This window comes from Vogesella sp. LIG4 (assembly GCF_900090205.1).
Classification (GTDB): Bacteria; Pseudomonadota; Gammaproteobacteria; order Burkholderiales; family Chromobacteriaceae; genus Vogesella.
The window spans coordinates 1831832-1887287 of record NZ_LT607802.1; the positions used below are offsets into that span (position 1 = coordinate 1831832).

The following is a 55456-nucleotide window of genomic DNA, read 5'->3' on the forward strand; positions in this document are numbered from 1 at the left end:
TTCTACGCCGAGCACCTGCTGCCGCAGGCGAGCGGCCTGGCCGCGGCTATCGTGGATGGCGCCGGCAGTGTGCTGGAGCTGGACGAAAGCCTGTTCTGATGCGGCTGACAAGCGCCCCGCATGGCGGGGTGCTTTGCCGCATGACAGGCAGTGGTAACGCTGGCGTCAGCCTGGCTGACGTCAGCGTAAACTTAGGAATTTACCCCGATTGTCCGCCTGGACGGCTTGCCGAAAACGGATTTCGTGTTACAATCGAAAAGTTTATCCGAACGGGACATGCGCAAGCTGCGCGGTGTCCCGTTTGTTGTATAAGTGATTAAAAAAACACTATTTTCAGGAGCCAGCCAGTGACAACCGTACCCGCGATTCTTGCCTTGGCTGACGGCACGCTGTTTAAAGGCGTAGCCATCGGTGCCAATGGCCACACCGTCGGAGAGGTGGTTTTCAATACCGCCATTACCGGTTATCAGGAGATCCTCACCGACCCGTCCTATACCCGGCAGATCGTCACCCTGACTTATCCGCATATTGGTAACGTCGGCGCGAACTCGGAAGACACCGAGTCCCGCGCCGTTTTCGCATCCGGCCTGATCATCCGTGATCTGCCGCTGCTGCACAGCAACTTCCGTGCGGAAGATTCGCTGTCTGATTACCTCAAGAAGAACAACGTCGTCGCCATCGCCGACATCGATACCCGCAAGCTCACCCGCCTGCTGCGCGAAACCGGCGCCCAGGCCGGCTGCATCATGGCGGGCGATATCGATGAGGCCAAGGCCATCGAGCTGGCCCGCGGTTTCGGCAGCATGGCCGGCCAGGACCTGGCCCAGGTTGTTAGCTGCGATCAGCCGTATGAGTGGAACACCCGCGAATGGCGTCTGGGCCAGGGCTACACCGCCCAGACCGACACCCCGTTCCACGTGGTGGCCTACGACTACGGCGTGAAGCACAACATCCTGCGCATGCTGGCCGAGCGCGGCTGCAAGCTGACCGTAGTGCCGGCCAAGACCCCGGCCAAGGACGTGCTGGCGCTGAATCCGAACGGCGTGTTCCTCTCCAACGGTCCGGGCGACCCGGAACCGTGCGACTACGCCATCACCGCCATCCGCGAACTGCTGGACAGCAAGCTGCCGGTATTCGGCATTTGCCTGGGCCACCAGCTGCTGGGCCTGGCTTCCGGTGCCAAGACTTCCAAGATGAAGTTCGGCCACCACGGCGCCAACCACCCGGTGCAGGATCTGGATTCCGGCCGCGTGATGATCACCAGCCAGAACCACGGCTTCCAGGTGGATGAAACCAGCCTGCCGGCCAATGTGCGCGTGACACACCGTTCGCTGTTCGACGGCACCGTGCAGGGCATCGCGCTGACCGACCGCCCGGCATTCTCCTTCCAGGGTCACCCGGAAGCGAGCCCGGGCCCGGAAGACGTGGCCTACCTGTTCGACCGCTTCATCTCTGCCATGGCAGATCGCAAGACTGCCTGATCCAAGGAGCGCATCATGTTTGGCATAACCGACCTGACCACCTACATCCTCGGCACCATCTTCATTGTGCTGCTGCCGGGCCCCAACTCGATGTATGTGCTGTCCGTGGCCGCCCAGCGCGGGCACCGGGCCGGTTTTGTCGGAGCCGCCGGCGTGTTCGTCGGCGACTTCATCCTGATGACGCTTGCCGCTACTGGCGCGGCTGGCTTGCTGAAGACCAACCCGGCGCTGTTTGCCGTGGTGAAGTACCTCGGCGGTGGTTACCTGGCCTGGATCGGCATCAACATGCTGCGCGCTGCCGTGCGCGCCCTGCGTAATGCAGGGCAGCCGGCACAGGCGAGCGATGCGAAGACGGTGAATGCGGCCAACCCTTTCACCCGCGCCCTGGTCATCAGCCTGATGAACCCCAAGGCCATCCTGTTCTTCGTGTCCTTCTTCGTGCAGTTTGTCGATCCGGCCTATGCCTACCCGGGCGTGACCTTCGCCATCCTCGGCGCCATCCTGCAGTGCTTCAGCGCGCTGTATCTGACCACCATCATCATCGCCGGCTTCCGTCTGGCCGAAGCCTTCCGTCGCCGCCGCAAGCTGGCGGCGTCGCTGTCCGGCACGGTGGGGGCGATGTTTGTCGGATTTGGCGCCAAGTTGGCCGCAGCAAGCCTGTGAACTGAATCATTGAATTGAATTGAGCGAATACGATGCCGAAACGTACTGATATCAAGAGCATTCTCATCATTGGCGCCGGCCCGATCGTGATCGGCCAGGCGTGCGAATTCGACTACTCCGGCGCCCAGGCCTGCAAGGCACTGCGCGAAGAGGGTTACAAGGTGGTGCTGGTGAACTCCAACCCGGCCACCATCATGACCGACCCGAACATGGCCGACGTCACCTACATCGAGCCGATTACCTGGCAGGTGGTGGAAAAGATCATCGCCAAGGAGCGTCCGGACGCGATCCTGCCGACCATGGGCGGCCAGACCGCGCTGAACTGCGCCCTGGACCTGGCACGCAACGGCGTGCTGGAGAAGTACAAGGTCGAGCTGATCGGCGCCACCGAAGACGCCATCGACAAGGCGGAGGACCGCGGCCGCTTCAAGGAAGCCATGGCCAAGATCGGCCTGTCCTGCCCGCTGTCCTTCGTATGCCACACCATGGAAGAATCGCTGGAAGCGCAGAGCAAGGTCGGCTTCCCGACCCTGATCCGCCCGTCCTTCACCATGGGCGGTTCCGGCGGCGGCATCGCCTACAACAAGGAAGAGTTCCTGGCCATCTGCGAGCGCGGTTTCGAAGCCTCGCCGACCCACGAACTGCTGATCGAACAATCCGTACTCGGCTGGAAAGAGTACGAGATGGAAGTGGTGCGCGACCGCAACGACAACTGCATCATCATCTGCTCGATCGAAAACTTCGACCCGATGGGTGTGCATACCGGCGACTCCATCACCGTGGCCCCGGCGCAGACGCTGACCGACAAGGAATACCAGATCATGCGCAATGCCTCGCTGGCAGTGCTGCGTGAAATCGGTGTGGATACCGGCGGCTCCAACGTGCAGTTCGCGGTGAACCCGGACACCGGTGACATGATCGTCATCGAGATGAACCCGCGCGTATCGCGTTCCTCGGCACTGGCTTCCAAGGCCACCGGCTTCCCGATCGCCAAGGTCGCCGCCAAGCTGGCGGTGGGCTACACCCTGGACGAACTGCGCAACGAGATCACCGGCGGCGCCACCCCGGCCTCGTTCGAGCCGTCCATCGACTACGTGGTAACCAAGATCCCGCGTTTCGCCTTCGAGAAATTCCCGCAGGCCGACGACCGCCTGACCACCCAGATGAAGTCGGTGGGCGAAGTGATGGCCATGGGCCGCACGCTGCAGGAATCGATGCAGAAAGCACTGCGTGGCCTGGAAACCGGCCTGTCCGGCTTCAACCCGGTAACCAGCAACGAAGAATCCATCCGTCACGAGCTGGGCGCGCCCGGCCCGGAACGCATCCTGTACGTGGCCGACGCCTTCCGCAGCGGCATGAGCCGTGACGACATCTTCGCCATCAGCAAGATCGACCCGTGGTTCCTGGCGCAGATCGAGGACCTGGTAGGCGAAGAGCAGGCACTGGCTGGCCGCAAGCTGGAAAGCCTGTCCTACGACGAGCTGCGTCGCCTGAAGCGCAAGGGCTTCTCCGACCGCCGTCTGGGCGAGCTGCTGGGCACCGACCAGGCTGCCGTTCGCGCCCACCGCTGGAGCCTGAAGCTGCACCCGGTATACAAGCGCGTGGACACCTGCGCCGCCGAGTTCGCCACCAACACCGCCTACATGTACTCCACCTACGAGGAAGAGTGCGAGGCTGCACCAACCGACCGCAAGAAGGTAATGGTGCTGGGTGGCGGCCCGAACCGTATCGGCCAGGGTATCGAATTCGACTACTGCTGCGTGCATGCTGCGCTGTCGCTGCGTGAATCCGGTTTCGAGACCATCATGGTCAACTGCAACCCGGAAACCGTGTCCACCGACTACGACACCTCCGACCGCCTGTACTTCGAGCCGCTGACGCTGGAAGACGTGCTGGAAATCTGCCGCGTGGAAAAACCGTTCGGCGTGATCGTGCAGTACGGCGGCCAGACCCCGCTGAAACTGGCGCGCGCACTGGAAGCCAACGGCGTGCCCATCATTGGCACCAGCCCGGACATGATCGATGCCGCGGAAGACCGCGAGCGCTTCCAGCAGCTGCTGAACGACCTGGGCCTGAAGCAGCCGCCGAACCGCACCGCGCGCAACCCGGTGGATGCGATGCGCCTGGCCGAAGAAATCGGCTACCCGCTGGTGGTGCGTCCGTCCTACGTACTGGGCGGCCGCGCGATGGAAATCGTGCACGAGCCGGCCGACCTGGAGCGCTACATGCGCGAGGCAGTGAAGGTATCCAACGACAGCCCGGTGCTGCTGGATCGCTTCCTGAACGACGCCATCGAAGTGGACGTTGACTGCATCTCCGACGGCACCGACGTGGTGATCGGCGGCATCATGCAGCACATCGAACAGGCCGGCGTGCACTCCGGTGACTCCGCTTGCTCGCTGCCGCCGTACAGCCTGTTCCCGGCTGTGCAGGACGAGATCCGCCGCCAGACCGTGGCCATGGCCCGCGCGCTGAACGTGGTGGGCCTGATGAACGTGCAGTTCGCCATCCAGCGCGACACCATCTACGTGCTGGAAGTGAACCCGCGTGCCTCGCGTACCGTGCCGTTCGTGTCCAAGGTAACCTCCGCGCCGCTGGCCAAGATCGCCGCCCGCGCCATGGCCGGCATCAGCCTCAAGGAGCAGGGTTTCACCAAGGAAGTGGTACCGCCGTACTACGCGGTGAAGGAAGCGGTATTCCCGTTCATCAAGTTCCCGGGCGTGGACACCATCCTCGGCCCCGAGATGAAGTCCACCGGTGAAGTGATGGGCGTTGGCCGCACCTTCGCCGAAGCCTTCGTCAAGAGCCAGCTGGCTGCCGGCGACCGTCTGCCGCGCACCGGCAAGGTGTTCCTGTCGCTGCGTCAGAGTGACAAGGAAGGTGGCGTGGAAGTGGCGCGCGAACTGCAGAAGCTGGGCTTCGGCGTCTGCGCCACCCGCGGTACCGCCAAGGCGCTGGCCGAGGCCGGCATCGTGGTGCAGATCGTCAACAAGGTGAACGAAGGTCGTCCGCACATCGTCGACATGATCAAGAACGGCGAGATCGACGTGCTGGTCAACACCGTGGACGAGAAGCGCCAGGCGATCCAGGACAGCCACGCCATCCGCCGCTCCGCGCTGCAGATGCGCGTGCCGCAGTACACCACCCTGGCCGGTGCCAAGGCAGTGTGCGTGGGCCTGTCGCACGTGGATGACTTCGATGTGTACAGCGTGCAGCAGCTGCACGCGGAAGTGCAGGGCTAAACGGATTTGCCTGCGGCCAACCTTTGAACCGCAGGCAAATTCCCGTTACAATCCGCGCTGACAATATTGCCCGCCAAGCCGCCGTCCTGTACGGCGGCTTGCGCTTTTATCATGGGGCGGCGACGCCCCCGGAGAAACAGAATCATGATCAAAATCCCGCTGACCGTGCGTGGCGCCGAGCTGCTCAAGGCCGAGCTGCAGCGTCTGAAAAGCGTGGAGCGCCCGTCCGTGATCGAGGCCATCGCCGAAGCGCGTGCCCAGGGCGACCTGTCGGAAAACGCCGAATACGATGCCGCCAAGGAACGCCAGGCGTTCGTGGAAGGCCGCATCGCCGAGCTGGAAGGCAAGATTTCCAACGCCCAGATCATCGACCCGAACGATCTGGACGCCGATGGCCGCATCGTGTTTGCTGCCACCGTGAAGCTGATGGACCTGGAAAACGACGACGCGGTAACCTACCAGATCGTGGGTGACGACGAAGCCGACATCAAGGACGGCAAAGTGTCGATCAACTCCCCGATCGCCCGCGCGCTGATCGGCAAGGAAGCCGGCGACGTGGCCGAGGTACAGGCCCCGGGCGGCATCCGCGAATACGAAATCCTGGACGTACTCTATATCTGAGCGCCGCCGCTGGCGGTGCATGGCCAGTAAGGCCGGCAGGGGGGATGCATGAACGGTTTGCGTGAAATTGCCCGCACCTTGTGGATTGGCGGCATGTGGGTGATCGGCATCATCGTGACGCCAGTGCTGTTTTCATCGCTGGAAAACGTCACTGCCGGCATGGTGGCCGGGCGGCTGTTTGCCATGATCGCCTGGGTGGGACTGGTGTGCGGCATCTTCCTGATGGTGGAACTGGTGCTGCGCAACGGTGCCCGCGCACTGAAAAGCGGCCCGTTCTGGCTGCTGGTGGGCATGCTGCTGTGCATTGTGATCAATCACTTTGCGGTGACGCCCATCATTGCCGGCCTCAAGCTGAAGATGAACCATGCGGCAGAAGGCTTGTTCGGCGGTGGTTTCGGCACCTGGCATGCGATTTCCAGCCTGATCTACCTGGTGCAGAGCCTGATGGGGCTGGTGTACATCCTCAGCAACGACAACTGAGCGTTGCGGCCAATAAAAAAGCGGTGGCTGGCATGCCACCGCTTTTCTCTATCTGAGGTTGGCCGCAAGCTTACGGACGGGCCTTCAGCGCTTTCTTGCTCTTGGGCAGCTCGATCAGCTGCTTGTCGGACGGGCGATACAGCACCAGCAGTTTGCCGATATGCTGCACCTGGCCGGCGCCCAGCTCGTTGCTGACCTGTTCGTAGATGGCCACGCGGGCGTCGCGGTCGTCGCCCTGTACGCGGACCTTGATCAGCTCGTGGGCATCCAGGTTGATGGCGATTTCGCGGATAACCGACTCGGTCAGGCCGTTGTTGCCGATCATCACCACCGGGTTCAGCGAGTGGGCCAGACCTTTCAGGTATTGGCGCTGGACAGGGGTCAGTTCGATTTTCATGTATTGCTTCAAGTTTCAGATTAAAAAGCGATTTTACTTGAATTTAGCCTAATTCCCAACGGGGATTTTCGAAGCAGGAACTCAACATGGCGCGCAGTAAAACCAGTAATGCCTGGCTGAAGGAACACGTCAACGATTCGTACGTGCAGCAGGCACAGAAAGACGGCTACCGGGCCCGTGCCGCCTACAAGCTGCTGGAGATCAACGACAAGGACAAGCTGATCCGCCCCGGCACCGTGCTGGCGGACCTGGGCTCGGCGCCCGGCAGCTGGTCGCAGGTGGCGGCGCGCATCGTGGGCGACCAGGGCAAGGTGTTCGCGCTGGACATCCTGCCGATGGATGCGATTCCCGATGTGGCCTTCATCCAGGGCGACTTTCGCGAGCAGGAAGTGCTGGAAGAATTCGTCGCCCTGCTGGGCGGGCGCGAACTTGATCTTGTAATTTCCGACATGGCGCCCAATATCTCCGGGATGAGCAGTATCGATCAGGCCAGAAGCTTCCACCTGACTGAGCTCGCGCTGGAATTTGCCCGCGACCATTTGAAACCTGGCGGCAGCTTTCTCGTCAAAGTGTTCCAGGGGAGCGAATTTCAGGATTACATGAAAGCCATGCGCGAACTGTTTACCGAAGTGGTAACACGCAAGCCCAAGGCTTCGCGTGATCGCTCCAGTGAAATCTACCTGCTGGGCAAGGGCCGTCGCTGACAGCCTGCCTGCTCGGGTTTACAATCAGATAACCATTTACCTTGTCAGGGCACATAGGAGCACGCTCTTGTGAACAATATCGGGAAGAACATAGCGATCTGGGTGATCATCGGTCTGGTACTGATGACGGTGTTCAACCAGTTCACCAAACGGCAGGAAACCCAGAACCAGGTCGAGTATTCGCAATTCATGAGCGATGTCGAAACTGGCAAGGTGCAGTCCCTTACCATCGAGGGCAATCCGTTGCGCGGCCAGTGGATTCGCGGCAAGCGCAACGACGGCTCCCAGTTCAGCACCTTTGCACCGCTGGATACCAAGCTGGTGGATGTGCTGATCAACAACAACGTGCGCTTCTCCGCCAAGCCGGAAGAAGAGCAGTCGATGCTGATGCAGATCTTCATCAGCTGGTTCCCGATGCTGCTGCTGATCGGCGTGTGGTTCTTCTTCATGCGCCAGATGCAGGGCGGCGGCAAGGGCGGTGCGTTCTCGTTCGGCAAGAGCAAGGCGCGCATGCTGGACCATGACGCCAACACCGTAACCTTCGCCGATGTCGCCGGTTGCGACGAGGCCAAGGAAGAGGTGAAGGAGATCGTCGACTACCTGCGCGACCCTACCAAGTACCAGAGCCTGGGTGGCCGCATCCCGCGCGGCATCCTGCTGTGCGGCTCGCCGGGTACCGGTAAGACGCTGCTGGCCAAGGCCATTGCCGGCGAAGCCAAGGTGCCGTTCTTCAGCATCTCCGGTTCCGACTTCGTGGAAATGTTCGTCGGCGTGGGCGCTTCGCGCGTGCGTGACATGTTCGAGCAGGCCAAGAAGAACGCACCGTGCATCATCTTCATCGACGAAATCGATGCGGTTGGCCGTCAGCGTGGCGCCGGCCTCGGCGGTGGCAACGACGAACGCGAACAGACCCTCAACCAGCTGCTGGTGGAGATGGATGGCTTTGAAACCAACCAGACCGTGATCGTGATCGCCGCCACCAACCGTCCGGACGTGCTCGACCCGGCGCTGCAGCGCCCGGGCCGTTTCGACCGCCAGGTGGTGGTGCCGCTGCCGGATATCCGCGGCCGCGAGCAGATCCTCGGCGTGCATATGCGCAAGGTGCCGATTGCTGCCGACGTGGATGCGCCGGTAATCGCACGCGGTACCCCGGGCTTCTCCGGTGCCGACCTCGCCAACCTGGTGAACGAGGCCGCGCTGTTTGCCGCCCGCCGCAACAAGCGTCTGGTGGACATGCTGGACTTCGAATCCGCCAAGGACAAGATCATGATGGGCGCCGAGCGCAAGTCCATGGTGATGTCCGAGGAAGAGAAGAAGAACACCGCTTACCACGAGTCCGGCCATGCGGTTGTCGCCAAGCTGCTGCCGAAGTCCGACCCGGTACACAAGGTCACCATCATCCCGCGTGGTCGTGCACTGGGCGTGACCATGCAGCTGCCGGAAGAAGATCGCTACGCTTACGACCGTGGCTACCTGCTGGACCGTATCGCCATCCTGTTCGGCGGCCGTATCGCCGAAGAGCTGTTCATGAACCAGATGACCACCGGCGCCAGCAACGACTTCGAGCGAGCCACCCAGATGGCGCGCGACATGGTGACCCGCTACGGCATGTCCGACAAGCTGGGCCCGATGGTGTACGGCGAGAACGAGGGTGAAGTGTTCCTCGGCCGCTCCATCACCACCCACAAGAACCTGTCGGAAGCCACCATGCAGCAGGTGGATCAGGAAATCCGCCACATCATCGACCAGCAGTACTCGCTGGCGCGTCGCCTGCTGGACGAAAACCGCGACAAGGTAGAGGCGATGACCGCTGCGCTGCTGGAATGGGAAACCATCGACGCCGAGCAGATCAACGACATCATGGATGGCCGCCCGCCGCGTCCGCCCAAGCCGGGTGGCGGTTTTGCCAAGCCGGAGCCGAAGAATCCGCCGCCGCCGGCCCCCGAGGCCAGCATCACGCCGGCGCAGGAAGTGTAAGCGCCCGGCAGCTTGCCAACGCCAAGGCCGCAGCCTTAAGCTGCGGCCTTGTTTTTTCAGGTGCCGCATTCCTACGCGGCACCGGTTCTACGCGGTGCGGCCAACATGCAGCCATTTGTTTGCGGGCGATTCACGCTCGACCTGACCCGTCCCCTGGTGATGGGAATCCTCAACGTTACTCCCGACTCCTTCTCCGACGGCGGCCGCTTCGACCGGCTGGACGCGGCGCTGGCACATGCCGAGCAGCTGCTGGCCGACGGGGCGGACATCCTCGACATCGGCGGTGAATCCACCCGCCCGGGCGCGCCCTTCGTCAGCCCGCAGGAGGAAGAGCAGCGCGTGCTGCCGGTGCTGCAGAAGCTGGCAGGCCTGGGCGTGCCGCTGTCGCTGGATACCCGCCGCAGCAGCGTGATGCGCGCAGCGCTGGATGCTGGTGCGGTGGACCTGATCAACGATGTGTCGGCGCTGGAAGACGACGGCGCGCTGCCGCTGGTGGCTGCGGCCAACGTTGGCATCTGCCTGATGCACAAGCAGGGCAACCCGGACAATATGCAGCAGCGGCCGCAGTACCGCGACGTGGTGGAAGAGGTGGGCGACTACCTGGCGCGCCGCGTGGCGTTGTGCCGCGAGCAGGGCGTGGCGATGGAACGCCTGCTGGCCGACCCCGGCTTCGGTTTTGGCAAGACGCTGGAGCACAATCTGGCGCTGCTGCGCGAGCTACCGCGGCTGGAAGCCATGGCCGGCGTGCCGCTGCTGGTGGGCATGTCGCGCAAGTCCATGCTGGGCGCGGTGACCGGCGAGCAGCAGCCGGACCAGCGCCTGGGCGCCAGTGTGGCGGTGGCACTGTTGGCCGCACAGCGCGGCGCCAGGATCATCCGCGTGCATGACGTGAAAGCCACCCGCCAGGCGCTGCAGATGTGGCAGGCGCTGGAAGCATCCAACTAACGATTACGACCTGTCCGCCGGTGGCAAGCCGGCGGTAAAATGGCCGCCATAACGCGATACAAGAGGCAAACAATGGGCCGCAAATATTTTGGTACCGACGGCGTACGAGGCGAAGTCGGCAAGTTTCCGATCACCCCGGATTTCGTGCTGCGCCTGGGTTACGCCGCCGGCAAGGTGCTGGTGGACCACGAGCGCCAGGAACACCCGACGGTGATCATCGGCAAGGACACCCGCATCTCCGGCTACATGCTGGAGGCCGCGCTGCAGGCCGGCTTCACCGCCGCCGGCGTCAACGTGCTGCTTACCGGCCCGCTGCCGACGCCGGGCATCGCCTACCTGACCCGCGCGCTGCGGCTGTCGGCCGGGGTGATGATCTCCGCCTCGCACAATCCTTACCAGGATAACGGCATCAAGTTCTTCGCCGAAGGCGGCAAGAAGCTGGACGATGCGCTGGAGCTGCAGATCGAGGCGATGCTGGATTCGCCGATGGAAACCAGCCCGTCGCGCGAGCTGGGCCGTGCCCGCCGCATCGACGGCGCCGCCGAGCGCTACATCGAATTCTGCAAGAGCACCTTCCCCAACGAGCTGGACCTCAAGGGCCTGAAGCTGGTGGTGGACTGCGCGCATGGCGCCACCTACCACATCGCGCCCAAGGTATTCCACGAGCTGGGGGCCGAGCTGATCACCATCGGTGCCGAGCCCAACGGCTACAACATCAACGACGGCGTGGGCGCCACCCATCCGGAGGCGGTGGCTGCCGCGGTGCTGGCGCATGGCGCCGACTTCGGCATTTCGCTGGACGGCGATGGCGACCGGCTGATGATGGCCGACCGCCACGGCCGGCTGTACGACGGCGACCAGCTGATCTACGTGGTGGCCAAGGCGCGCGCCGCGCGCGGCCAGCTGCACGGCGGCGTGGTGGGCACGGTGATGACCAATATGGCGATGGAACTGGCGCTGCAGCAGCAGGGCATCGCCTTTGGCCGCGCCAAGGTGGGCGACCGCTACGTGCTGGAGATGCTGCATGCCAACGGCTGGCAGGTGGGCGGGGAAGCTTCCGGCCACATCCTGTGCCTGGACAAGCACAGCACCGGCGACGGCATCATTTCCTGCCTGCAGGTGTTGGCCGCATGCCAGGAGCTGGGCAAGGACCTGGCTGCCATCTGCAGCGACTGGCAGCCGTTCCCGCAAAAGATGATCAATGTGCGCCTCGATGGCCAGGACTGGCAGACTGCCAGCGCCGAGCGGCACGAGGCGGCCAAGGCGGCGCTGGCCGGCCGTGGCCGCGTGGTGCTGCGTCCGTCCGGTACCGAACCGGTGGTACGGGTAATGGTGGAGGCTGACGATGTCGCGCTGGCCGTGCACTGGGCCGAGGACATCGCTGCCGCCATCCGCGGCAGTTGAGACGGCATCTGCCCGGATCAGGCCGCCCGCGGGCGGCTTTTTGCATGCCTTTACACAGTATGGGTTTTGTCGCGTTTCTTGCCTTGCGGCAAGTTCCTTAAGCGGAGCGCAAGGGGGGCTGTGGTATCATGGCAGCCGTTTCAGAACTGCCTCGACGTATCCGCTGGCGCGGAGTCGCTTCCTGCGGGAGCGGCGTTGACGTGGCTTCAACCGATCAACGGTTTGTCAGGCTGACATGGATATCCTGCAGATTCTTCTCGATTTGTTCACGGGTTACGGTTATCTGGCTGTTTTCCTGGTATTGCTGGTGTGTGGCTTTGGTGTGCCGATTCCCGAGGACATCACCCTGGTAGCGGGTGGCATCATTTCCGGGCTGGGTTACACCGAAGTGAACTGGATGTTCGTGGTGGGCATGGCCGGCGTGCTGGTAGGCGATGGCATCATGTTCTTTGCCGGGCGCTTCTTCGGCAACCGCGTGCTGCGTTTCCGCCCGGTGGCCAAGGTGATGACGCAGGCGCGCTTCGAGGCTGTGCAGGAGAAGTTCGCCAGGTATGGCAACTGGGTGCTGTTCGTCGCCCGCTTCCTGCCGGGGCTGCGCTCGCCCATCTTCCTTACCGCCGGCCTGACCCGGCGCATTCCCTACTGGCGCTTTCTGCTGATGGACGGCTTTGCCGCGCTGATCTCGGTGCCGCTGTGGGTGTACCTGGGCTACCTGGGCGCCAGCAACCGCGACTGGCTGATGGAAATGGTACACCGTGGCCAGACCGGGGTGTTCATCGTGCTGGGCGTGTTCGGCTCGGTGCTGACCCTGCTGTGGTGGCGCAAGCGCCGCGCCACGCAGCAATCGTCCTGATGACCGGCCATGCGGCCAACTAAAAACCCCGCCTAGGCGGGGTTTTTGCATGGGCTGCGGCGCGACTTCAGTCTACCTGCAGCAGCTCCACTTCAAATACCAGGATGGCATTCGGCGGAATCACGCCGCCGGCGCCGCGGGCGCCATAACCCAGTTCCGCGGGGATGGTGAGCTTGCGCTTGCCGCCCACTTTCATGCCCACTACGCCCTGGTCCCAACCCTTGATGACGTAGCCTGCGCCCAGCGGGAAGCTGAACGGCTGGAAACGGTCCTTGCTGGAATCGAATTTGCTGCCATCGGTCAGCCAGCCGGTGTAGTGCACGGTGACTTCCTTGCCGGTCTGCGCCTCGGTGCCGTCACCCACGACCAAGTCTTCGATGATCAGTTCTGCCATTGTTATGTCCTCGTTGCTGCGGTGAGTCTTGAACCGGGCATTCTACCTGCTGCACGGCCGGGCGATAAGCTGAATGTTGTCTTTACAGCTCAATGGCTTATAACAAGAAAAGTCGCGGTTCATCCACGCAGCTGTCGAAATAAAGGGGACCAATCATGGACATTACCCATCTGCCCAGCAAAGAACATATTGTCGTCAATCACGTTGCCGTTTCCGCGCCACTGCAGTGGCTGAAGCTGGGGTGGCAGGATCTGCGCCGCGCACCGGCCGATTCCATGTTCTACGGCGCCGTTTTCGTACTGATGGGCTATCTGCTCAATATGTATTTCAGCTATGCACCCGAGTACATGATCACCCTGGCCGCGCTGTTCCTGCTGGCCGGGCCGTTCATGGCCATCGGCCTGTACGACATCTCGCGCCAGCTGGAAGCCTTCAACGGCGGGCGGGTGCGCCTGGCGCACAGCATGGCGGCCTGGCGCAGCAATATGCCCGGCTTCTCGCTGTACGCGGTATTGCTGGCGGTGATGGTGTTCGGCTGGTTCCGCATTTCGCTGCTGATGTTTGCGCTGTTCTACGAGGGTAGTGTGCCGACGCTGGATTCGCTGGTGGCCAATGCCTTCACCCAGGAGAACATCGGCTTCCTGGTTGCCTGGTTCGGTACCGGCTTCTTCTTTGCCGTTGCGGTGTTCTCGCTGAGCGTATGCGCCATTCCGATGCTGCTGGACAAGGAAGTGGACACCATCACCGCCATGGTGATGAGCGTGCAGGCGGTGTACCACAACATGCTGACGATGCTGTTCTGGGCGGCTATCATCGTGGCTCTGACCGCGATCGGGTTTGCCACCCAGTTTGTCGGGCTGCTGCTGATCACCCCGCTGATCGGCCTGTCCAGCTGGCATGCCTATCGCGCCCTGATCTCCTACGAGCACTAAGCCTGCCTGCCACATGACCGAACCCGCCATCGTGTTTCTGGACCGGGACAGCCTGCCTGTCCCGGTTCCCGTTTGTAAGCTGCCGCATACCTACCGCGAATTCCCGGCCACCAGCCGCGAGCAGATCGTGGCGCACTGCGCCGACGCCGACATCGTCATCACCAACAAGGTGCCGTTCGATGCGGCAACGTTGGCCGCATTGCCGCGGCTGAAGATGCTGGCCATCGCCGCCACCGGCTACAACCACATCGACCTGGATAGCTGCCGCCGCCAGGGCATCGCGGTGGCCAATATCCGCAATTACGGCGACGAAACCGTGGCCGAGCACGCCTTCATGCTGATGATGGCGCTGATGCGCAACCTGCCTGCCTACCAGCGCGATGTGGCTGCCGGCGTATGGCAGAACGCGCCGCAGTTCTGCCACTTTGGTGCGCCGATCCGCGACCTGAAAGGCGCCACACTGGGCATCTTCGGCAGTGGCGGCATTGGCCAGGCCATGGCAGCGCGTGCCCGCGCCTTCGGTATGCAAGTGCAGTTCGGCGAGCGCAAGGGCGCGGAGGCGGTGCGCGACGGCCATGTATCGTTCGACACCCTGCTGGCCAGCTCGGACGTGATTTCGCTGCACTGCCCGCTGAATGACAGCACCCGCAACCTGATCGGCGAGCGCGAGCTGCAGGCAATGAAGCCGGGGGCCGTGCTGGTGAATACCGCGCGTGGCGGCCTGGTGGACGAAGATGCGCTGGTTGCGGCGCTGAAGTACGGCCAGCTCGGTGGCGCCGGTTTCGACGTGCTGTCGGTGGAGCCGCCGCGTGAGGGCAACCCGCTGCTCAAGGCAAGGCTGCCGCACCTGATCGTTACCCCGCACGTGGGCTGGGCCAGCCGCGAGGCGATGGACAGGTTGGCCGCACAGCTGATCGGCAATATCGAGGCTTTCCTGCAAGGAGAGCGGCTGAACCGCCTGGACTGATGCGCCCACTGTGACCAAAGCACCCGCCTGATGGCGGGTTTTTTATTGTTCACACCCCTGCTCCCCGCGCTGGCGTGGCTCACGAGGTGGTGTCATGGATTGGTCATGATGGCGTGCCACAAAACCGGCTATACCTGTTTTATCGATAGCCGTGCAATCGCCCGCCACCCCGGTTGCCGCCCCTTCGCGGAGAACGCCATGAATACAGCTTACGAGTCCATGCAACGACGCAATGCGCCCACCACTGGCGCGCAGGCTGCGCCGGAGGCTGGGCAGCCACCCAGGGTGCCCTGGCTGGCCCGGCCGCTGCTGGCCGGGCTGGAGCGGCTGCTGTATGGCGAACTGGTGTTGCAGACGCCGGATGGCCACCGCCACCTGTACAGCGGGCGCCACCCCGGCATCCGCGCCGAGCTGCAGCTGCACGACTGGCGCGTGCTGCGGCGCATCGCGCTGGCGGGTGACATCGGCCTGGCCGAGGCCTGGCGTGCCGGCAAGCTGGCATCGCCGGACTGGCCCGCGCTGATGAAACTGGCGCTGGAGAATGAGGCCGCGTTCGAGCAGGCCATCCATGGCAGCTGGCTGGGTACCATCGGCTATGTGTTGCGCCACCTGTCGCGTGCCAATACCCGCAAGGGCAGCCGCCGCAACATTCACGCGCACTACGACCTGGGCAACAACTTCTACCGGCTGTGGCTGGACCCGAGCATGAGCTACTCTTCCGGCCTGTACCAGGGCGCTGCCGAGCTGAGCCTGCAGCAGGCGCAGCAGGCCAAGTACGAGCGCATCCTGCAGCGGCTGGCGCCCAGGCCCGGCCAGCGTATCCTGGAAATCGGCTGTGGCTGGGGCGGCTTTGCCGAGCATGCGATACGCCACTGTGGCGTGCACATTACCGGCCTGACACTATCGAACGAACAGCTGGGCTGGGCGCAGCGCAGGTTGGCCGCAGCCGGCCTCGGCAGGCATGCCGAATTGCGACGGCAGGATTACCGCGAAGTCAGCGGGCAGTACGACCACATCGTTTCCATCGAGATGCTGGAGGCGGTGGGCGAGCGCTGGTGGCCGAGCTATTTCGCCAAGCTGCGCGACTGTCTGAAGCCGGGCGGCAAGGCGCTGGTGCAGGTGATCACCATTGGCGACGAGCATTTCGAGCGCTACCGGAGCAGCACCGATTTCATCCAGCAATACATTTTTCCGGGTGGCATGCTGCCGTCGCCCACGCGACTGGAGCAGGAAATCCGCCGCGCCGGCCTGCATCTGGCCGACCGGCATAGCTTTGGCGCCGATTACGCCCGCACGCTGCGGGAATGGCTGGCCCGCTTCCAGCGCGCGCTGCCCGAAATCCGCCGCCAGGGCTTTGACGACAGCTTCATCCGGCTGTGGCAGTTCTACCTGTATTACTGCATTGCCGGCTTCGAGGCCGGGCGCACCGACGTGTGCCAGCTGGAGATTCGCCGGCGGGTGTAGCTGGCGGCCGGGCGCGGCTTGCAAAAGCGGGGGCGCTTGACCATAACAAAGGGACCGGCAAGGCGGTCCCTTTTGTGTACAGCCCGCCAAGCCGGGCGTGGCGTCTGTTTACGATCTCGCGGGCTAGGGCGGGGCAAGGCAAAAACGACAGAGGGAGCGGAGTTTACAAAGCGTAAGTGCGCATCGCTGAATCGAATGCAACGCCGCATCGCCCAAGCGTAGCTGACGCCAAAAAATCAGCAGCAGGTCGTAAACAGGTTCTTAGTCGTCCATGTCCTTCAGGTTGAGGCGGCGTTCGTTCTCCGGGTCCAGCCCCAGCTTGCCGCGGATGCAGCCCAGGTACACGTTGACGTCCGGGCCGCCGCCGTAGCGCTGTGCCTGCCAGATCATCTCGCCCAGGCAGTCGATCACGTCATGCTGGGCATCGTGCTCGCTGCCGTGTTTGGCGAGCAGCTGCTGGTACAGTTCGCGAATGCCGAAGGGCTGGTCGATGGACAATTGCTCTTCCACCGCCAGGTGCATGCTCATGTGCATGAAGGGGTTGGTTTCGCCTTGCTCCGGCAGCCATTCGCGCTCGCCGTACTGCTCGGGGCGGTCCAGGATGGCATGGTATTCGGGGTGGGCGGCGATGACGCTGGCCAGCAGTTTTTCCAGGTCGCTCAGCGGGTGACCGGCTTGCTGCTTTTTCCAGGTGTCGAAGAAGAAACGGCGGGCATCCTGCCGGCTGGGTGCAAACATAATTGTTGACTGAATAACTCGGAAAATCAGCATTATACGAGGGCTATCCCACCATGACCACGCTTGCCAACTTTACGGCCAACCTGGGTGATGGTCGGCCACTGCCGCTTGGCGACTACGTCGGCCAGGTGGTGCTGATCGTCAACACCGCCAGCGAATGCGGCTATACCCGCCAGTACGCCGGGCTGCAGGAGCTACAGCAGCTGCTGGCGCCACGCGGCTTCACCGTGCTGGGCTTTCCCTGCAACCAGTTCGGCGGCCAGGAGCCGGGCAGCGCCGACGAAATTGCCGCCTTCTGCCTCAGCAAGTTCGGTGTGGATTTCCCGCTGTTTGCCAAAGGCGATGTCAACGGCGCGGCGGCCAGCCCGCTGTGGCAGTGGCTGACCGGTGCGGCCAACGGTCACCCGCACCCGGTGAAGTGGAACTTCACCAAGTTCCTGATCGACCGCAAGGGGAGGCTGGTGAAGCGCTACGAGCCAGCGGCCGAACCGCACGAGCTGCTGCCGGATATAGAGACCCTGCTGCAGGCGGGAGGCTAGACTGCCCGCTGTTTCCCATTCACGCAAAAGCCCTTTCGCATGGCGAAAGGGCTTTTTGTCTGCCATCACCGCGGCCAGCACGGCAAGTTGGCCGCAAGGCGCTTATTTGCGCAGGAATACGATGTCCCACACGCCATGGCCCAGGCGGATGCCGCGTGCCTCAAACTTGGTCAGCGGGCGGTAAGCCGGGCGCGGCGCGTAGCCGTCGGCGCTGTTCTGCAGCTCGGCATTGTTGCTGAACACTTCCATGATCTGGATCGCGTAGTCTTCCCAGTCGGTGGCTGCATGCAGGTAGCCGCCCGGCTTGATCTTCTTCACCAGCTTTTCGATGAACGGCGCCTGGATCAGGCGGCGCTTGTTATGGCGCTTTTTGTGCCACGGGTCGGGGAAGAAAATGTGCACGCCGTCCAGGCAGGCATCCGGCAGCATGTTATCCATCACTTCGACTGCATCGTGGCGGATCAGGCGCAGGTTGGACAGGTTCTGCTCGGCGATCAGCTTGAACAGGTTGCCCACGCCCGGCGAGTGCACCTCGATGCCCAGGTAGTCGTTCTGCGTGTTGGCCGCAGCGATTTCGGCGGTGGCGGTGCCCATGCCGAAGCCGATTTCCAGGATCTTCGGCGCTTCGCGGCCGAACGCCTGTGTCAGATCCAGCGCCTGCGGCTGGTACTCGATACCCCAGCGCGGCATGCCCTCGTCGATGGCGCGCTGCTGCGAGGCGGTCAGATGGCCCTGGCGCAGCACAAAGCTGCGGATGGCGCGGTTGAAGGCCGGATTTTCCATGCTCGTCACTCAAAAACTGCAAAAAGATCGCGATGTTACCGAAATCCTGAGCGTGACGGTAGCGTCACAATAGTTGCTTTGACGCCAGGGCGTTGCGCCTTTACGCTGAAAATTCTTTTTTATGACAAAGGGTTTTTAATGATCGACTGGCACACGCTTCTGCTGTTCTCTATTGCCGCGTTGGCGTTAGTTATCACGCCTGGCCCTGATATGTTGCTCATCGCATCGCGTAGTGTTTCGCAAGGAAGACTCGCGGGGTGGGGGACATTGCTTGGTATTCAGTTGGGTACGTATTGCCATGCGTTGGCCGCAGGGCTGGGGTTGTCACAATTGCTACTGCATGTACCGCTGGTTTATCACCTTGTACGTTTCGCCGGTGCCTCCTATCTACTCTATCTTGCATGGAGCAATCTACGAGCGGCTCCCTCCACCAAGCCTGGATGTGACGTGCCCGTAGTGCAGAAAACTGGTATGGAAATCGTGCTACAAGGGCTGGTGACCAATTTGCTCAACCCCAAAATGGCCTTGTTCGTATTGGCGTTGTTTCCTCAGTTTCTGCAGCCAAGCAGTGGCTCGGTGTTGTGGCAGATGCTCATTCTTGCGACGGTGCTAAATCTTGCTGGTGTGCTGGTGAATGGAACGGTGATTGTCATGGCGGCTACTCTGTCGTCGCGGCTGAAACGAGGCAGTACGCGCTGGCCACGCTATCTGTTAAGCGGAGTGTTTACTGTCTTGGCGGGTAAGTTGTTGTTGACTCCGCGCTAGTTGGCAACTCCCGCAGCAGGTGTTCCACCGTCGGGTAGCGAAGGTCGCCCATTAGCTCTCGCAGCAGGCGGGTATTGCGCAAGCGGCGCGATTCGGCCAGGAACGACCACAAGCCCGGCGATACCTGCTGGCGTACCTGCTCGCGCGGCAGGCGTGGCAGCCGCGGGTAGCCCAGGGTATCGGCCAGCCGGTCGTACCAGTCGCCCACTGCCAGTGGCTGGCTGTCGCAGGCGTTATAGACGCGGATGCCGCCCCGCTGCTGCCCCAGCGCGGCCACGCTCAGCCGTGCCAGATCGTCGGCGTGGATGTGGTTGCCGATGCTGTCCTCGGAGGCGGTGATCAGCGGTGCCTGGCTGGTAAAGCGAGACAACGGCAGGCGGTTGGCCGCATAGATGCCGGGGGCGCGCAGCACGGTCAGCGCGCAGCCGTGCAGCATGGCAAAGGCGCGCAACTGGCGCTCCGCATCCACCCGCCGCTGCGCGCGCGGCGATTGCGGTGCCAGTGGGCTGCATTCGTCCAGCCACTGGCCGCTGGCATTGCCGTACACGCCGCTGGTGCTGATGTAGACGATACGCTGTGGTAGACTCGGCGTTTTTGCCAGTTGCGACAAGACCTTGCGCAACCTGGGGTCAAGCAGGCCTGCTTCCGGCGGTGGTGCGGTGTACAGGATGGCGTCGGCCAGCCCGGCGATGCGCCGCAGGCTGCGGCTGTCGTCCAGGTCGGCCAGTATTGGCAGTGCGCCCAACGCGCGCCAGTCGGCAGCTTTTTCCGCACTGCGCACCAGTGCCAGCACACGCCAGTGGCCGCGTAGCAGGGGCAGGGCGCGCCGGGCGATATCGCCGGCGCCGATGATGAGCAAGGTTCGCATCGTGGGTATTTAGAGCCTGTTTACGATCTCGCGTGTTGGAGCGAGACAAGGTGAAAACGACTGGGAAAGCGGAGTTTACACAGAGTAAATGCGCATTTCTAAGTTGTTTTTAACGCGGTATCGCTGACGCACCGCAAATCGCAAACAGGTTCTTAGCGAGAGTTTAAGGGAACGAGATGACATGTTCGGTAAAGGTGCTTCCCAGCGGCCATTCTTTCGCCGTGGAAGCGCATGAAACCATTCTGGAAGCGGCGCTGCGCCAGAATATCGGCCTGCCGTACGGCTGCCGCGACGGTGCCTGCGGCGCCTGCAAGGGCAAGGTAGTTGAAGGTGAAGTGGATCATGGCGGTGCCCAGGACAAGGCGCTGTCCAGTGCGGATCGTGCCCAGGGCATGGCCTTGTTCTGCTGCGCCAAACCCAAGGGCGACGTGACCATCGAGGCACGCGAGCTGGCCGGTATCGGCGACATCCAGATCAAGACCCTGCCGTGCCGTGTGGAGCAGATCGACAAGATTCACGATGTAGCGGTTCTCAAGCTCAAGCTGCCGGTTTCCGAGCGCCTGCAGTTCATGGCCGGCCAGTACATCGATATCCTGATGAAGGACGGCAAGAAGCGCAGCTTCTCCATTGCCAATGCGCCGCACGACGATGCCTTCATCGAACTGCACATCCGCCACCAGCCAGGCGGTTCCTTTTCCGACTACGTGTTCAGCGCCATGAAGGAAAAGGAAATCATGCGTTTCAAGGGCCCGCTGGGTTCTTTCTTCCTGCGCGAGGATTCCGACAAGCCCATCATCATGGTGGCCAGTGGCACCGGTTTTGCGCCGATCAAGGGCATTATCGAGCATGCCATCCACCACGGCATCACCCGCCCCATCGTGTTCTACTGGGGCGCTCGCACCCCGGCCGATCTGTACCTGGCGGATCTGGCCGCCAAGTGGCAGGCCGAGAACAGCAACATCACCTTCATCCCGGTGGTGTCCGATGCGTTGCCGGAGCACAACTGGGCCGGCCGCAGTGGCTTCGTGCACCAGGCGGTGCTGGACGATTTCGACTCGCTGGCCGGCTACCAGGTGTATGCCTGCGGCGCGCCCATCATGGTGGAGGCGGCACACAAGAGCTTCACCACCGAGCGCGGCTTGCCGGAGAGCGAATTCTTCTCCGATGCCTTCTTCCTGTCCAAGGACATGAGCGGCAACAAATAAGTTGGCCGCAAGCCAGCTCCGGCGCGCCAAAACAGAAAGCCACCGCATGCGGTGGCTTTTTTCGTTGCTGCGCCGCAGGGGCGGGGGCTGATTACTCGTAGAACATCGTCAGCGTGGCCGTCGAACTGATGCTGCCGGGAGAAACGGTACTGCCGGTGCGGTAGTAGCGTGCAATCAGCGGTATCGACAGCTGGTCGTTGGCTATGGTTAGCGACTTGAGCAGGGTCTTGGTGCCAAACGCCACCGGCAGACCCGCGCTATTGCTCAGCGTGGACAGCAGCTGCAGGCCCACCCCACTGGCGGTGCCGCTATTGGGTGCCAGTACACCACTGGTGCTGCTCATGCCGCTATACGGAGTGCCATCAATCTGGAAGGAAACCTTCAGATTGAGATCACAGCTCATGTTGATCTTGAATGGCACAGCACCAGTGGTAGCGCCGATGGCGGGCAGCTGGTTTACGCCAATGGTTGGCAGCGGCACCGTGGTGTTGGGTACAGCCAAGCTGCAGGTGCTCGGGGTCACGGTTACATCGTGAGGCAGCGTCAGTTGTATTGCCAGCACGCCTTCCGGTCTGGCGGCATCCCCACCGCCATAATAGATCCGCGCCTGGATGCCCGCCAGGTTGACTACCCCGGGGCTGATCGGGCCGTATTTGATCAGCCGCATCCGGAAGCGGGCCGGCAGCCGGTAGTCGCTGGCATTGGCCACTTCCCACCCGCTTCTGTTAGCCCAGGTCTGGATTTGCCGCCCCACGTCACCACTGGGGTAGCTGTTGACGCTGTTCCAGTAGTTGATGATCAGGCCGACGCCGGGCACATTGGTCTGGTAGACATTGGCAACACCGGAGTAGCCGGGGGCCAGCGGATAATCGAAACCGTTATAGACGGCCCAGGTCCAGTCATACCAGGAACCACTGCAATCCACTGTTGTGTAAATGGTGCCGGGATCCTGCCAGCCAGTATCGAGTATCGGTGTGCCATAGCTGGCAACACTGTCACGTGGTGGCGTGATGATATTTGGATAGTTAATGCCGCTCCAGTTCAGCTGCCCCCAGCCGTTATGAAACCAGCAGGTTGCCTGTGCCAGGGAGGGCAAAGCAAAAAATATGACGGCCAGTAAAACTGCTGTTTTTCTCGAAATTTTGTTCATCTCATTCACCTGCGGGTAGCAATATCAGTCTGTGTCATTCATGACGTGGTGAATTGCATGGTTACTGGCAGACGGCATCCGTCTTCCTGAGCTGGGTCGTCTCACTGCTGGCAGTTTGAGCGTCGGCAGGCAGCCGGTAGCTAAAGGAACATTGCTGCTTGCTGTCGTCTCCCCAGCGAACCCGCAGTGGCTGGCCATCCAGCCCGCGCAGGTAAGTCATGCCGCCCTGGCCGATGATGGTGACTGGCGTACCGTCTGCCTGCAGCACGTCCGCCCCTAGCGGTGCGTTGTCGCCAGATGCCATTTTCACGTTGACCATGGCCGCCTTGCCTTGCTTGGTAGGGAACTTCACCATCACGATGGCACCGGACGTAGGCGCGATTTTGGACGAGCTTTCCTGCAACTCGACGTCTTCGCTCATGCTCTTGGGGTCAACGGAGATGTCGTTCAGGCGGTAGGGCATCAGGCTGGTGGCTACGGCATAGCCCTGGCTGTTGATGCGGGTGCCGTTCATGTTGGACAGGCTGGCTCCCTCTGCTCCTTTTGCCTCAACTACGGCGATGGCTTCGCCCACGGTCTGCGACAGTGTGACGCCACCCGGATGGAACACCATGCCGCCGTTCACCCCGAGCATCTGCTGGGTATTGCCGCCCGCCCTGCTGATGCTGGCCGTCAGGCTGCCGAGACTGCCGGAGTACTGCCCGTAGGCGCCATAGCTTTCGCTGGTGTCGCCATTCTGGTCGGTATTACCGGCATAGACGCTGTAGTTCATGTTGCGCAGTTCGCCGGCTACACCGCTGAGCGATACCTGTCCGGAACGGTTGTGCTGGTTGTCAGCGGTAACCGTACTGGACAGGGTGGGTGCATAGGTGCTCTTGCCCAGAGGAACGGTGATGCTCAGCATGTACTGGTTGATATGGCGGCCGGTGACATCCTTGCTGCGGCTGGCGGTCAGGCCATAGCTGAATGACTTGAACACATTGCCGTAACCGAACTGGTATTGCAGATCGCGCCCGGACTGGTTCCAGTACTCCTGCGTGCTGCCGGACAGGTTGAGGTTGCCCCAGCCGGCGGCCAGCGGCTGGCTGATGTTGACCATGAAGCGGCTTTTCAGCGGGGCGAGCCGGCTGCCTTGCATCTGCGTATAGGCAAAGTCGGGAAACTCCATGTAGCCGCGGGTGGAGTAGCGATAGGCTGCAACGGTAACGTTGGTTTGCGTGGGGGCCAGCAGTTTGCTGTAGGTCACGCGGTAGCTCTGGCCTTTCATGTCGCCCAGTGCCGACGCCGGGCTGTTGGAAAAGTCCGCCTGCGAATGGCTGACATCTACGGCAAAGGCACCTGCAGCCGTGCTGACCGCTGCGCCAAGCTGCGCGGCGAAGTAGTGGTTGGCCGCAAGGCTGCCACCATACATAGTCAGGCTGTTGTTGATGCCGCGCTGGTAATTACCCTGAACGAATCCGGGTTTGCTGCTGTTCTGGCTGGCACGCAATTCGCCAGCGGTGAGGCTGAAACGATCCATCCCCTCGCGCAGCAATTGTGGCACGGCAGCATAGGGAATCAGAAACTCTTTGCTGCGGCCATCGCTTTCCGTCACCGTGACAGTCAGGTCACCCGCGTAGCCGGTGTTGTAGAGATCATCTATCTGGAACGGGCCGGGCGGAACGGTGGTTTCATAAATCAGGTTGCCGCCTTGCCGGATCGCCACCTTGGCATTGCTTTCCGCAACGCCGCGCACGATCGGTGCGTAGCCCCTGACGGAGTCGGGCAGCATGCGGTCATCGGAGCGGATCTGCACCCCGCGGAAACCGAACGAGTTGAATAAATCGCCCGGTGTATAGCTTTCCCCTACGGTCAGCGTGGAATGCCATGCGGTCAGATCCCGTTGCGCATAAGCGGAAAGCCGCTGGTACTGTGTTTGCCGGTTGTCGCCGGACAATTGCTGGCTCAGCGAGCCGTTGTAGCGCAGGCGCCATGCGCCCAGGTTCAGCCCTGCCAGGGCATTCAGATAGTACTGGCTGTTTTCGCCTGCGTTGTCCTGCCGGTTGTGGTAGGCATTGAGGTTGTAGTTCAGGAAGCCGGCTACGGGGGTGCCGGTAGTCCATTTGTCGGGGCTGACATAGCCGCGGGCAGTACGCAGCTGATAAATCTGCGGCAGGCCAAAGTCCAGACGCAAGGCGCCGCCATCGAAACTGGCCGACATGCCCGGTATGGCGGCCATATTATCCAGGCAACTATTGGCCGGTAGGTTCTGTAGCGATTGGGACTCGGCAGGCAGACGGTTGAAGTCGAGGCCGATATCGTTGAGCAGGGTGGGAGTAATACAGATATTGCTGCCCCCCTTTTCCTTGTTCTCTCGGATGAGTACATCGCGACGAGCCACCCAGTATTCGTTTACATAGACATCGGCACGGTAGCTACCGGGCAGCGCACTGCCGCTGCTACTAAAGCGTTGTAGTGCCGCTTTCTTGCTGTCGGCTGGAAGGTCTAGCAGGTTGCTGTTGAATTCGACATTATTCAACGCCTGCATCTGCGTGGCGGTTTGCAGGCTATCCGAAAAGGCAAACGGGCTGCTGAATATAGAAAATAAAATCAGGCTTAGAGGCTTTAAATTTCCAAAATTACTTTCCTGCACTATTTCGCATTTTTTCTTCATTTTCAACTCTTCCTTTGATCCCAGGCGTCAGCAGGTAGCAGAACATCCCTTTCTCTATAGCAGAGGAGCCGCCTTGAGGATTATCGGTCCACCATAGTCATTAATGCTTTCAAACTTGATGCTGCTACTGGAGGCCGGCTTGGTTTTCAGGTCTTTTATCTTGAGATCAATGCTGCCCAGAGGAGGCACCATGCCGCTGTCAGTGCGGTATTCCTGACCATTTACCTCGATAGCGGCAAAGTTAATCGATACGTGATATGGAGTGCTGTTTTGCACACGCAAAAATTGCTCGTTTCCTTGCGAAATAATGTGCCAGTTCAGTTTTTCCGCCGCCTCGTCAGGGCTGCCCGGTAATTTGCTGGGGCGGTAGAAAATCTTGATACGGGTCTGAATGGCCATCTGCAGATAGTTTTGTTGACCCTTGCTGGGCGCGGGGGGGATATCCAGCATATTCAGCCAGAAGACCGATTCACGGTCGCGCGGCAAATCTGCACCACTGAAAATGAGACGGATGCTTTGCCCCTTGCTGGGGTCGATACGGAAGATGGGAGGAGTGATCAGGAATGGCGCATCGGCCTTGGTCGGACTGGATTTTGCCGCTCCCCTGTCGGCCCACACCTGTACCAGGGCGGGTTCCTGGCCGACATTGTCCATTTTTACTGTTACTTCCCGGTCGCTCTGGTTATAAATAACCCGAGTGCCGGTAATGACGACATTGGCCTGGCTGTTGATGGGAGTGAGCAGGCCGGCCAGCAAAAGTGCGCCGCCCCAATGAAAGAATTTATTCATGTCGTAATACCCAAAAGGCCGTCTGAGCGGCAGGGCCGCCCAGACGGAGCAACAAGCAGGTGGCTTAGTTGTAGACCATGCTGTACTTGACACTGGCTTTAACATTGCCGGGAGTGGCTTGGCCGGTTGCATAGTATTGGGCGACGTATTGCAGGGTAGCAGCGTTATTGGTCACTGCTACTGTCTGGGAGTTAACCTGGGTGATCACGTTGATGGGGTTGGACTGATCATTCAGCAGCTGCACCTGGATATTGCCGGCAGAAGCGGTGTTTACCAGATTGCCGGTAACGCTGTCGGCCTGCGGAATGAGGGTGTCAAAGTGAACAGTTGCGCCATTGATGCCCACCGTGCAGTTGGACAGCTTAATGGAGAACTGCTGGGCACCACCGACGTCACCGGCTTGGACGAATTTGTTGACGGACAAGGTCGGCAGGGTAACGAGTACATCCGAGCCCGTGGTGCCGGTAACGGTGCAGGTGTTGTTGTCCAATTTACCGTTGATGGTGATGGTACCGTCAGTAGCCATGGCGGCAGCGGAGGTCAGGGCCAGGCCAACAGCCAGAATAGATGCGAGTTTTTTCATTTGTAAAGCTCCATGCTAAATAAACCGAACCGTATTGGCCGGTAGAAAATGGCCGCCGGATGACAGCCGGAAAATAATTGCTAGATTGTGTGCGTTACTTACTGAAAAATTATTATTTGAGAAGTGAGTTTGTATTTGTTGTTTTGTGTTTTTTGCGCTGAAGAAATGCAGCAAAAATTGCTGTTAAAGTTTCTTGGCGTTTTTCTATCTTATGGTTTGAGGGCAGCAGACGCGCTAGGAATTGGCTTAAAACAAAGCATTTACATGGGAATGGTGCTTCGATAGTTAAGTGCTGTGCTGGCAGGCCGGTTCGACGGTGGATTACTGCGTGGGGAGAAGGGGGAGGGCAGGTATGCGGCCAACCATGGGCTGAAGTACTGAGTGCTCTGGTGGGATGTCAAATGGTGCGAATCTTGCTGCTATCGCCCAGCATGGCTGGCTTTTCGACTATTTGTGGTGTGAGCGGGATTGGCCGAGCCTGGGTGGGGAGAGTAGAGCTTGCTAATAAGATGGAATGATGATGCTGCTGAGCGACCCAGTTTGCAGCGTGATGATTGATGTGTCGGGTAGGGGTGGATTTGCCAAGCCCGGAATGCATGGTGCAAGGTATTTATGGCGAGTGGCCATATGATATGGGTGCTGCACCAGGCAACAATTTCTTGCCTTGGGTAGTGATTGTTTATAGTACTGTTAAGCGAAGGTATGAATAAAACAGGCAGCCGCTTACTTAAAGCGAGTGGTAAGATTCCGACGGGAATGTATCTTGTTGCAATGGTGCGGTTTTTCCTATGAGGAGAAATATCATGGCGGGCTGGTAGAGGAATGTAGCGTGCCATTCAGTATTTTAATTGCCCCATAGTCATCTATGCTTTCGTAATGCAAGTAATTTATTTGGCTTGGTATTTTTTGCAGGCCATTTATCTTGAAAGTGGCTGTGCCGAATGGTGGCACCATGCCGCCATCGGTCCGGTATTCATTGCCACCTATCCCGATAGCCGCAAAATTCATCGAGGCATGATAAGGGGCGGGATTACTGGCCTGCAGCAATAGCCCATCGCCTTGTTGCCGCAGTGTCCACTGCAGGCCCTGGGCGCTATCGTCCTGACTGCCTGCGAGTTTGGCAGGACGGTAGAATATTTTGATCCTGGAGCGGATTGCCAGCTGTACAAAGTTGTCTTGCTGTTCCCTGGGGAGCGGCGGTATGTCCAGGACATTCAGCCAGAATACCGACTCGCGATCCATTGGCAGTTTTTCACCGGTGAAAATGATGCGTAAGGTCTGGCCCTTACCCGGCTCGATTCGGAAGATGGGTGGTGTAATCAGAAATGGTGCATCCGCATTGCTGGCCGATGCTTTGGCATTGCCACGGTCTGCCCATACTTGCACCAGTGCCGGCTGTTTGCCGGCATTGTCCAGTTTGACGGTGACTTCGCGATCTTTTTCCTGGTAAATCACTCGCGTGCCGGTAATGACGACATTGGCGGTGGCGATGAGTGGCATGGCCAGCAGCAGGCAACTTGCCAGCAGGCATCCTAAGCGTAGTGCTTTCATGTCCGGTATCCGTGTGGGCCGGAATGAGGGTATTCCGGCCACATGCTTTTTAGTTGTAGCTGATGGAGTATTTCACACTGGTGCTGACCGTACCTGGGGTGGCGGCAGCAGTGGCAAAGTATTGCGCCTGGTAATTCAGATTAGCAGCCTGATTGGTAATGTTGACCTGCTGTGAGTTGGCCTGGGTTGCCAGGTTGATGGCCTGGCCCTGGTCATTCAGGAACTGCACTTCGACGTTGGCCGCAGTGCCATTATTGATCAAGTTGCCGCTATTGCCATTGATGGTGGCGCCAGCCTCGAAAAAGGTTTTGGCGCTGGTGGCGCTGCAGTTGCTCAATGTGATGGTGAACTTGGTGCTGCCGGCGGTTTTGCCGGCACTGGATAGCGTAGCGGCGGACAGGGTAGGCAGGTTGACGGTGATGTCGCCATTGCCGCCATTGATGGTGCAGGTATTGGCGATGAGGTTGCCATTGATGGTAATGGTGCCATCAGTTGCATATGCCGCAGCAGTAGTGAGGGTCAGGCCAATTGCCAGTGCGGTTGCCAGGTGTTTCATGATGTCGCTCCAGGTCGTGTCGATCAGGGGGCGGTCGCTGCGTGATGTCCCCGCAGGGGCTTGCTGCTGCGTCCGGCTGTTCTGGCGGGCTTGCGGTGATTGTTATCAACTGTGGCCCGTCTTTTGATGTGATCTTATGGACTCAGCGCATCTGTTTCGTTAGGAATTGACTTAAAGAAACCAGTAATTTCAATGAATTGTCATGCAAATTGACTGGGTTGGATGGTAGTGGTGTGCCATGCACATAAGCTGTCCAGGGCCGAAGTGGAGAGTGTCTGACGCGGGGGCGTGGGAGCTGGCTCCTGATGGGGCTGGAGCCTGAGGGGTAGGAGTGGGTGTAAAAAGAAAAGGCCCCGCAGAATGTGTTCTGCGGGGCCTTGCGATGCCTTGGTGGGCCCTCCGGGGCTCGAACCCGGGACCAAAGGATTATGAGTCCTCTGCTCTAACCGACTGAGCTAAAGGCCCGAAAGTCGGCGATTATACCAGAGGATAGTGTTATTGGTTACCCGGCTCATTGTCGAGGAAGCTGCGCAGGCGCTCCGAGCGGGTCGGATGGCGCAGCTTGCGCAGTGCCTTGGCTTCGATCTGACGAATACGTTCACGGGTAACGTCGAACTGTTTGCCCACTTCTTCCAGGGTGTGGTCGGTGTTCATGTCGATACCGAAGCGCATGCGCAGCACCTTGGCCTCACGCGGTGTCAGCGAGTCCAGTACTTCCTTGGTGGCATCGCGCAGGCTGGCGTACATGGCTGCCTCCGCCGGAGCTACGGTCACCGAGTCTTCGATGAAGTCGCCGAGATGGGAGTCGTCGTCGTCGCCGATCGGGGTTTCCATCGAGATAGGCTCTTTGGAAATCTTCATGATCTTGCGGATCTTGTCTTCCGGCATTTCCATCTTTTCCGCCAGTTCCGCCGGGTCCGGCTCACGGCCGGATTCCTGCAGGATCTGCCGGCTGATGCGATTCATCTTGTTGATGGTCTCGATCATGTGCACCGGGATGCGGATGGTACGCGCCTGGTCGGCGATGGAGCGGGTGATGGCCTGACGAATCCACCAGGTGGCGTAAGTGGAGAACTTGTAGCCACGACGGTATTCGAATTTGTCCACCGCCTTCATCAGGCCGATGTTGCCTTCCTGGATCAGATCGAGGAACTGCAGGCCGCGGTTGGTGTATTTCTTGGCGATGGAAATCACCAGGCGCAGGTTGGCCTCGATCATCTCGCGCTTGGCCAGGCGTGCCTTGGTTTCACCGGACGACATCTGGCGGTTGATTTCCTTCAACTGCTCGATGCTCATCAGCGCCTGCTGTTGCAGGTCGGCAATCTTGCTCTGCTTCTCGATGATGGCGTACTTGAAGCGGGACAGGGTTTCGGACCAGTCCTTGCCGCTGTCGATTTCCTTCTCCACCCAGTCCAGATTGCACTCATTGCCCGGGAAGGACTTGATGAAGTAGTCGCGCTTCATGCGCACGCGGGTCACGCAGATATCCTGGATCTCGCGCTCCAGCTTGCGGATGCGGTTGACGCGCTCGCGCAGCTTGTCGCACAGGCTTTCGATCTGGCGAGTAGAGAAGCGGATGCCCATGAACAGCTCGGTGATGGCTTCCTGGGCGGCCTTGTATTCCTTGCTGGCAAAGCCGTGCTTGTCCAGCGCAACAACCAGGGCGTTGTACTGTTCGCGCATCAGGGCGAAGTGGGCGAGCGCTTCCTGTTTCAGTTCTTCCAGGTTGGCTTCGCTGACGGCGGCAGCGTCTTCAACGCCGTCGTCTTCGTCTTCCTCTTCGTCGTCTTCGTCCACTTCGGCCTCGTCAACGGCCGGTTCGCTGAATTCGACTTCCTCGGCGGTTTCCGCTTCCGGGTCGATCATGGCATCGATCACTTCATCGATGCGCAGCTCGCCTGCCTCTACCTGCTCGACCAGCGCCAGCACTTCGGCAACCGAACCCGGGCAGGCGGACAGCGCCTGGATCATGAACTTGAGGCCTTCCTCGATACGCTTGGCGATGACGATTTCGCCTTCGCGGGTCAGCAGTTCCACCGAGCCCATTTCGCGCATGTACATGCGCACCGGGTCGGTGGTACGGCCGAACTCGGAATCCACGGACGACAGCGCGGCCTCGGCTTCTTCCACTGCGTCTTCATCGGCTACCGGCGGGGTAGCGTCGGACATCAGCAGCGTTTCGGCATCCGGAGCCTCTTCGTAGACCTGGATGCCCAGGCCGCCGATCATGGTGACGATGTTTTCGATCTGCTCGGCGTCGGATACGTCTTCGGGCAGGTGGTCGTTGATCTCAGCGTAGGTGAGGTAGCCACGTTCCTTGCCCAGCGCAATCAGCTGGCGCAGCCGTTTGCGCTGCTCTTCCAGGCTCATCGGCTCGGTTGCCGGTTCGTTGTTCTGTTTCTTGGTATCGGGAGATAACGCCATTTGGTTTCCTGCTCGAAAAAAGCCGAAAAAAACAATTGATTATAACACAACTCGATGATGTCCGTCCGGCTCAGCCGTCAGGCCTGGCGCGGCGGGCAAGCAATGTGCGCAGCAATTGCAATTCTTCCTTGCTCAGATGTTCATAGCCTTTGTTGGACAGTGCGGTGACCAGTTCGTTGTCGTAGCGCGCCATCAGTCGTTCAAATCCGTGGAGGAAGTTTTCCTTGTCCCGCTCATCCGGGTTGGCGAATTCTTCTGGTTCGCGCAGCGATTCCTGTAGTACTGAATCGATGACGCCCTCGTGCTCGCTGTGGCGGAACGATTCGGCCAACTGTGCGCTGCTGGGTGGCTGCTCGCTGCCCTGAATGCGCTCGATGATGGCAACCAGGGTGGCCATTTCGCCTTCGTACAGCTGGCTTTCCCGCACCTGGATGTCGTGCGCCCATGCCGGGTTCATCAGTGCCCACTTGATCTCGCGCCGCACCATCGGGGTGCTGCTGGGGCGGTTGGAGTCGCGTGGCAGCTGGTAGTGGCGGCGGCCCTTGCGCTCTGCGCGCGGCCTGCCCAGCAGCATGTCCAGTTCGTCCACCTCCACCTGCGCGAGTTCGGCGAGGCGCTTTCTGATGATATAGCCCAACATGGGGGCGGCTATCTGCTCCAGCAAGGGTTTGGCCTGCTTGATCAGCTCGGCACGGCCTTCCGGGGCGGCAAGATCGATGTCGCCACTCAGCTGGCGGATGAAGTAGGCCGACAGCGGAATGCTTTGCTCCTTCAGCGCCAGCTCGAAGGCTTCGCGGCCGAATTCGCGGATGTAGCTGTCCGGGTCGTGCTCCTGTGGCAGGAACAGGAAGTGCAGCGCCTTGCCGTCCACCAGCTGTGGCAGGCTGTTTTCCAGCGCACGCCAGGCGGCCTTCTGCCCGGCCTTGTCGCCGTCGAAGCAGAAGTACACCTGATCAGCATGGCGCAACAGTTTGCGCACATGTTCGCCGGTGGTGGCGGTGCCCAGGGTGGCTACCGCGTATTCCACGCCGAACTGCGCCAGCGCCACCACGTCCATATAGCCTTCCACCACCAGCACGGAGCCGGCATTGCGGACGGCCTGGCGTGCTTCGTACAGGCCATACAGCTCGCGCCCCTTTTCAAACAGGGGAGTCTCGGGCGAGTTCAGGTACTTGGGTTCGCCCTTGCCGAGCACCCGGCCGCCAAAGCCGATGATGGCGCCGCGCTGGTTGCGGATCGGGAACATCACCCGGTCGCGGAAGCGATCGTAGCGGCGGCCGCTGTCTTCGGCCACGATCACCAGCCCGCTGTCCACCAGTGCGCTGTCGTTGTAGTCGCCGACCACGGCTTCCAGGTTCTGCCAGCCGTCCGGGGCATAGCCCAGGCCGTAGCGGGCGGCGATCTCGCCGGTGAGGCCGCGGCCTTTCAGGTAGGCGATGGCATTGGGCGCGCTTTTCAGCTGCTGCTTGTAGAAGGCGGCGGCACGGCTGAGTGCGTCCTCCAGCGATAACTGCTTGGCGCGCGCGGCGCGGACCGCTTCAGGGTTGGCCGCACGCTCTTCCTGCGGCACCTGCATGCCGATGCTTTCCGCCAGGAACTTCACCGCATCGACGAAGGGCAGGCCCTGGTATTCCATGACGAAGCCGATGGCGGAGCCATGCGCGCCGCAGCCGAAGCAGTGATAGAACTGCTTGCTGGGGCTGACGGTGAAGGAGGGCGACTTTTCCTTGTGGAAGGGGCAGCAGGCCATGTAGTTCTGGCCGCCCTTCTTCAGCGGGACGCAACGATCCACCACGTCGACGATGTCGACGCGGGTGAGCAACTGATCGATGAAGTCCTGCGGGATCATGTGTGCAGCTTAGCCTGCCAGCTTGGCCTTGATGCGGGCGGAAACGGCGCCCATGTCGGCACGGCCGGCTACTTGCGGCTTCACCGCGCCTACCACCTTGCCCATGTCCTTGGCACCGGCGGCACCGCTGCTGGCGATGGCGGCATCGATGATGGCCTCGATCTCGGCCTCGCTCAGCTGCTGCGGCATGTAGTCCTGCAGCACGGCCAGCTCGGCCTGCTCCTTGGCCACCAGGTCCGGGCGGTTGCCGGCTTCGTACTGGGTGATGGAGTCGCGGCGCTGTTTGACCATTTTCTCGATCACGGCGGTGACGGCGGCATCATCCAGCTCGATGCGTTCGTCGACTTCCTTCTGCTTGATGGCGGCCATCAGCAGGCGGATGGCCGCCAGGCGCTCGGCGTCGCGGGCTTTCATCGCGGTTTTCATGTCGTCGGCAATGCGGGCTTTCAGGCTCATGATCGTGTCCAGGCTAAAGGCGAAGTTGGCCGCATGCTTGCGGCCAACGTAAATGACAAAACCGCAGGGCACCCTGCGGTTTTCTGGCTAGCGGCCGTTGAAGCTTAGTACAGCTTCGGCGGCAGTTGCTGGCTGCGGATGCGCTTGTAGTGACGCTTAACGGCAGCAGCTTTCTTGCGCTTGCGCTCAGCGGTCGGCTTCTCGTAGAACTCGCGGGCGCGCAGTTCGGTCAGCAGACCGGTTTTTTCGATTGCGCGCTTGAAGCGACGCATGGCTACTTCGAACGGCTCGTTTTCTTTTACGCGGATGGTCGGCATGTAGCAGATGTCCTTAAATTCTTTGGCTTGAGGCGAGTGTCATGAACACTTCGCCCCGAGGGAAATGACTATTGTAAACAACGTTATAGCTTTTGTAAAAAGCTAGATGCGTGGCAGCGGATAAAAGTGTGCACTGCGCATCATCCCTGACGGGAAGAGATCACCCCCTCACGTGGCGAGCTAGGCGTCGCCGAATAAAAGCGTTTTGGCATCCGTCCGGCCAAGTAGGCATCACGCCCGGCCAGGACTCCCAGTTTCATTGCCCTTGCCATGCGCACAGGATCCTGTGCGCCGGCAATGGCTGTATTCATCAGGACGCCGTCACAGCCAAGTTCCATGGCGATGGCGGCATCGGAGGCAGTGCCGACGCCGGCATCCACCAGTACCGGAACCTGCGATTGCTCGATGATGAGCTGCAGGTTCCACGGATTCAGAATTCCCATGCCGGAGCCGATCAGGCTGGCCAGCGGCATGATGGCGCAGCAGCCGATCTGTTCCAGCTCGCGTGCGATGATCGGGTCGTCGGAGGTGTACACCATCACGTCGAAGCCTTCCTTCACCAGCGTTTCGGCGGCTATCAGCGTTTCGCGTACATTGGGGAACAGGTTGTTCGGGTCGCCCAGTACTTCGAGCTTGACCAAACGGTGATCGTCCAGCAGTTCGCGGGCCAGGCGCAGGGTGCGTACCGCATCCTCGGCGCTGTAGCAGCCCGCCGTGTTGGGCAGCAGTGTATACCGGTTTTTCGGCAAAAAGTCCAGCAGATTCGGCTCGTTCTTGTTCTGGCCGAGGTTCACGCGGCGGATGGCGACAGTGACGATTTCACAGCCGGAGGCGTCCAGCGCTTCGGCGGTTTGCTGGAAATCCTTGTATTTGCCGGTGCCGACCAGCAGCCGCGATTGATAGCTCTTGCCGGCAATCACCAATGCATCTTGTTGCACGCTTTGTCCCTTCGAGATGTCGGTTCTGTTGTCTGGTTTCAGCCGCCGCCGACCGCCACCACAATTTCCAGGGCGTCGCCATCCAGCAGCGCAGTGTCGGCATGCTGGCTGCGCGGCACGATTTCGCCGTTGCGCTCGATGGCGATGCGTTTGCCGTGCAGCTCCAGCGCGGCTATCAGTGCGGTGAGCGTGGTAACGGATGGGGCGAACTGGCGGCTTTCGCCGTTGAGGGTGATGAGGGGCATGATGGTTCTAGCGTCGTTCTGCGCGCTGCACCACGTCCACCTGGCGAACCGCGGCCAGTACCTTGTCGAGGTGGGCCAGGTTTTCCACCTGCAGGCGGAAGTGGATGTGGATGTAGCCGTCGTTGCTGTGATTGTCCTGGGTATCGACCGTTTCGATGTTGGCCGAAGCGTGCGAGATGGCGGCGGCGATATCGGCCAGCGCACCGCGCTGGTTGAAGGCGATGATGCTGACGTTGACGCCGAACATGCGCTCTTTCTGCGCTTCCCAGCGTACTTCCAGTAGTTTGTCCGGCTCGACACGGCTGAGGTTGTTGCAGTCGCTGCGGTGGATCATCAGGCCCTGGTCCTTGCGGATCACGCCCACGATCTGGTCGCCCGGAATCGGGTTGCAGCAGCTGGACAGGTGGATGCCACCGCTTTCGTTGCCGCGCACTGCGATCGGGCCGATATTGCTGTCGTCCGGCTGCTGGCCGGACAGCTCCAGCAGCTTGCGCGCGACCACTGCGGCCAACTGTTTGCCGGTGCCGATGTCGATCAGCACATCGTTGAAGCGGCGGTTGTTTTCGCCCAGGCGGCGCATCAGCGCATCTTCCAGCTCCGGCGTCAGCTCCAGCTCGAATGGCGACAGCGCGCTGGCGGCCTGGCGCAGCAGTTTCTGGCCAAGCAGGATCGCGTCCTGCTGCTGCAGCGTCTTCAGGTAGTTGCGGATGCCGGAGCGGGCGCGGCCGCTCTGCACGAAGTTGAGCCAGGACGGGTTGGGCTTGGCCTGGGTGGAGGTGATGATCTCCACCGTGTCGCCATTGCGCAGCGCGGTGCGCAGCGGCACCAGGTTGTGATTGACGCGGGCGGCGATGCAGCGATGGCCCACGTCAGTGTGCACCGCATAGGCGAAGTCCACCGGGGTGGAGCCCTGCGGCAGCACGATGATCTTGCCCTTGGGCGTGAAGACGTACAGCTCGTCCGGGAACAGGTCGATCTTGATGTGTTCCAGGAATTCGACGGCGTCTTCGCTTTCCGCCTGCATGTCGAGGATGCTCTGCAGCCACTGGTGGGTGCGCTGCTTGGCGGCATCCAGGCTGGCGTCGCCGGATTTGTACATCCAGTGCGAGGCAATGCCGGCTTCGGCCACCGCGTTCATTTCGCGGGTGCGGATCTGCATTTCCACCGGCGTGCCGAACGGGCCGAACAGGGTGGTGTGCAGGCTCTGGTAGCCGTTGCCCTTGGGAATGGCGATGTAGTCCTTGAACTTGCCCGGGATGGGCTTGTACAGGCTGTGCAGGGCGCCCAGCGCCAGGTAGCAGCAGGGCGTGTCCTTGACGATGATGCGAAAGCCGTAGATGTCCAGCACCTCGGAAAACGACAGGTGTTTCTCCTGCATTTTCTTGTAGATGCTGTAGAGGTTCTTTTCGCGGCCCTTGATGGTGGCCTCGATATTGGCCTCCACCAGGCGCTGGCTGACCGCACGCAGGATCTTGTCCACCACTTCGCGGCGGTTGCCGCGTGCGGCGCGTACCGCCTTGGACAATACCTGGTAGCGATGCGGGTACAGGTGTTTGAACGCCAGGTCCTGCAGCTCGCGATAGACCTTGTTCAGGCCGATGCGGTTGGCGATCGGCGCATAGATTTCCAGCGTTTCCAGCGCGATGCGCTGGCGCTTGTCCTCGCGCATGGCGTCCAGCGTGCGCATATTGTGCAGCCGGTCGGCGAGCTTGACGATGATGACGCGGATGTCGCGCGCCATCGCCAGCACCATCTTGCGGAAGTTTTCCGCCTGCGCGGTTTCCTTGCTCTGGAACTCCAGCTTTTCCAGCTTGGACAAGCCGTCGACCAGGTCGGCGATGGTGCGGCCGAAGTGCTCCACCAGCGTGGGTTTGGTTACGCCGGTGTCTTCCAGCACGTCGTGCATCAGCGCTGCGGCCAAGCCCTGGGCATCCAGCCGCCACTCGGTAAGCATGGTGGCTACCGCCAGCGGGTGGGTGATGTAGGGTTCGCCGCTCTTGCGGGTCTGGCCTTCGTGCGCCTCGCGGGCGGTATCGAAAGCCTGGCGCAGTAACTGGACGTCTTCCGCCTTCAGGTACTGCGCCGCCGCCTCGAACAGGGCCGCCGCCTCGTTTTCAACGAGGGCGTGGAAGTCAACGACGGCGGTTTCCTGGTTCATGAGGCGTGTCAGCCCTTGGTGCGGGTCAGTACTTCGCTGCCAACGTGGCCGTCAGCGATTTCCTTCAGGGCGACAACGGTCGGCTTGTTACGGCCTTGCTCGACAAAGGAGGTGGCGCCGGAGGCGATCTGGCGGGCGCGGTAGGCGGCTGCCAGGGTCAGGTCGAAACGGTTCTGGATGCGTTCCAGGCAATCGTCAACAGTGATGCGGGCCATGATGGGTCTCTCTTACAAGATAAGGTCAAACGATAAAAGATTGTGCGCGCCGGATAAAGCCCTAGCGCGGCGTTTGCATCGCGGCGATGGCCTCGCCGTGGCGCTGCAACTGCTTGCCGACCTGCAGGCGCTGGCAGCGGATCACGCTGATCAGGTCCTGGCGGGCGGTGGCAAAGTCGTCATTCACGATCACGTAGTCGTACTCGGCTACCAGGTCGATCTCGGCGCGCGCCTCGGACAGGCGGCGGGCGATGACCTCCTCGCTGTCGGTGGCGCGGCCGCGCAGGCGGCTTTCCAGTACCTCGATGGACGGCGGCAGGATGAATACCGCCACCGCCTCCGGGAATACCTCGCGCACCTGGCGCGCGCCCTGCCAGTCGATTTCCAGCAGGATGTCGTGGCCTGCGGCCAACCTTGTACGCAGCCAGCGGGCGCTGGTGCCGTAGTAGTTGCCGTAAACCTCGGCGTACTCCAGGAAATCGCCTTCGGCAATCATGCCTTCGAAGCGGGCGCGGTCCACGAAGTGGTAGCTCTTGCCGTTCTTTTCACCTTCGCGCGGGGCGCGAGTGGTGTAGGACACCGACAGTTCAACTGCCGGCTCGGCCTGAAGCAGCGCGGCGACCAGCGAGGTCTTGCCGGCGCCGGAAGGGGCTACCACGATGTAGATCGTGCCTTGGGGCTGCGACATGAGACGGATCCTGAACTGACTTGAGTAATATTTCAGGATACCACAAGCCGGGGCTTTGATTAAAGGCAGCCCCGAGTCAACAAGCTGCACAGCAAACAATCGTTTCAGGGTAGAATCGCGCGTTTTTCAACATGTTACGTCCGCCCGAGCGGACGAGGGAGCGTAAAAGATGCTGCTGGAAAGCTTGTTCAAGCTGAAAGAGCACGGCACCGACGTGAAAACCGAAGTGATTGCCGGCTTCACCACCTTCCTGACCATGGCGTACATCGTCATCGTCAACCCGGCCATTCTGTCCACCACCGGCATGGATTTCAGCGCCGTGTTCGTGGCAACCTGCCTGGCCGCGGCACTGGGTACCGCCATCATGGGCCTGGTAGCCAACTACCCGATCGCGCTGGCCCCCGGCATGGGCCTGAACGCCTACTTCACCTTTTCCGTGGTGAAAGGCATGGGCGTGCCCTGGCAGGCGGCGCTGGGTGCGGTGTTCATCTCCGGTATCGTGTTCCTGGCGGTGAGCCTGTTCAAGGTGCGGGAAGCCATCGTCAATGCCATTCCGCAGTCGCTGAAGTTCGCGATTTCCGCGGGTGTCGGCCTGTTCCTGGCCATCATCGCGCTGAAGAACGCCGGCGTGGTGGTGCCGTTCAAGGACACCCTGGTGACCCTGGGCAATCTGCATGACCCGAAAGTGCTGCTGGCCATCCTGGGCTTCTTCATCATCGTGGCGCTGGAATACCGCCGCGTGCACGGCTCCATCATCATCGGCATCCTGTCGGTGACTGCGCTGTCCATCATCCTGGGCCTGTCCAAGTTCGAAGGCGTGCTGGCGCCGGTGCCGAGCATGGCGCCGACCTTCATGCACATGGACCTGGCTGGTGCGATGAATGCCGGCCTGGTGGGCGTGATCTTCGTGTTCTTCTTTGTTGACCTGTTCGACACCACCGGCACCCTGGTGGGCGTGTCGCACCGTGCCGGCCTGCTGGACAAGGATGGCAAGCTGCCGCGCCTGAAGCGTGCGCTGATGGCCGACTCGGTGGCGATTACCGCCGGCGCCGTACTGGGCACTTCCTCCACCACCGCCTATATCGAATCCGCTGCCGGCACCGCCGTGGGCGGCCGTACCGGCCTTACCGCCGTGGTGGTGGCGATCCTGTTCCTGGCCTGCCTGTGGATTTCGCCGCTGGCCAAGACCGTACCGGCCTACGCTACCGCGCCGGCACTGTGCTACGTGGCGGTGCTGATGACCCGCGGCCTGGCCGAGATCAACTGGGACGACCTGACCGAATCCGCCCCGGCGGTGATGACCGCGGTGGCGATGCCGTTCACCTTCTCCATTGCCGACGGTATCGCCTTCGGCTTCATCAGCTATGCTGCCATCAAAGTACTGTCCGGCCGCTTTGCCGACCTCAAGCCGGCAGTCGTGGTGATTGCTGCGCTGTGGGTCGTGAAACTGGCGATGTTCTAAGGCTGCAAGATGGAAAACCTCAGTAATCTGGATTACGCCAGCTACCTCAAGGGCTGGATTCGCACCGTGCCGAACTGGCCGCACGATGGCGTGATGTTCCGCGACATCACGCCGCTGCTGCAGAATCCGAAGACCTTCCGCGTGCTGATCGACATCTTCGTGCACCGCTACATGAACGAGAAGATCGACATGGTGGCGGGGCTGGATGCGCGCGGCTTCATCATCGGTTCGGTGCTGGCCTACGAGCTGAACGTCGGCTTCATCCCCATCCGCAAGAAGGGCAAGCTGCCCTACAACACGGTGGAGGAGGAGTACGAGCTGGAGTACGGCAACGCGGTGGTGGAGATGCACACCGATGCCTGCAAGCCGGGCGACCGCGTGGTGCTGGTGGACGACCTGATCGCCACTGGCGGCACCATGATGGCCGGCTACAAGCTGCTGCACCGCCTGGGCGCGGAGGTGGTGGAAACCGCCGCCATCATCGAGCTGCCGGAGCTGGGCGGCGGCAAGCTGATGCGCGATGCCAAGGTGCCGCTGTTCACCGTGTGCTCGTTCGACGGTCTGTAAGCCGGGTTGTCGGGGTAAAGCAAAGGCGCTGCAGATGCAGCGCCTTTTTTATTGCCAGGGTTGGCCGCAAGCATGCGGCCAACCCTGCGTGTGCCGGCAAGGTCAGAGCGTGAATCGCGCCAGCCTGGCCTGCAGCTCGTCAGCCAGGCGGCGCAGGTCGCTTACCGCGCTGTTGGCGTGCTGCAGTGAGGCGTCGGTGTCGGCGGTCATGGCGTGGATGTGGCCGACGTGGTGGGCGATTTCATGGCTGGCGCTGGACTGCGCGGCGGTGGCCTGGGCGATCTCGGTGACGGTGTGCAGGATGCCGCGGTTGTGCTCGCGAATCTGCTCGATGGCGCCGGCGGCGCGCTCGGCCAGGGTGACGCCGTTTTCCACCTGGCGGATGGCGGCATCCATGCTGTCGGCGGCGCTGGCGGTTTCCTCCTGGATCTGGCGGATGCTGCCGGCTATTTCCACCGTGGCGCCGGCGGTGCGCTCGGCCAGCTTGCGTACCTCGTCGGCCACCACAGCGAAGCCGCGGCCCTGCTCACCGGCGCGGGCGGCCTCAATGGCGGCGTTCAGCGCCAGCAGATTGGTCTGCTCGGCGATGTCCTTGATTACCTGCACGATGCCGCTGATCTGTTCGGAGCGGCCTTCCAGGTCGTTCAGCACCGAGCCGACGCTGCGGATGGTGCCGGCGATAAGGGAGATCTCGCGGGCGGTGGAGTGCACGCTGTCGGCCACCTGTTCCGCCTCGTCGCCGGCATGGTGCACCGCGCGCTCGGCCTGGTTGGCCGCATCGGCAATGCGGCTGATGCTGCTGGACAGCTCGGTGACGCTGCTGGCGGTGGAGGTGGCGGCGCGGGCCTGCTGGCCGGAGTGGGCGCTGATGTCGGTGGTCTTGCTGGCCAGGGCGGCCACGGCATCGTGTACCTGGTGGGTGCGCTCGCGCACTTCCAGCAGCATCTGGCGCAGCGACTGGCTGAAGCGGTTGAAGGCGCTGGCGGAAGCGCCGATTTCGTCCTGGCCGCTGATGCTCAGCTGGCGGGTGAGGTCGCCGTCGCCGCTGGACAGGTCGGTCAGCGCATGTTGCAGGCGCGACAGCGGGCTGATCAGCTTACCGAGCATCAGCCCCAGCGCCAGCAGGATCAGCGGCAGGGTGGCCAGGCTCAGCAGCGCGGACTTCAGCGTGGCGGCGCGCACATCGGCAAAGGCGCTGTCCAGCGGGATGGACAGGCGCAAGGCCCAGGGCTGGGCGGTGTTGCCCACCGGAACCGGCTGGATCAGCTGCAGCGTGTTGCCGCTGCGATAGTCGTAGCGCTTGCCGTTGCGGATGGCGTCGCGAGCGGCAGCCGGCAGGCTGGCGTCATTCTTGCCGACGCCCTGTTTGTCCGGGCCACCCAGCACCATGCCGTTGTTGGCGTACAGCGTCATGAAGCCATCGCCGTAGGGGTGTACGGCGGCAGCGGTTTCCTGCAGCTTGTCCAGCGCCATGTCGATGCCGGCCACGCCCAGGAACTGGCCGTCGCGGATGATGGGGTAGGACAGGGTAGCCATCAGGATGCGCACATCCTGGTCCAGGTAGGGCTGGGTCAGCACCGGCTGGCGTCGCGTCTTGGGCGCGGCGTAGTACTCGCTGCTGTCGGCGCCGTCGGCGCCCCACACCACGCCCTCCTTGCCTTCCTTGCGGTACCAGTACACCCCGGCGCGGCCGGCGGCGTCACTGTTGATCTTGCCCACGTACTCGGCGTCGCGCTTGTCCAGCGCATTGGGCTCCCACAGCACGAAGATGCCTACGGCGTTGGGGTGGTGTACCAGCAGGCGCTCGGTGGCATCGCTGACGACCTGGCGCGGTTCGCTGGCGCCGCTGCCCGGCAGCGCCTGCATGGCGGTGGCCAGGCTCTGTACGGCGATATAGCTATGCTCCAGCTGCATGCGCAGCTTGTTGGCCTCGCCCTCGGCCAGGGTGCGGGTTTGCTGCAGCACATCGGCTTCCGCCTGTTGCAGCGCCAGCCAGCTGTTGAGCCCGGTGATGGCGGCAAAGCCGGCGAGCACCAGCACTGCGGCGCCGATCAGCAGTTTTGCCTTGATGCTTCTGGCCATGCTGTCTCTCCGTGTTTAATTTATTTTCTGTCTTTGCCGTTGTTGGTAGCTGTTTTTGCCATTTATGTGCAAAAAATGACGAACAAAGTAAAAATATATTAAACACTAAGAGATTGTGCGCAAAGTGCTGCAAGTGCATGTTTAAAAAATAAAAGCCCCTTGCGGGGCTTTTGTGGTTTTCCTGCCGAGCAGCTCAGCTGACGCGGCTGATGTTGGCGCCTACACCGTTGAGCTTGGCCTCGATGTGCTCGTAGCCACGGTCCAGGTGGTAGATGCGGTCCACGGTGGTTTCACCTTCGGCCGCCAGGCCGGCAATCACCAGGCTGGCGGAGGCGCGCAGGTCGGTCGCCATTACCGTGGCGCCGGACAGCTTGTCCACGCCCTTGACGATGGCGGTGTTGCCTTCCACTTCGATGTTGGCGCCCATGCGGTTCAGTTCCGGCACGTGCATGAAGCGGTTCTCGAAGATGGTTTCGGTCATCACCGCCGCACCTTCGGCGATGGTGTTGAGCGTCATCATCTGCGCCTGCATGTCGGTAGGGAAGCCCGGATGCGGCATGGTGCGCACGTTGACGGCTTTCGGGCGGCGCTTCATGTCCAGCGAGATCCAGTCGTCGCCGCACTCCACCACGGCGCCGGTTTCCACCAGCTTGTCCAGGATCACGTCCATGGCGCGCGGCGCGGCATTGCGCAGCACCACGTGGCCCTGGGTCATGGCGGTGGCCACCAGGAAGGTGCCGGCCTCGATGCGGTCCGGCATCACCGAGTATTCGGCGCCGTGCAGGCGCGGTACGCCTTCCACGATCATCTTGTCGCTGCCGATGCCCTGGATACGGGCACCCATGGCGACCAGGCAGTTGGCCAGGTCCACCACTTCCGGCTCGCGCGCGGCGTTTTCCAGGATGGTGGTGCCTTCGGCCAGTGCGGCGGCCATCAGCAGGTTCTCGGTGCCGCCCACGGTGACCATGTCCATCACGATGTGCGCGCCACGCAGGCGCTTGGCCTTGGCTTTCACGTAGCCGTGCTCGATGGAGATCTCGGCACCCATGGCCACCAAGCCCTTGATGTGCTGGTCCACCGGGCGGCTGCCGATGGCGCAGCCGCCGGGCAGCGACACGGTGGCCTCGCCGTAGCGGGCCAGCATCGGGCCCAGTACCAGGATGGAGGCGCGCATGGTTTTCACCAGGTCGTACGGTGCCACCAGGGTGTCAAGGTTGGCCGCAGTGATTTCCACTTCGTGCACATTGTCGGTCATCACCCGCACGCCCATGCCCTGCAGCAGTTTCTGGGTGGTGAATACATCGCGCAGCATCGGTACGTTGGCGAGCTTGAGCGTGTCGGCGGTCAGCAGACCGGCGCACAGGATGGGCAGGGCGGCGTTCTTGGCGCCGGAGACACGGATCTCGCCGTTGAGCGGGCCGGTGCCGCCCTGGATTACCAGTTTGTCCATTATCGGGATTCAGCCTTGTTGTTGCGCCCACTCTTCGGGGCTCAGCGTTTTCATCGACAGCGCGTGGATTTCCGCACGCATGCGGTCGCCCAGCGCCTTGTAGACGAGTTGATGTCGCTGGACACGGTTGCGGCCGGAAAATTCCGGGCTGACGATAACTGCATCGAAATGGGTGCCGTCATCGCCGTTGACCTGGATGAAGTCGCAGGACAGGCCGGCGCTGATGACGTCCTGAATGTAATTTGCACTAACCATGGGAATATCCTGTCTGAAAGCGGTATCACGGGCGCCGGGCGGCAGTCTGCGCTGCACCGCGGCGCACTGGGGTTGTTATTGGCGTAATTTGTAGCCGCTGCGCAGCAAATGCAAGGCCCAGCCGGACAGTAGCAGGAAACTGCCACCCACCACGGCCGTGGCCAGCCACGGCGATACGTCGGCCTGGCCGAAGAAGCCGTAGCGGAAGCCGTCGATCATGTAGAACACCGGGTTCAGGTGCGATACGGCCTTCCACAGCGGCGGCAGGCCGGTGATGGAGTAGAACACGCCGGAAAGAAAGGTCAGCGGCATGATGATGAAGTTCTGGAACGCCGCCAGCTGGTCGAACTTGTCGGCCCAGATGCCGGCGATGATGCCGAGCGTGCCCAGCACGCCGCAGCCCAGTGCGGCGAAGATCAGCACCCACAGCGGGTTGGCCGGCAGCGGCAGGCCGAACCAGGCGGTAACCAGCAGCACGCCGCTGCCCACCACCATGCCGCGCACCACGGCTGCCAGTAGGTAGGCGGCGAAGAATTCCAGCGGCGACAGCGGCGGCAGCAGCAGGAACACGATGTTGCCGGTGATCTTGGACTGGATCAGGCTGGAGGAGCTGTTGGCAAACGCGTTCTGCGCCATGCTCATCATCGCCAGACCTGGAATCAGGAAGGCGGTGTAGCTCACGCCCGGGTAGGCTTCCACGTGGCGCGACAGCACGTGCGAGAAGATCAGCTGGTACAACAGTGCGGTGAGCACCGGCGCCGCCACGGTCTGGAACGCTACCTTCCAGAAGCGCAGGATCTCTTTCTTGAACAGGGTCATGAAGCCTTGCATCAGTTCTTTGCTCCGTTCATCAGTTCCACGAACACCTGTTCCAGGTCGGTTTCGTGCACCGACAGTTCGCGTACTTCCACGCCGGCCAGGCGCAATTCACGCAGCACCTCTTCCAGACGGCCGATTTCCGGCAGGGTAAGCAGCTGGCGGCCGTCGGTTTCGCGGGCCTGGAAGCTTGCGGCCAACGTTGCCGGCAGCGGCGCGGACAGCTTCAGCGCGATCTCGCGGCTGGCACTGCGCGCCAGCAGTTTGTCCTTGGCCTCCAGCGCGATCAGGCGGCCCTTTTTCATCATGGCGATGCGGCTGCACAGTGTTTCGGCTTCTTCCAGGTAATGGGTGGTGAGCACGATGGTGTGGCCGGCGTCGTTCAGTTCCTGCACGAAGCTCCACAGGCTCTGGCGCAGTTCCACGTCCACGCCGGCGGTGGGCTCGTCCAGCACGATGACCGGCGGGCGGTGCACCAGTGCCTGCGCCACCATCACCCGGCGCTTCATGCCACCGGACAGCGCGCGCATATTGGTGGCGGCCTTGTCGGTGAGGCCGAGCTTGAACAGCAGCTCGTCGATCCAGGCGTCGTTATTGCGGATGCCGAAGTAGCCGGACTGGAAGGTGAGGGTCTCGCGTACGGTGAAGAACGGGTCGAACACCAGTTCCTGCGGCACCACGCCCAGCTTCATGCGCGCGGCGCGGGTGTCGCTCACCGCATCGTGGCCCATGATGCGGATGCGGCCGCTGTCCGGGCGGGACAGGCCGCCCATGGCGGAAATCAGCGTGGTTTTGCCGGCGCCGTTGGGGCCGAGGAGGGCGAAGAACTCGCCGTGTTCTACAGTAAAGCTGATGTCATCCAGGGCCTGCAGCGTGCCGAAACGCTTGCTGACCGACTCGATGCTGATCGCGTGGCTCATGCGGTGATCTGGCTGTCAAAGCGGGAAAGCCCGGCAGTATACGCGAATCAGTCGTTGCCTGCAGGAGCGTCAAGCCAGCAGTTGTCCTGGAAAATCCCGACAAAATAAGGGCTTAACAGCTTGGTGATATGTTGCTGAACAGTGTTGTCTTCGATATTGATCATCCAGCTGTGGCAAAGCCCGCCATACAGCGAGTGCAAACCCAGTGCCGCCAGTTGCGGCTGGACGCCGGCGCGCAGCTGGCCGGCGGCCGCGGCCTCCTCCAGTACCTGCTGCAGCTTGGCTTGTTTTTCCAGGTTCCAGCTGATCTGTTCCAGCAGCAGCGGCGCCATTTCGCCCACCTGTTCGCAGCCGATATGGTGGATGGCGCAGATGCGGCGCATGCGCTCGTTGTTGTGCACCAGATCGAACAGGGCCAGGGCGTGGCGCCATAGCCGGGCGGCCGGGGTATAGCGCCGGTCATGCAGCGCGACCTCCATGGCTTGCAGCTCGGGCTTGATGCGGTCGCAAATGGCGGTGAACAGGTCCAGCTTGTTGGCAAAGTGCCAGTAGATGGCGCCGCGGGTCAGGCCGGCTGCCGCGGCGATTTCGGCGAGCGAAGTCGCCGCCACGCCCTGTTCGTGGAACACGCGCTCGGCGGTATCCAGCAGCAGGTGGCGGGTCAGTTCAGCTTCTTCTCTAGTCTTGCGGGCCATGATGGTGACAGGGTTTTTGCGGCGGGCGTAAGCATAGCGCAAAGCGTGCTTCGTGCTGCCGACAGATTTACATACGTACGTGAATGTATGTATTATTCGCCATTATTGCCAAGCTGCCAATGTCCTTTTTGTCACTACCGACCCCCACTGGCTAGTGATATGTTCCTGGCATTGTGAATGCCAGTGTGGCACTGGCCATTATCTGCACTAGTTTGAACAAGACGGCTTCGCCGCAGCGACAGACTCCGTACACACCGATTCAACAAAAGCAATATCAGGACCCTCACCATCAAGGAGCCTTACGTGATAACCATCAAGCCCCTACACACGCTTGCCCTTGTGCCGCTGGCCGTGCTGTTGGCCGCATGCGGCCAACAGCAGGCACAGCATGCCGGCATGGGCGGCAACATGCCACCGATGCCGGTGACCACCGTGGCCATGCAGCCGGCGGACGTGCCGGTAAGCGCCGAATACGTGGCGCAGACCAGCGGCTCGCGCGAAGTGGAAGTACGCGCCCGCGTGTCCGGTATCCTGCAAAAGCGTACCTATACCGAAGGTTCGGCGGTGAAGGCCGGCGACCTGCTGTTCCAGATCGACCCGGCGCCGTACCTGGCGGCGGTAGAGCAGGCCGATGCCTCGCTGAAGCTGCAGGAGGCCAACCTGATCCGTGCACAGCAGGATTACGACCGGGTACTGCCGCTGTTCAAGGAAAACGCCGTCAGCCAGAAAGACCGCGACGATGCGGTGGCTGCGCTGGCCACCGCCAAGGCGTCGGCCGCGGCCGCGCGTGCGGCGCTGAAGACCGCGCAGATCAACCTGGGTTACACCCGCGTCACCGCGCCGATTTCCGGCGTCACCAGTGCCGAGGTGCGTTCCGAGGGCAGCCTGGTGCAGTCGGGCGAAGGCACGCTGCTGACCAAGATCTCGCAGCTGGAGCCGATCTACGTGAAGTTCTCGCTGTCCGACAACGACCTGCTGAAGAGCCAGAATCTGGTAGCCAGCGGCAAGCTGCGCCTGCCGCCGGGCGGCCACTACCGCGTGGCGCTGAAGCTGCCGGACGGCAGCCTGTATGACCGCGAAGGGGTGATCGATTTCGCCGACCGCGTCATCGACCCGGCTACCGGCACCTCGGCTACCCGTGCCACCTTCGCCAACCCGAAAGGCGTGCTGCGTCCGGGCCAGTTCGTGCGCGTGCAGCTCAAGGGCGCCACCCGCGTCGGCGCACTGGTGGTGCCGCAGCAGGCGGTACTGTCCACCCAGCAGGGCAAGATGGTGTGGGTAGTGGGCAAGGACAACAAGGTGGAGCCGCGTCCGCTGCAAGTGGCGGACAGCACCGCCGTCAGCGGTGGTTTCATCGTGGAGAGCGGCCTGAAAGCGGGTGACCAGGTGATCGTGGACAACCTGATCAAACTGCGTCCGGGCGCGACCGTTGCACCGCACGCCGGCCAGGCCGCTCCGGCCCCGGCGCAGGGTTAAGGCGGGGGAACCGACACCATGTTTTCTGCCTTTTTCATTCGTCGGCCGATCTTCGCCTCGGTATTGTCCATCGTCATCGTGCTGGCCGGCTTCTTCGGCATGCGCTCGCTGCCGATCGAGCAGTACCCGCAGATCGTGCCGCCATCGGTGGCGATTACCACCGCTTACCCGGGCGCTTCCGCCGAAGTGATCGCCGAAACCGTGGCTTCGCCACTGGAGCAGGCCATCAACGGCGTGGACGACATGCTGTACCTGCAGTCGTCCAGCTCCAGTAACGGCCGGCTCACGGTAACGGTCACTTTCAAGATCGGCACCAACCCCGACCAGGCCGCCATCAACGTCAACAACCGCGTGCAGTCGGCACTGTCCTCGCTGCCGGAAGAAGTGCGGCGCCAGGGCGTGAACGTGCGCAAGCAGGCGGCCACCTTCCTGCAGGTGGTGGCGCTGTATTCGCCCGACCAGCGTTTCGACACCCTGTTCATGAGCAACTATGCGCTGCTGAACGTGGTGGACGAGCTCAAGCGTATTCCGGGTGTGGGCCAGGTGACCAACTTTGCCGGCCAGGACTACGCGATGCGTATCTGGCTGAAGCCGGATCGTCTGGCACAGCTGGGCATGACGCCGACCGACGTGGCCAAGGCGATCCGCGAGCAGAACGCGCAGTTCGCGGTGGGCAAGATCGGCGCCACGCCGACCGAAGGCAAGCCTGACTTCACCTACACCATCACCACCAAGGGCCGCTTCACCGACGTGGCCGAGTTCGAGAACATCATCCTGCGTGCCGGCAGCGAAGGCGCCAAGGTACGCTTGAAGGATGTGGCTCGGGTGGAGCTGGGGGCGCTGTCCTACGACTTCTTCGGCCGCTACAACGGCAAGTCGACCATCCCTATCGGTATCAACCTGGCGCCGGGCGCCAACCAGCTGGATACCGCCAAGGCGGTGGAAGCCAAGATGGCCGAGCTGTCCACCCGCTTCCCGCAGGGTCTGTCCTACGTGATTCCGTATGACACCACCCGTTTCGTGGAAGTGTCGATTCACGAGGTGGTGCAGACGCTGTGCGAGGCGATGATCCTGGTATTCGCCGTGGTGTACCTGTTCCTGCAGAACTGGCGCGCCACGCTGATTCCTGGCCTGGCGGTGCCGGTGTCCATCATCGGTACCTTTGGCGGCATGTATCTGCTGGGCTATTCCATCAACACGCTGACGCTGTTTGGCATGGTGCTGGCCATCGGTATCGTGGTGGATGACGCCATTGTGGTATTGGAGAACGTCGAGCGCATCATGATGCAGGAGGGCAAGCCACCGTACGAGGCCACCCTGCAGGCAATGAAGGAAGTAAGCGGCCCGGTAGTGGCCATCGTGCTGGTGTTGTGTGCGGTGTTCATCCCGGTGGCCTTCCTTGGCGGTATCGCCGGCGAGATGTATCGCCAGTTCGCCATCACCATTGCCATTTCGGTAACCATTTCCGGCATCGTGGCGCTGACGCTGACCCCGGCCCTGTGCGCGCTGATGCTCAAGCCGGAGCACCAGCACAGCAACCGCTTCTTCGATGCGTTCAACCACCTGTTCGAGCGCCTCACCGGCCGTTACAGCCGTGGCGTGGCCTTCCTGCTGCGCCGCGCGGTGCTGGCCATGATGATCTTCGGTGTGCTGATCGGTGCTTCGGTATGGCTGTTCAAGCTGGTGCCGACCTCGCTGGCGCCGGATGAAGATCAGGGTTACATCATTGCTGCCACCATCCTGCCGGACGGCGCGGCCATCAACCGCACGCTGGACGTGATGAACCGCTTCGACAAGCAGATTGCGGCCAACCCTGCGGTGAAGGACGTGATGAGCTTTGCCGGCTTCGACATTCTGTCCGGTTCCAACCGCAGCAACACCGGCGTGACCTTCATCACCCTCAAGCCATGGGACGAGCGCAAGACGCCTGGCCTGTCGGCGCAGGCAGTGGTGGGGGACGTGTTCGGCAAGGGCATGCGCGTACCGGAAGGCCTGGTACTGGCATTCAACCCGCCGCCGATCTCCGGCATGTCGTCCACCGGCGGTTTCGAAGCCTATCTGCAGAACCGTGCCGGTGCATCGGCCGGCGACCTGGCTGGCATGGCGCAGAAGCTGATGCTGGCGGCCAGCAAGCGGCCGGAACTGGCCGGGGTGCAGACCACCTTCTCCGCCAACGTGCCGCAGCTGAACGTGAAGCTTGACCGCGACAAGGCCAAGGCGCTGGGTGTGGCGGTGAGCGATGTGTTCGATGCCATGAGCAGTACCTTCGGCTCGCTGTACGTTAACGACTTCAGCAAGTTCGGCCGCATCTTCACCGTGCAGCTGCAGTCCGAGGCGGCCTACCGCAGCAGCGTGTCCGACATGGCCAATGTGTTCGTGCGTTCCAGCAGCGGGCAGATGGTGCCGCTGACTTCGCTGGTGACAGTGGAGCAGACCACCGGTCCGGAGATCGTCGAGCGCTTCAACGCCTTCCCGGCAGCCAAGTTCGTGGGCGGCCCGGCACCGGGCTACAGCTCGGGCCAGGCGCTGGCGGCCATGGAGCAGGTGGCGCAGGAAGTGCTGCCGGAAGGCTACACCCTGGCGTGGACCGGTTCGGCGTTCCAGGAAAAATCCACCGGCGGTTCGTCCTCCATGGTGTTCGTGGTGGCGCTGATCATGGTGTTCCTGATCCTGGCGGCGCAATATGAGCGCTGGAGCCTGCCGATTGCGGTGCTGACCGCGGTGCCGTTCGCGGTGTTCGGCGCGCTGCTGGCAACCTGGCTGCGCGGCCTCGCCAACGACGTGTACTTCCAGGTGGCGCTGGTGACGCTGATCGGTCTGGCGGCCAAGAACGCGATTCTGATCGTGGAATTCGCGGTACTGAAGATGGAGGAGGGCATGAGCCTGTCGCAGGCAGCCATTGAGGCGGCCAAGCTGCGCTTCCGCCCCATCGTGATGACCTCGCTGGCCTTCATTCTGGGTTGTGTGCCGCTGGCCATCTCCAGCGGTGCCGGCTCCGCCAGCCGCCATGCCATCGGTACCGGCGTGATCGGCGGTATGTTGGCCGCAACCTTTATTGCCGCGCTGTTCATCCCGCTGTTCTTCAAACTGATCATGCAACTGAGCCAAGGCAAACAGAAAAAGGAAGGAGCCGAGCATGAAGCCTAAACACGCCCTGATGCCGCTAATGGTGGCGCTGGCGCTGTCCGGCTGCGCCGCGGTCGGCCCGGATTACCAGCGCCCGGCGCTGGAGTTGCCGGCCGGCCAGCAGGTGGCCAAGGTGGATGCCCGCTGGTGGCAGAGCTTTGGCGATGCCCACCTCAACGCGCTGATCGACGAAGCGCTGCAGTACAACCGCGATCTGCGCCAGGCTGGCGCCCGCGTCGAGGAGGCTGCCGCCTCGCTGGACAGCGCACGTGCCAGCCGCCTGCCGCAAGTCACCGCCAATGCCGGTGCCGCCCGTGCCCGTACCTCGCAGTACAGCAGCGGGGCCGGCGCCATCGGCGACCAGTACAGCGCCTCGCTGAATGCCAGCTGGGAGCTGGATCTGTGGGGCAAGCTGTCGCGCCAGCGCGAAGCGGCTGCGGCCAACCTTGCGGCCAGCGAGTACGGCCTGGATGCGGTGCGGCTGTCGCTGGCCGCACAGGTCAGCGATGCCTACTTCCAGCTGCTGGCCTTCGATAGCCAGCTGGCGGCGGCGCAGGCCACGCTGAAGGGGCGCGAGGACAGCTTCACGCTGCGCCAGAAGCGCTTCAACGGCGGCATGACTTCCGAGCTGGAACTGAAGCAGGCCGAGGCCGAGCTGGCTGCCGCGCAGGCGGCGGTGCCCAAGCTGGCGCAGGCGGTGGACAAGAGCGAGCATGCGCTGGCGGTGCTGGTGGGGCGTTCGCCGCGCCAGCTGATGCAGCAACCGGTGCGTGGCCAGCTGCAGGACAGCCTGGTCGAGGTGCCCTCGGTGCCAGCCGATCTGCCGTCCGACCTGCTGCTGCGCCGCCCGGATATCGCGGTGGCCGAGCAGCAGCTGATCGCTGCCAACGCCCGCATCGGCGTGGCACGTGCTGCCTACTTCCCCAGCATCGGCCTGTCTGCCGGCATCGGCAGCGAAAGCTTCAAGCTGTCGCAGTTGTTCAGCGGCCCGGCGCAGATGTGGAGTTTTGCCGGCAACCTGGCCGCGCCGATCTTCAATAACGGCGCCATCGCCGCCGACGTTTCCGCCGCCACTGCGCGGCAGAAGCAGGCGCTGGCCGGTTACGAGAAGGCGGTGCAGTCGGCCTTTGCCGACACCCTGGATGCGCTCACCGCAGTGCGTAGCAGCCGCGAAACTGAGCTGGCCCAGCGCAAGCAGCTGGATGCCGTGCGCGAAGCGTTCCGCCTGGCGCGGCTGCGCTACGACAACGGCTACAGCAGCTATCTGGAAGTACTGGATGCCGAGCGCAGCGTGTTCCAGCTGGAGCAGTCGCTGGCCGACGCCCGCCTGGCACGGCTGCAGGCAGCGGTCGGGCTGTATACCGCCCTGGGCGGCGGCTGGCAGGGTAACTGACGCCGTTTGCAGCAAAGACAAGGCCACCGCATTGCGGTGGCCTTTTGGTTGCAGATCAGCTATCTCGTTCTGGTGCTGCCGGAGCCGGCAGAACCGGGCCGCTCCAGCCAGGTACCTGCATCGGCAGCCTTCCCGTTTACATGACAAAGCCCTTCCGCTACGCGCAAGGGCTTTGTTAACAATAAGGGCACCGCATTGCGGTGGCCTTTTGGCATGGAGTGTGATGCGGCTTATTGCGCGGCGGAGGCGGCTGCAGGTGCTGCGGCCGCCGGTGCCGATGCCGCGGGGGCCGAGGCGTCCGGGCTCACCAGATCGTCGATATTGTCGCTGTCGGCAGGCGTCGCACCAGGCGTGGCAGGCGTATCGCCCTGCTGGGCGCCAGCCGGCTGGTAGCCTACCTGGGTATTGCGGTACTGCAACCAGGCATCGCGCATATAGCTGTACGGATCCAGCGCCGCCTGCTGCAGGGTGTCGTCCAGGCCCAGGATCTGTTCGCGGTTGCTGACACCCTTGACCACGTTGGCCACGTTACGCTCCGACTGGCTGTGGAACACGAGCCTGTGCGGGTCGGCAATGGTCATGTTGGCGGCGGTGCTCAGGCCGTCACGGATGGTGGACGGGCCAAACAGCGGCAGCACCAGGTAGCTGCTGTTCTTCCAGCCGTAGTGCGCCATGGTGTCGCCCAGCGTGGCCGGGTCGCGCTTGAGCCCCATCGGCGTGGCGATATCGATCAGCCCGAACAGGCCGAAGGTGCTGTTGAAGGTGACGCGCATCATATCGTTGAGCGTCTTCTTGCCCTCGAGCTGTGCACCGTGGTTCACCATGCTGTAGACGTCTTCCAGGTTATGGAAGAAGTTGCTGACGCCGGTGCGTACCGGCTGCGGGGTAATGAAGCGGTAGCCTTCCGCCGCCGGCTTCATTACATAGCGATCCGCCTTGTCGTTGAACTGGTAGATGGCCCGGTTCATCGGCTCCAGCGGGTCCTGCGGGTTGCTCGGGTGAGTGGCACAGGCGGCCAGCAACAGGCAGCCGGCCAGCGGCAGGGCGGTACGCGTTTTCATTCTTGTTCTCCAGGCATGCCCAGCAAGCCAGCCACGCCATACAGCTGTGCCTGGCTTGCCAGCGATGCCGGCAGATGCTGCAACACGAGTTCCCCGCCACGCTGCTGCTGCTGGCGCAGTGCGCCCAGCAGCATGGCCAGCGCCGCGGCATCGGCCTTGTCCACGGCAGACAGGTCAAGGCGCAGCTTGCCGCCCTGCATTGCCTGCATCAGTTGCGGCTGGATGCCGGCAACGGTGTCCATGTCGAGGATGCCGCTCAGGGCCAGCTGGCCGTCGGCGGGGCGGGAGAGACTCATGCCGGTTTACCGTTGGTGTCGTTCTTGTCTTTCAGCTGCTTGATCAGGCCGTCGATGCCGTTCTTGCGGATCTCTTCGCCGAACTGGGTGCGGTACACGGTAACCAGGCTGGCGCCTTCCACGCTGACGTTGAAGATCTTCCAGCCCTGGCTGCCCTTGTACAGGGTGTAGTCGATGCTGACGTTCTTCTTGTCGGCATTGCCCGGCAGGGTCACTTCGGATTTCACCACCGCTTCACGGCCACCGTTGTTGAACTGGGCAGTCGGCTTCACGTCGATCTGCGCGCTCTTGAAACGCACCATGGTGGAGGAGTAGGTGCGCACCAGCAGGGTCTTGAACTGGGTGGCCAGCTGTTCCTGCTGCGCAGGGTTGGCCGCACGCCAGTCCTTGCCTACCGCCAGCGCGGTCATGCGGGTGAAGTCGATCAGCGGCAGCACCATGGTTTCCACCTGCTCGCGTACCTGGCGGGTGTTCTTGCCGTTTTCCTTCTTCAGGATGTCCATCGCCTTTTGCGAGGTGTCCTGTACCAGGGCAACGGGTTCTTCGGCAGCCAGGGCCGGGGCGGCCAGGCCAAGCAACAGCAGCAGGGAGGTAAGCAGCTTTTTCATGATGTGTATCTTTCTGGATTATGGGTGTTTCAAGTTACTGGCTCTGGCTGGCATCGCCACCAGTTTTTTGTGCCGGCTTGTCGGAGAAGCTGGTCATGAACTTGCCGATCAGCTGTTCCAGCACCATCGCCGACGAGGTGATGGTGATGTGGTCGCCGCTCTTCAGGTTGTCCGGGTCACCGCCCTGGGTCAGGCCGATGTATTGCTCGCCCAGCAGGCCGGCGGTGAGGATCTCGGCGCTGGTATCGCGGCTGAACTGGTACTTGCTGTCCAGGGTGAGGGTAACGTCGGCCACGTAGCGCTTGGTATCCAGCGCGATATTGCTGACGCGGCCAACCACCACGCCGGACGATTTCACCGGTGCCTTCACCTTCAAACCGCCGATATTGTCGAAGTCGGCAACCAGGGTATAGGTGTTGCTGGCGCTCTGCGGGGTGAGATTGGCCACTTTCAGCGACAGGAAAGTGACGGCCGCAATGCCAAGCGCAACAAACAGACCAACCCACAAATCAATAGTAGAACGTTTCATTTCGTGTTGATTCCTAGAACATGAAGGCCGTCAGGATGAAATCCAGCGCCAGGATGACCAGCGCAGACGTCACCACGGTGCGGGTGGTGGCGGACGAGACGCCGGCCGCGGTGGGCGTGGCGTCGTAGCCTTCGAAAACGGCAATCAGGGTAACGGCCATGCCGAAGAACAGGCTCTTGATCAGGCCGTTGACTACGTCGGAGTGCAGGTCGACGTTGCTTTGCATCTGCGACCAGAAGGTGCCCTTGTCCACGCCTATCATCACCACGCCTACCAGGTAGCCGCCGAAGATACCCATCACGTTGAAGATGGCGGCCAGGATGGGCATGGAGATCACGCCGGCCCAGAAGCGCGGCGCCACGACGCGGGCGAGGGGGTTCACCGCCATCACGCTCATGGCTTCCAGCTGTTCGGTGGCCTTCATCAGGCCGATTTCGGCGGTCATCGCCGAGCCGGAACGGCTGGCGAACAGCAGCGCCGCCAGCACCGGGCCCAGTTCGCGCAGTAGCGACAGCGCCACCAGCGCGCCCAGTGCGTCGGAGGAGCCGAAGCGCGCCAGGGTGTTGTAGCCCTGCAGGCCCAGCACCATGCCGACGAACAGGCCGGACACCACGATGATGATCAGCGACAGCACGCCGGAGAAATACACCTCGCGGATGGTGAGCTGGAAGCGCAGCAGGCTCTGGCCGGAGTTGAGCAGGATGGCCAGCAGGAAGCGGCTGGCAA

At 62.0% G+C, this 55456-nt stretch carries 53 protein-coding genes and 1 tRNA gene (2 of these 54 cut by a window edge); 22 read left to right on the plus strand and 32 right to left on the minus strand.

The genetic code is table 11. From position 1 onward, the window contains the following. The 6 genes from PSELUDRAFT_RS08555 to PSELUDRAFT_RS08580 all read left to right on the plus strand — a co-directional run. On the plus strand, positions 1-99 hold the 3' end of the coding sequence (locus tag PSELUDRAFT_RS08555; protein WP_088966445.1) for an acyl-CoA dehydrogenase. Its footprint begins 1686 nt before the window's first position; only the last 99 of its 1785 coding nucleotides appear in the window; its start codon lies beyond the left edge, outside the window; the stop codon is at positions 97-99. 248 nt (positions 100-347) lie between these two features. Beyond that, positions 348-1481, plus strand: a complete 1134-nt coding sequence (gene carA / locus PSELUDRAFT_RS08560) for a glutamine-hydrolyzing carbamoyl-phosphate synthase small subunit (RefSeq protein WP_088966446.1) — start codon at positions 348-350, stop codon at positions 1479-1481. A gap of 15 nt (positions 1482-1496) precedes the next feature. Beyond that, positions 1497-2144: a leucine efflux protein LeuE gene (gene leuE / locus PSELUDRAFT_RS08565; protein ID WP_088966447.1), complete on the plus strand. Its 648-nt coding sequence runs from the start codon at positions 1497-1499 to the stop codon at positions 2142-2144. Positions 2145-2176: 32 nt separating this feature from the next. Then, the gene (gene carB / locus PSELUDRAFT_RS08570; RefSeq protein ID WP_088966448.1) at positions 2177-5386 is read left to right on the plus strand and encodes a carbamoyl-phosphate synthase large subunit; all 3210 of its coding nucleotides are present in this window, start codon (positions 2177-2179) and stop codon (positions 5384-5386) included. A 144-nt stretch (positions 5387-5530) separates the two neighbouring features. Continuing rightward, positions 5531-6007: a transcription elongation factor GreA gene (greA, locus tag PSELUDRAFT_RS08575; RefSeq protein ID WP_088966449.1), complete on the plus strand. Its 477-nt coding sequence runs from the start codon at positions 5531-5533 to the stop codon at positions 6005-6007. Between the two features lie 48 nt (positions 6008-6055). Beyond that, positions 6056-6487: a DUF4149 domain-containing protein gene (locus PSELUDRAFT_RS08580; protein ID WP_088966450.1), complete on the plus strand. Its 432-nt coding sequence runs from the start codon at positions 6056-6058 to the stop codon at positions 6485-6487. 70 nt (positions 6488-6557) lie between these two features. On the opposite strand, the gene yhbY is transcribed toward PSELUDRAFT_RS08580, so the two are convergent. Beyond that, positions 6558-6878 carry a ribosome assembly RNA-binding protein YhbY gene (gene yhbY / locus PSELUDRAFT_RS08585; RefSeq protein WP_088968441.1) on the minus strand — a complete coding sequence of 107 codons (321 nt, stop codon included), beginning with the start codon at positions 6876-6878 and terminating at the stop codon, positions 6558-6560. Positions 6879-6970: 92 nt separating this feature from the next. Between yhbY and rlmE the strand changes: the two genes are divergently transcribed. The 5 genes from rlmE to PSELUDRAFT_RS08610 all read left to right on the plus strand — a co-directional run bounded on the left by rlmE (position 6971) and on the right by PSELUDRAFT_RS08610 (position 12767). Continuing rightward, entirely contained in the window at positions 6971-7588 is a 618-nt protein-coding gene (gene rlmE, locus PSELUDRAFT_RS08590) for a 23S rRNA (uridine(2552)-2'-O)-methyltransferase RlmE (RefSeq protein WP_088966451.1), read from the plus strand. Positions 7589-7657: 69 nt separating this feature from the next. After that, positions 7658-9565, plus strand: coding sequence for an ATP-dependent zinc metalloprotease FtsH (gene ftsH, locus PSELUDRAFT_RS08595; protein ID WP_088966452.1), 1908 nt, complete (start codon positions 7658-7660; stop codon positions 9563-9565). Between the two features lie 105 nt (positions 9566-9670). Next, complete coding sequence (gene folP, locus PSELUDRAFT_RS08600; RefSeq protein ID WP_088968442.1) at positions 9671-10510, plus strand: dihydropteroate synthase; 840 nt, start codon at positions 9671-9673, stop codon at positions 10508-10510. A 72-nt stretch (positions 10511-10582) separates the two neighbouring features. Further along, a complete protein-coding gene (gene glmM, locus PSELUDRAFT_RS08605; RefSeq protein ID WP_088966453.1) occupies positions 10583-11914 on the plus strand; it encodes a phosphoglucosamine mutase in 1332 nt (443 codons plus the stop codon). Positions 11915-12149: 235 nt separating this feature from the next. Further along, a complete protein-coding gene (locus PSELUDRAFT_RS08610) occupies positions 12150-12767 on the plus strand; it encodes a DedA family protein (RefSeq protein ID WP_088966454.1) in 618 nt (205 codons plus the stop codon). A 67-nt stretch (positions 12768-12834) separates the two neighbouring features. Here the strand turns inward: PSELUDRAFT_RS08610 and PSELUDRAFT_RS08615 are convergent, their stop codons facing one another. After that, on the minus strand, positions 12835-13161 hold the full coding sequence (locus PSELUDRAFT_RS08615; RefSeq protein ID WP_088966455.1) for an FKBP-type peptidyl-prolyl cis-trans isomerase: 327 nt from the start codon (positions 13159-13161) through the stop codon (positions 12835-12837). 155 nt (positions 13162-13316) lie between these two features. Between PSELUDRAFT_RS08615 and PSELUDRAFT_RS08620 the strand changes: the two genes are divergently transcribed. The 3 genes from PSELUDRAFT_RS08620 (at position 13317) to PSELUDRAFT_RS08630 (ending at position 16524) form a co-directional block, all read left to right on the plus strand. Further along, positions 13317-14093: a DUF2189 domain-containing protein gene (locus PSELUDRAFT_RS08620; RefSeq protein WP_088966456.1), complete on the plus strand. Its 777-nt coding sequence runs from the start codon at positions 13317-13319 to the stop codon at positions 14091-14093. A gap of 13 nt (positions 14094-14106) precedes the next feature. Continuing rightward, on the plus strand, positions 14107-15060 hold the full coding sequence (locus tag PSELUDRAFT_RS08625; protein WP_088966457.1) for a D-2-hydroxyacid dehydrogenase: 954 nt from the start codon (positions 14107-14109) through the stop codon (positions 15058-15060). Between the two features lie 198 nt (positions 15061-15258). Beyond that, positions 15259-16524, plus strand: coding sequence for a cyclopropane-fatty-acyl-phospholipid synthase family protein (locus PSELUDRAFT_RS08630; RefSeq protein WP_231895343.1), 1266 nt, complete (start codon positions 15259-15261; stop codon positions 16522-16524). Between the two features lie 261 nt (positions 16525-16785). Here the strand turns inward: PSELUDRAFT_RS08630 and PSELUDRAFT_RS08635 are convergent, their stop codons facing one another. After that, the gene (locus PSELUDRAFT_RS08635; RefSeq protein WP_088966458.1) at positions 16786-17262 is read right to left on the minus strand and encodes a DUF1841 family protein; all 477 of its coding nucleotides are present in this window, start codon (positions 17260-17262) and stop codon (positions 16786-16788) included. A gap of 53 nt (positions 17263-17315) precedes the next feature. On the opposite strand from PSELUDRAFT_RS08635, the gene PSELUDRAFT_RS08640 reads away from it, so the two are divergent. Further along, positions 17316-17801 carry a glutathione peroxidase gene (locus PSELUDRAFT_RS08640; RefSeq protein ID WP_088966459.1) on the plus strand — a complete coding sequence of 162 codons (486 nt, stop codon included), beginning with the start codon at positions 17316-17318 and terminating at the stop codon, positions 17799-17801. 102 nt (positions 17802-17903) lie between these two features. On the opposite strand, the gene trmB is transcribed toward PSELUDRAFT_RS08640, so the two are convergent. Then, on the minus strand, positions 17904-18584 hold the full coding sequence (trmB, locus tag PSELUDRAFT_RS08645; protein WP_088966460.1) for a tRNA (guanosine(46)-N7)-methyltransferase TrmB: 681 nt from the start codon (positions 18582-18584) through the stop codon (positions 17904-17906). On the opposite strand from trmB, the gene PSELUDRAFT_RS08650 reads away from it, so the two are divergent. Further along, on the plus strand, positions 18528-19349 hold the full coding sequence (locus tag PSELUDRAFT_RS08650; RefSeq protein ID WP_231895344.1) for a LysE family translocator: 822 nt from the start codon (positions 18528-18530) through the stop codon (positions 19347-19349). The two genes, trmB and PSELUDRAFT_RS08650, sit on opposite strands and share 57 nt — an antisense overlap. Here the strand turns inward: PSELUDRAFT_RS08650 and PSELUDRAFT_RS08655 are convergent. Then, a complete protein-coding gene (locus PSELUDRAFT_RS08655) occupies positions 19309-20217 on the minus strand; it encodes an SDR family oxidoreductase (protein ID WP_088966462.1) in 909 nt (302 codons plus the stop codon). The two genes, PSELUDRAFT_RS08650 and PSELUDRAFT_RS08655, sit on opposite strands and share 41 nt — an antisense overlap. A 176-nt stretch (positions 20218-20393) precedes the next feature. On the opposite strand from PSELUDRAFT_RS08655, the gene PSELUDRAFT_RS08660 reads away from it, so the two are divergent. Beyond that, positions 20394-21422, plus strand: coding sequence for a CDP-6-deoxy-delta-3,4-glucoseen reductase (locus PSELUDRAFT_RS08660; protein ID WP_088966463.1), 1029 nt, complete (start codon positions 20394-20396; stop codon positions 21420-21422). Between the two features lie 91 nt (positions 21423-21513). On the opposite strand, the gene PSELUDRAFT_RS08665 is transcribed toward PSELUDRAFT_RS08660, so the two are convergent. The 16 genes from PSELUDRAFT_RS08665 to gmk all read right to left on the minus strand — a co-directional run bounded on the left by PSELUDRAFT_RS08665 (position 21514) and on the right by gmk (position 37994). Further along, a complete protein-coding gene (locus tag PSELUDRAFT_RS08665; protein WP_088966464.1) occupies positions 21514-22572 on the minus strand; it encodes a fimbrial protein in 1059 nt (352 codons plus the stop codon). Between the two features lie 61 nt (positions 22573-22633). Next, complete coding sequence (locus PSELUDRAFT_RS08670) at positions 22634-25225, minus strand: fimbria/pilus outer membrane usher protein (RefSeq protein ID WP_088966465.1); 2592 nt, start codon at positions 25223-25225, stop codon at positions 22634-22636. Positions 25226-25279: 54 nt separating this feature from the next. After that, complete coding sequence (locus tag PSELUDRAFT_RS08675; protein ID WP_162291247.1) at positions 25280-26014, minus strand: fimbria/pilus periplasmic chaperone; 735 nt, start codon at positions 26012-26014, stop codon at positions 25280-25282. A gap of 64 nt (positions 26015-26078) precedes the next feature. Next, positions 26079-26597, minus strand: a complete 519-nt coding sequence (locus PSELUDRAFT_RS08680; protein ID WP_088966467.1) for a fimbrial protein — start codon at positions 26595-26597, stop codon at positions 26079-26081. An 801-nt stretch (positions 26598-27398) separates the two neighbouring features. Next, entirely contained in the window at positions 27399-28148 is a 750-nt protein-coding gene (locus tag PSELUDRAFT_RS08685; protein WP_088966468.1) for a molecular chaperone, read from the minus strand. A gap of 49 nt (positions 28149-28197) precedes the next feature. Continuing rightward, complete coding sequence (locus PSELUDRAFT_RS08690; RefSeq protein WP_088966469.1) at positions 28198-28704, minus strand: fimbrial protein; 507 nt, start codon at positions 28702-28704, stop codon at positions 28198-28200. Between the two features lie 388 nt (positions 28705-29092). Continuing rightward, positions 29093-29169, minus strand: a tRNA-Ile gene (locus PSELUDRAFT_RS08695). A 30-nt stretch (positions 29170-29199) separates the two neighbouring features. Then, positions 29200-31128, minus strand: a complete 1929-nt coding sequence (gene rpoD / locus PSELUDRAFT_RS08700) for an RNA polymerase sigma factor RpoD (RefSeq protein WP_088966470.1) — start codon at positions 31126-31128, stop codon at positions 29200-29202. A gap of 70 nt (positions 31129-31198) precedes the next feature. Next, a complete protein-coding gene (gene dnaG, locus PSELUDRAFT_RS08705; protein WP_088966471.1) occupies positions 31199-32977 on the minus strand; it encodes a DNA primase in 1779 nt (592 codons plus the stop codon). A 9-nt stretch (positions 32978-32986) separates the two neighbouring features. Beyond that, complete coding sequence (locus PSELUDRAFT_RS08710) at positions 32987-33433, minus strand: GatB/YqeY domain-containing protein (protein WP_088968444.1); 447 nt, start codon at positions 33431-33433, stop codon at positions 32987-32989. Between the two features lie 104 nt (positions 33434-33537). Further along, positions 33538-33750, minus strand: coding sequence for a 30S ribosomal protein S21 (rpsU, locus tag PSELUDRAFT_RS08715; RefSeq protein WP_088966472.1), 213 nt, complete (start codon positions 33748-33750; stop codon positions 33538-33540). Between the two features lie 140 nt (positions 33751-33890). Beyond that, the gene (locus PSELUDRAFT_RS08720) at positions 33891-34688 is read right to left on the minus strand and encodes a thiazole synthase (RefSeq protein ID WP_164497425.1); all 798 of its coding nucleotides are present in this window, start codon (positions 34686-34688) and stop codon (positions 33891-33893) included. Between the two features lie 38 nt (positions 34689-34726). After that, positions 34727-34933 carry a sulfur carrier protein ThiS gene (gene thiS / locus PSELUDRAFT_RS08725; protein ID WP_088966474.1) on the minus strand — a complete coding sequence of 69 codons (207 nt, stop codon included), beginning with the start codon at positions 34931-34933 and terminating at the stop codon, positions 34727-34729. Between the two features lie 7 nt (positions 34934-34940). Beyond that, positions 34941-37091, minus strand: coding sequence for a bifunctional (p)ppGpp synthetase/guanosine-3',5'-bis(diphosphate) 3'-pyrophosphohydrolase (locus PSELUDRAFT_RS08730; RefSeq protein ID WP_088966475.1), 2151 nt, complete (start codon positions 37089-37091; stop codon positions 34941-34943). 8 nt (positions 37092-37099) lie between these two features. Continuing rightward, positions 37100-37306, minus strand: coding sequence for a DNA-directed RNA polymerase subunit omega (rpoZ, locus tag PSELUDRAFT_RS08735; RefSeq protein ID WP_088966476.1), 207 nt, complete (start codon positions 37304-37306; stop codon positions 37100-37102). A gap of 61 nt (positions 37307-37367) precedes the next feature. Further along, the gene (gene gmk / locus PSELUDRAFT_RS08740; protein ID WP_088966477.1) at positions 37368-37994 is read right to left on the minus strand and encodes a guanylate kinase; all 627 of its coding nucleotides are present in this window, start codon (positions 37992-37994) and stop codon (positions 37368-37370) included. 169 nt (positions 37995-38163) lie between these two features. On the opposite strand from gmk, the gene PSELUDRAFT_RS08745 reads away from it, so the two are divergent. Next, on the plus strand, positions 38164-39456 hold the full coding sequence (locus PSELUDRAFT_RS08745; protein ID WP_088966478.1) for an NCS2 family permease: 1293 nt from the start codon (positions 38164-38166) through the stop codon (positions 39454-39456). Between the two features lie 9 nt (positions 39457-39465). Then, positions 39466-40023 (plus strand): adenine phosphoribosyltransferase, encoded by a 558-nt coding sequence (locus tag PSELUDRAFT_RS08750; protein WP_088966479.1) that lies wholly within the window; start codon positions 39466-39468, stop codon positions 40021-40023. Positions 40024-40125: 102 nt separating this feature from the next. On the opposite strand, the gene PSELUDRAFT_RS08755 is transcribed toward PSELUDRAFT_RS08750, so the two are convergent. The 6 genes from PSELUDRAFT_RS08755 to PSELUDRAFT_RS08780 all read right to left on the minus strand — a co-directional run bounded on the left by PSELUDRAFT_RS08755 (position 40126) and on the right by PSELUDRAFT_RS08780 (position 46241). After that, positions 40126-42105 (minus strand): methyl-accepting chemotaxis protein, encoded by a 1980-nt coding sequence (locus PSELUDRAFT_RS08755; RefSeq protein WP_088966480.1) that lies wholly within the window; start codon positions 42103-42105, stop codon positions 40126-40128. Between the two features lie 193 nt (positions 42106-42298). Continuing rightward, a complete protein-coding gene (murA, locus tag PSELUDRAFT_RS08760; RefSeq protein WP_088966481.1) occupies positions 42299-43555 on the minus strand; it encodes a UDP-N-acetylglucosamine 1-carboxyvinyltransferase in 1257 nt (418 codons plus the stop codon). Between the two features lie 9 nt (positions 43556-43564). Beyond that, on the minus strand, positions 43565-43810 hold the full coding sequence (locus PSELUDRAFT_RS08765; RefSeq protein WP_088966482.1) for a BolA family protein: 246 nt from the start codon (positions 43808-43810) through the stop codon (positions 43565-43567). 75 nt (positions 43811-43885) lie between these two features. Next, positions 43886-44641 (minus strand): ABC transporter permease, encoded by a 756-nt coding sequence (locus tag PSELUDRAFT_RS08770; RefSeq protein ID WP_088966483.1) that lies wholly within the window; start codon positions 44639-44641, stop codon positions 43886-43888. Continuing rightward, a complete protein-coding gene (locus tag PSELUDRAFT_RS08775; protein ID WP_088966484.1) occupies positions 44641-45546 on the minus strand; it encodes an ABC transporter ATP-binding protein in 906 nt (301 codons plus the stop codon). Before PSELUDRAFT_RS08775 ends, PSELUDRAFT_RS08770 begins: the two co-directional genes overlap by 1 nt. 47 nt (positions 45547-45593) lie before the next feature. Next, complete coding sequence (locus tag PSELUDRAFT_RS08780) at positions 45594-46241, minus strand: TetR family transcriptional regulator (protein ID WP_088966485.1); 648 nt, start codon at positions 46239-46241, stop codon at positions 45594-45596. Positions 46242-46544: 303 nt separating this feature from the next. Here PSELUDRAFT_RS08780 and PSELUDRAFT_RS08785 point away from each other — a divergent pair, with 303 nt between their 5' ends. Genes PSELUDRAFT_RS08785 through PSELUDRAFT_RS08795 form a run of 3 tightly spaced genes read left to right on the plus strand, consistent with a single transcriptional unit; the run spans position 46545 to position 52236 of the window. Continuing rightward, entirely contained in the window at positions 46545-47717 is a 1173-nt protein-coding gene (locus PSELUDRAFT_RS08785) for an efflux RND transporter periplasmic adaptor subunit (protein WP_088966486.1), read from the plus strand. Positions 47718-47735: 18 nt separating this feature from the next. Next, positions 47736-50864: an efflux RND transporter permease subunit gene (locus tag PSELUDRAFT_RS08790; protein WP_088966487.1), complete on the plus strand. Its 3129-nt coding sequence runs from the start codon at positions 47736-47738 to the stop codon at positions 50862-50864. Further along, positions 50854-52236 (plus strand): efflux transporter outer membrane subunit, encoded by a 1383-nt coding sequence (locus tag PSELUDRAFT_RS08795; protein ID WP_088966488.1) that lies wholly within the window; start codon positions 50854-50856, stop codon positions 52234-52236. The genes PSELUDRAFT_RS08790 and PSELUDRAFT_RS08795 overlap by 11 nt, the downstream gene beginning before the upstream one ends. A 230-nt stretch (positions 52237-52466) precedes the next feature. Here the strand turns inward: PSELUDRAFT_RS08795 and PSELUDRAFT_RS08800 are convergent, their stop codons facing one another. The 5 genes in view from PSELUDRAFT_RS08800 to mlaE are tightly spaced (at most 34 nt apart) and all read right to left on the minus strand, a layout consistent with a single transcriptional unit that may run on beyond the window. After that, positions 52467-53297: a VacJ family lipoprotein gene (locus PSELUDRAFT_RS08800; RefSeq protein ID WP_088966489.1), complete on the minus strand. Its 831-nt coding sequence runs from the start codon at positions 53295-53297 to the stop codon at positions 52467-52469. Beyond that, positions 53294-53593, minus strand: coding sequence for a lipid asymmetry maintenance protein MlaB (locus tag PSELUDRAFT_RS08805; protein WP_088966490.1), 300 nt, complete (start codon positions 53591-53593; stop codon positions 53294-53296). Before PSELUDRAFT_RS08805 ends, PSELUDRAFT_RS08800 begins: the two co-directional genes overlap by 4 nt. After that, a complete protein-coding gene (locus PSELUDRAFT_RS08810; protein WP_088966491.1) occupies positions 53590-54201 on the minus strand; it encodes a phospholipid-binding protein MlaC in 612 nt (203 codons plus the stop codon). The genes PSELUDRAFT_RS08805 and PSELUDRAFT_RS08810 overlap by 4 nt, the downstream gene beginning before the upstream one ends. A 34-nt stretch (positions 54202-54235) precedes the next feature. After that, positions 54236-54730, minus strand: coding sequence for an outer membrane lipid asymmetry maintenance protein MlaD (mlaD, locus tag PSELUDRAFT_RS08815; protein WP_088966492.1), 495 nt, complete (start codon positions 54728-54730; stop codon positions 54236-54238). A gap of 13 nt (positions 54731-54743) precedes the next feature. Next, positions 54744-55456, minus strand: the 3' portion of a protein-coding gene (gene mlaE, locus PSELUDRAFT_RS08820; protein WP_179947580.1) for a lipid asymmetry maintenance ABC transporter permease subunit MlaE. Its footprint extends 70 nt past the window's final position; 713 of the gene's 783 nt are visible here — the last part of the coding sequence; its start codon lies beyond the right edge, outside the window; the stop codon is at positions 54744-54746.

Excerpts from the sequence above, each read along its gene's own strand:
- PSELUDRAFT_RS08665 (WP_088966464.1), bottom strand. The coding sequence starts at position 22,572 with ATGAACAAAATTTCGAGAAAAACAGCAGTTTTACTGGCCGTCATATTT.
- PSELUDRAFT_RS08625 (WP_088966457.1), top strand. The coding sequence starts at position 14,107 with ATGACCGAACCCGCCATCGTGTTTCTGGACCGGGACAGCCTGCCTGTC.
- PSELUDRAFT_RS08795 (WP_088966488.1), top strand. The coding sequence starts at position 50,854 with ATGAAGCCTAAACACGCCCTGATGCCGCTAATGGTGGCGCTGGCGCTG.
- PSELUDRAFT_RS08635 (WP_088966458.1), bottom strand. The coding sequence starts at position 17,262 with ATGTTTGCACCCAGCCGGCAGGATGCCCGCCGTTTCTTCTTCGACACC.
- PSELUDRAFT_RS08655 (WP_088966462.1), bottom strand. The coding sequence starts at position 20,217 with ATGCGAACCTTGCTCATCATCGGCGCCGGCGATATCGCCCGGCGCGCC.
- PSELUDRAFT_RS08680 (WP_088966467.1), bottom strand. The coding sequence starts at position 26,597 with ATGAAAAAACTCGCATCTATTCTGGCTGTTGGCCTGGCCCTGACCTCC.
- PSELUDRAFT_RS08615 (WP_088966455.1), bottom strand. The coding sequence starts at position 13,161 with ATGGCAGAACTGATCATCGAAGACTTGGTCGTGGGTGACGGCACCGAG.
- carB (WP_088966448.1), top strand. The coding sequence starts at position 2,177 with ATGCCGAAACGTACTGATATCAAGAGCATTCTCATCATTGGCGCCGGC.
- PSELUDRAFT_RS08810 (WP_088966491.1), bottom strand. The coding sequence starts at position 54,201 with ATGAAAAAGCTGCTTACCTCCCTGCTGCTGTTGCTTGGCCTGGCCGCC.
- PSELUDRAFT_RS08755 (WP_088966480.1), bottom strand. The coding sequence starts at position 42,105 with ATGGCCAGAAGCATCAAGGCAAAACTGCTGATCGGCGCCGCAGTGCTG.
- PSELUDRAFT_RS08800 (WP_088966489.1), bottom strand. The coding sequence starts at position 53,297 with ATGAAAACGCGTACCGCCCTGCCGCTGGCCGGCTGCCTGTTGCTGGCC.
- PSELUDRAFT_RS08730 (WP_088966475.1), bottom strand. The coding sequence starts at position 37,091 with ATGAACCAGGAAACCGCCGTCGTTGACTTCCACGCCCTCGTTGAAAAC.
- dnaG (WP_088966471.1), bottom strand. The coding sequence starts at position 32,977 with ATGATCCCGCAGGACTTCATCGATCAGTTGCTCACCCGCGTCGACATC.
- PSELUDRAFT_RS08790 (WP_088966487.1), top strand. The coding sequence starts at position 47,736 with ATGTTTTCTGCCTTTTTCATTCGTCGGCCGATCTTCGCCTCGGTATTG.
- rlmE (WP_088966451.1), top strand. The coding sequence starts at position 6,971 with ATGGCGCGCAGTAAAACCAGTAATGCCTGGCTGAAGGAACACGTCAAC.
- PSELUDRAFT_RS08675 (WP_162291247.1), bottom strand. The coding sequence starts at position 26,014 with ATGAATAAATTCTTTCATTGGGGCGGCGCACTTTTGCTGGCCGGCCTG.
- folP (WP_088968442.1), top strand. The coding sequence starts at position 9,671 with ATGCAGCCATTTGTTTGCGGGCGATTCACGCTCGACCTGACCCGTCCC.
- murA (WP_088966481.1), bottom strand. The coding sequence starts at position 43,555 with ATGGACAAACTGGTAATCCAGGGCGGCACCGGCCCGCTCAACGGCGAG.
- rpoD (WP_088966470.1), bottom strand. The coding sequence starts at position 31,128 with ATGGCGTTATCTCCCGATACCAAGAAACAGAACAACGAACCGGCAACC.
- PSELUDRAFT_RS08805 (WP_088966490.1), bottom strand. The coding sequence starts at position 53,593 with ATGAGTCTCTCCCGCCCCGCCGACGGCCAGCTGGCCCTGAGCGGCATC.
- PSELUDRAFT_RS08745 (WP_088966478.1), top strand. The coding sequence starts at position 38,164 with ATGCTGCTGGAAAGCTTGTTCAAGCTGAAAGAGCACGGCACCGACGTG.
- PSELUDRAFT_RS08670 (WP_088966465.1), bottom strand. The coding sequence starts at position 25,225 with ATGAAGAAAAAATGCGAAATAGTGCAGGAAAGTAATTTTGGAAATTTA.
- PSELUDRAFT_RS08765 (WP_088966482.1), bottom strand. The coding sequence starts at position 43,810 with ATGGTTAGTGCAAATTACATTCAGGACGTCATCAGCGCCGGCCTGTCC.
- gmk (WP_088966477.1), bottom strand. The coding sequence starts at position 37,994 with ATGTCGCAGCCCCAAGGCACGATCTACATCGTGGTAGCCCCTTCCGGC.
- PSELUDRAFT_RS08780 (WP_088966485.1), bottom strand. The coding sequence starts at position 46,241 with ATGGCCCGCAAGACTAGAGAAGAAGCTGAACTGACCCGCCACCTGCTG.
- glmM (WP_088966453.1), top strand. The coding sequence starts at position 10,583 with ATGGGCCGCAAATATTTTGGTACCGACGGCGTACGAGGCGAAGTCGGC.
- leuE (WP_088966447.1), top strand. The coding sequence starts at position 1,497 with ATGTTTGGCATAACCGACCTGACCACCTACATCCTCGGCACCATCTTC.
- PSELUDRAFT_RS08660 (WP_088966463.1), top strand. The coding sequence starts at position 20,394 with ATGACATGTTCGGTAAAGGTGCTTCCCAGCGGCCATTCTTTCGCCGTG.
- thiS (WP_088966474.1), bottom strand. The coding sequence starts at position 34,933 with ATGCCCCTCATCACCCTCAACGGCGAAAGCCGCCAGTTCGCCCCATCC.
- PSELUDRAFT_RS08770 (WP_088966483.1), bottom strand. The coding sequence starts at position 44,641 with ATGCAAGGCTTCATGACCCTGTTCAAGAAAGAGATCCTGCGCTTCTGG.
- greA (WP_088966449.1), top strand. The coding sequence starts at position 5,531 with ATGATCAAAATCCCGCTGACCGTGCGTGGCGCCGAGCTGCTCAAGGCC.
- PSELUDRAFT_RS08640 (WP_088966459.1), top strand. The coding sequence starts at position 17,316 with ATGACCACGCTTGCCAACTTTACGGCCAACCTGGGTGATGGTCGGCCA.
- PSELUDRAFT_RS08685 (WP_088966468.1), bottom strand. The coding sequence starts at position 28,148 with ATGAAAGCACTACGCTTAGGATGCCTGCTGGCAAGTTGCCTGCTGCTG.
- PSELUDRAFT_RS08650 (WP_231895344.1), top strand. The coding sequence starts at position 18,528 with ATGGCCCTGGCGCAGCACAAAGCTGCGGATGGCGCGGTTGAAGGCCGG.
- mlaD (WP_088966492.1), bottom strand. The coding sequence starts at position 54,730 with ATGAAACGTTCTACTATTGATTTGTGGGTTGGTCTGTTTGTTGCGCTT.
- rpsU (WP_088966472.1), bottom strand. The coding sequence starts at position 33,750 with ATGCCGACCATCCGCGTAAAAGAAAACGAGCCGTTCGAAGTAGCCATG.
- trmB (WP_088966460.1), bottom strand. The coding sequence starts at position 18,584 with ATGGAAAATCCGGCCTTCAACCGCGCCATCCGCAGCTTTGTGCTGCGC.
- PSELUDRAFT_RS08630 (WP_231895343.1), top strand. The coding sequence starts at position 15,259 with ATGAATACAGCTTACGAGTCCATGCAACGACGCAATGCGCCCACCACT.
- PSELUDRAFT_RS08610 (WP_088966454.1), top strand. The coding sequence starts at position 12,150 with ATGGATATCCTGCAGATTCTTCTCGATTTGTTCACGGGTTACGGTTAT.
- PSELUDRAFT_RS08710 (WP_088968444.1), bottom strand. The coding sequence starts at position 33,433 with ATGAGCCTGAAAGCCCGCATTGCCGACGACATGAAAACCGCGATGAAA.
- PSELUDRAFT_RS08620 (WP_088966456.1), top strand. The coding sequence starts at position 13,317 with ATGGACATTACCCATCTGCCCAGCAAAGAACATATTGTCGTCAATCAC.
- PSELUDRAFT_RS08580 (WP_088966450.1), top strand. The coding sequence starts at position 6,056 with ATGAACGGTTTGCGTGAAATTGCCCGCACCTTGTGGATTGGCGGCATG.
- rpoZ (WP_088966476.1), bottom strand. The coding sequence starts at position 37,306 with ATGGCCCGCATCACTGTTGACGATTGCCTGGAACGCATCCAGAACCGT.
- PSELUDRAFT_RS08750 (WP_088966479.1), top strand. The coding sequence starts at position 39,466 with ATGGAAAACCTCAGTAATCTGGATTACGCCAGCTACCTCAAGGGCTGG.
- PSELUDRAFT_RS08775 (WP_088966484.1), bottom strand. The coding sequence starts at position 45,546 with ATGAGCCACGCGATCAGCATCGAGTCGGTCAGCAAGCGTTTCGGCACG.
- PSELUDRAFT_RS08690 (WP_088966469.1), bottom strand. The coding sequence starts at position 28,704 with ATGAAACACCTGGCAACCGCACTGGCAATTGGCCTGACCCTCACTACT.